Origin of the sequence: Acinetobacter sp. YH01024 (assembly GCF_013420195.1) — a bacterium.
Classification (GTDB): Bacteria; Pseudomonadota; Gammaproteobacteria; order Pseudomonadales; family Moraxellaceae; genus Acinetobacter; species Acinetobacter amyesii.
On sequence record NZ_VOYQ01000017.1, the window covers coordinates 1 to 53,878 of the forward strand.

The 53,878-nt window shown below is 36.2% G+C and carries 36 protein-coding genes, 3 tRNA genes and 6 pseudogenes; 27 read left to right on the forward strand and 18 right to left on the reverse strand.

Annotated elements, in window-relative coordinates; translation table 11 throughout:
- From FTT88_RS17120 to FTT88_RS08850, 3 genes are all read right to left on the reverse strand, one after another.
- A partial coding sequence (locus FTT88_RS17120) for a hypothetical protein (protein ID WP_218955730.1) occupies positions 1 to 267 on the reverse strand: 267 nt, incomplete at its 3' end.
- Between the two features lie 22 nt (positions 268 to 289).
- Positions 290 to 1,858, reverse strand: a complete 1,569-nt coding sequence (guaA, locus tag FTT88_RS08845) for a glutamine-hydrolyzing GMP synthase (protein WP_180173875.1) — start codon at positions 1,856 to 1,858, stop codon at positions 290 to 292.
- A 212-nt stretch (positions 1,859 to 2,070) separates the two neighbouring features.
- Positions 2,071 to 2,493, reverse strand: coding sequence for a DoxX family protein (locus FTT88_RS08850; protein ID WP_180022191.1), 423 nt, complete (start codon positions 2,491 to 2,493; stop codon positions 2,071 to 2,073).
- Positions 2,494 to 2,687: 194 nt separating this feature from the next.
- Here FTT88_RS08850 and FTT88_RS08855 point away from each other — a divergent pair, with 194 nt between their 5' ends.
- Positions 2,688 to 3,314, forward strand: a complete 627-nt coding sequence (locus tag FTT88_RS08855) for a DedA family protein (RefSeq protein ID WP_078191514.1) — start codon at positions 2,688 to 2,690, stop codon at positions 3,312 to 3,314.
- Between the two features lie 19 nt (positions 3,315 to 3,333).
- On the opposite strand, the gene FTT88_RS08860 is transcribed toward FTT88_RS08855, so the two are convergent.
- From FTT88_RS08860 to FTT88_RS08880, 5 genes are all read right to left on the reverse strand, one after another.
- Positions 3,334 to 3,927, reverse strand: a complete 594-nt coding sequence (locus tag FTT88_RS08860; RefSeq protein WP_168378830.1) for a LysE family translocator — start codon at positions 3,925 to 3,927, stop codon at positions 3,334 to 3,336.
- A 307-nt stretch (positions 3,928 to 4,234) separates the two neighbouring features.
- Complete coding sequence (locus FTT88_RS08865; protein WP_078191516.1) at positions 4,235 to 4,639, reverse strand: hypothetical protein; 405 nt, start codon at positions 4,637 to 4,639, stop codon at positions 4,235 to 4,237.
- Between the two features lie 13 nt (positions 4,640 to 4,652).
- Positions 4,653 to 5,489 carry a ParA family protein gene (locus FTT88_RS08870; protein WP_180003554.1) on the reverse strand — a complete coding sequence of 279 codons (837 nt, stop codon included), beginning with the start codon at positions 5,487 to 5,489 and terminating at the stop codon, positions 4,653 to 4,655.
- A gap of 63 nt (positions 5,490 to 5,552) precedes the next feature.
- Complete coding sequence (locus FTT88_RS08875) at positions 5,553 to 5,945, reverse strand: SirB2 family protein (RefSeq protein ID WP_180105959.1); 393 nt, start codon at positions 5,943 to 5,945, stop codon at positions 5,553 to 5,555.
- A gap of 8 nt (positions 5,946 to 5,953) precedes the next feature.
- A complete protein-coding gene (locus FTT88_RS08880; protein WP_180039831.1) occupies positions 5,954 to 6,265 on the reverse strand; it encodes a BolA family transcriptional regulator in 312 nt (103 codons plus the stop codon).
- Between the two features lie 242 nt (positions 6,266 to 6,507).
- On the opposite strand from FTT88_RS08880, the gene FTT88_RS08885 reads away from it, so the two are divergent.
- The 3 genes from FTT88_RS08885 to FTT88_RS08895 all read left to right on the forward strand — a co-directional run bounded on the left by FTT88_RS08885 (position 6,508) and on the right by FTT88_RS08895 (position 6,825).
- Positions 6,508 to 6,580 (forward strand) — tRNA-Gly (locus tag FTT88_RS08885).
- A 47-nt stretch (positions 6,581 to 6,627) separates the two neighbouring features.
- Positions 6,628 to 6,703: transfer RNA gene (locus FTT88_RS08890), tRNA-Gly, on the forward strand.
- 46 nt (positions 6,704 to 6,749) lie between these two features.
- A tRNA-Gly gene (locus FTT88_RS08895) sits at positions 6,750 to 6,825 on the forward strand.
- Positions 6,826 to 7,311: 486 nt separating this feature from the next.
- On the opposite strand, the gene FTT88_RS08900 is transcribed toward FTT88_RS08895, so the two are convergent.
- Entirely contained in the window at positions 7,312 to 7,527 is a 216-nt protein-coding gene (locus tag FTT88_RS08900) for a helix-turn-helix transcriptional regulator (protein WP_106985268.1), read from the reverse strand.
- A 111-nt stretch (positions 7,528 to 7,638) separates the two neighbouring features.
- On the opposite strand from FTT88_RS08900, the gene FTT88_RS08905 reads away from it, so the two are divergent.
- The 11 genes from FTT88_RS08905 to FTT88_RS08955 all read left to right on the forward strand — a co-directional run bounded on the left by FTT88_RS08905 (position 7,639) and on the right by FTT88_RS08955 (position 26,030).
- Entirely contained in the window at positions 7,639 to 7,848 is a 210-nt protein-coding gene (locus FTT88_RS08905; protein ID WP_000122748.1) for a hypothetical protein, read from the forward strand.
- Positions 7,849 to 7,867: 19 nt separating this feature from the next.
- Positions 7,868 to 9,049, forward strand: coding sequence for a site-specific integrase (locus FTT88_RS08910; protein ID WP_180164501.1), 1,182 nt, complete (start codon positions 7,868 to 7,870; stop codon positions 9,047 to 9,049).
- On the forward strand, positions 9,042 to 9,290 hold the full coding sequence (locus FTT88_RS08915; protein WP_004895356.1) for a hypothetical protein: 249 nt from the start codon (positions 9,042 to 9,044) through the stop codon (positions 9,288 to 9,290). Before FTT88_RS08910 ends, FTT88_RS08915 begins: the two co-directional genes overlap by 8 nt.
- 72 nt (positions 9,291 to 9,362) lie before the next feature.
- Complete coding sequence (locus tag FTT88_RS08920; protein WP_131290388.1) at positions 9,363 to 9,947, forward strand: DUF1376 domain-containing protein; 585 nt, start codon at positions 9,363 to 9,365, stop codon at positions 9,945 to 9,947.
- A 10-nt stretch (positions 9,948 to 9,957) separates the two neighbouring features.
- Positions 9,958 to 10,704 carry an ATP-binding protein gene (locus FTT88_RS08925; protein WP_180173876.1) on the forward strand — a complete coding sequence of 249 codons (747 nt, stop codon included), beginning with the start codon at positions 9,958 to 9,960 and terminating at the stop codon, positions 10,702 to 10,704.
- 352 nt (positions 10,705 to 11,056) lie between these two features.
- Positions 11,057 to 12,157: a cysteine desulfurase family protein gene (locus FTT88_RS08930; protein ID WP_180173877.1), complete on the forward strand. Its 1,101-nt coding sequence runs from the start codon at positions 11,057 to 11,059 to the stop codon at positions 12,155 to 12,157.
- A gap of 42 nt (positions 12,158 to 12,199) precedes the next feature.
- Positions 12,200 to 13,900 (forward strand): hypothetical protein, encoded by a 1,701-nt coding sequence (locus tag FTT88_RS08935; protein ID WP_180173878.1) that lies wholly within the window; start codon positions 12,200 to 12,202, stop codon positions 13,898 to 13,900.
- 4 nt (positions 13,901 to 13,904) lie between these two features.
- Positions 13,905 to 15,476 (forward strand): hypothetical protein, encoded by a 1,572-nt coding sequence (locus FTT88_RS08940; RefSeq protein ID WP_180173879.1) that lies wholly within the window; start codon positions 13,905 to 13,907, stop codon positions 15,474 to 15,476.
- A gap of 119 nt (positions 15,477 to 15,595) precedes the next feature.
- Entirely contained in the window at positions 15,596 to 20,701 is a 5,106-nt protein-coding gene (locus FTT88_RS08945; RefSeq protein ID WP_257233026.1) for an ATP-binding protein, read from the forward strand.
- On the forward strand, positions 20,698 to 21,570 hold the full coding sequence (locus FTT88_RS08950) for a hypothetical protein (RefSeq protein WP_180173881.1): 873 nt from the start codon (positions 20,698 to 20,700) through the stop codon (positions 21,568 to 21,570). Before FTT88_RS08945 ends, FTT88_RS08950 begins: the two co-directional genes overlap by 4 nt.
- A gap of 2 nt (positions 21,571 to 21,572) precedes the next feature.
- Complete coding sequence (locus FTT88_RS08955; protein ID WP_087013856.1) at positions 21,573 to 26,030, forward strand: hypothetical protein; 4,458 nt, start codon at positions 21,573 to 21,575, stop codon at positions 26,028 to 26,030.
- A 117-nt stretch (positions 26,031 to 26,147) separates the two neighbouring features.
- On the opposite strand, the gene FTT88_RS08960 is transcribed toward FTT88_RS08955, so the two are convergent.
- From FTT88_RS08960 to FTT88_RS08980, 5 genes and pseudogenes are all read right to left on the reverse strand, one after another.
- Complete coding sequence (locus FTT88_RS08960; RefSeq protein WP_087013854.1) at positions 26,148 to 27,017, reverse strand: phosphoadenosine phosphosulfate reductase family protein; 870 nt, start codon at positions 27,015 to 27,017, stop codon at positions 26,148 to 26,150.
- Entirely contained in the window at positions 27,010 to 30,465 is a 3,456-nt protein-coding gene (locus FTT88_RS08965; protein WP_087013851.1) for a hypothetical protein, read from the reverse strand. Before FTT88_RS08965 ends, FTT88_RS08960 begins: the two co-directional genes overlap by 8 nt.
- Position 30,466: 1 nt before the next feature.
- Positions 30,467 to 31,351 (reverse strand): DUF4007 family protein, encoded by an 885-nt coding sequence (locus tag FTT88_RS08970; protein WP_087013848.1) that lies wholly within the window; start codon positions 31,349 to 31,351, stop codon positions 30,467 to 30,469.
- Positions 31,352 to 31,859: 508 nt separating this feature from the next.
- Positions 31,860 to 32,549 (reverse strand): annotated as a pseudogene (istA, locus tag FTT88_RS08975) (IS21 family transposase); the annotation flags it as partial.
- A 47-nt stretch (positions 32,550 to 32,596) separates the two neighbouring features.
- Positions 32,597 to 32,914 (reverse strand): annotated as a pseudogene (locus tag FTT88_RS08980) (class I SAM-dependent methyltransferase); the annotation flags it as partial.
- Positions 32,915 to 33,065: 151 nt separating this feature from the next.
- Between FTT88_RS08980 and FTT88_RS08985 the strand changes: the two are divergent.
- Positions 33,066 to 33,395: a DUF4236 domain-containing protein gene (locus tag FTT88_RS08985; RefSeq protein ID WP_087013843.1), complete on the forward strand. Its 330-nt coding sequence runs from the start codon at positions 33,066 to 33,068 to the stop codon at positions 33,393 to 33,395.
- A 99-nt stretch (positions 33,396 to 33,494) separates the two neighbouring features.
- On the forward strand, positions 33,495 to 33,809 hold the full coding sequence (locus FTT88_RS08990) for a hypothetical protein (protein WP_180173882.1): 315 nt from the start codon (positions 33,495 to 33,497) through the stop codon (positions 33,807 to 33,809).
- Between the two features lie 69 nt (positions 33,810 to 33,878).
- Here the strand turns inward: FTT88_RS08990 and FTT88_RS08995 are convergent, their stop codons facing one another.
- Entirely contained in the window at positions 33,879 to 34,142 is a 264-nt protein-coding gene (locus FTT88_RS08995; protein WP_180164525.1) for a hypothetical protein, read from the reverse strand.
- Positions 34,143 to 34,354: 212 nt separating this feature from the next.
- On the opposite strand from FTT88_RS08995, the gene FTT88_RS09000 reads away from it, so the two are divergent.
- From FTT88_RS09000 to FTT88_RS09030, 7 genes are all read left to right on the forward strand, one after another.
- A complete protein-coding gene (locus FTT88_RS09000) occupies positions 34,355 to 35,029 on the forward strand; it encodes a hypothetical protein (protein ID WP_180164545.1) in 675 nt (224 codons plus the stop codon).
- A complete protein-coding gene (locus tag FTT88_RS09005) occupies positions 35,029 to 37,302 on the forward strand; it encodes a hypothetical protein (protein WP_180173883.1) in 2,274 nt (757 codons plus the stop codon). Before FTT88_RS09000 ends, FTT88_RS09005 begins: the two co-directional genes overlap by 1 nt.
- Positions 37,286 to 40,471: a site-specific integrase gene (locus FTT88_RS09010; RefSeq protein ID WP_180173884.1), complete on the forward strand. Its 3,186-nt coding sequence runs from the start codon at positions 37,286 to 37,288 to the stop codon at positions 40,469 to 40,471. The genes FTT88_RS09005 and FTT88_RS09010 overlap by 17 nt, the downstream gene beginning before the upstream one ends.
- 130 nt (positions 40,472 to 40,601) lie before the next feature.
- Positions 40,602 to 40,964: an antitoxin Xre/MbcA/ParS toxin-binding domain-containing protein gene (locus tag FTT88_RS09015; RefSeq protein WP_180164531.1), complete on the forward strand. Its 363-nt coding sequence runs from the start codon at positions 40,602 to 40,604 to the stop codon at positions 40,962 to 40,964.
- A 123-nt stretch (positions 40,965 to 41,087) separates the two neighbouring features.
- Complete coding sequence (locus tag FTT88_RS17525) at positions 41,088 to 43,448, forward strand: DEAD/DEAH box helicase family protein (protein WP_001060549.1); 2,361 nt, start codon at positions 41,088 to 41,090, stop codon at positions 43,446 to 43,448.
- Between the two features lie 286 nt (positions 43,449 to 43,734).
- On the forward strand, positions 43,735 to 44,043 hold the full coding sequence (locus FTT88_RS09025; protein ID WP_034582588.1) for a helix-turn-helix transcriptional regulator: 309 nt from the start codon (positions 43,735 to 43,737) through the stop codon (positions 44,041 to 44,043).
- On the forward strand, positions 44,040 to 45,329 hold the full coding sequence (locus tag FTT88_RS09030) for a type II toxin-antitoxin system HipA family toxin (RefSeq protein WP_180170591.1): 1,290 nt from the start codon (positions 44,040 to 44,042) through the stop codon (positions 45,327 to 45,329). Before FTT88_RS09025 ends, FTT88_RS09030 begins: the two co-directional genes overlap by 4 nt.
- A 17-nt stretch (positions 45,330 to 45,346) precedes the next feature.
- On the opposite strand, the gene FTT88_RS09035 is transcribed toward FTT88_RS09030, so the two are convergent.
- The gene (locus FTT88_RS09035) at positions 45,347 to 48,694 is read right to left on the reverse strand and encodes a DEAD/DEAH box helicase (protein ID WP_180170590.1); all 3,348 of its coding nucleotides are present in this window, start codon (positions 48,692 to 48,694) and stop codon (positions 45,347 to 45,349) included.
- Positions 48,695 to 48,941: 247 nt separating this feature from the next.
- Here FTT88_RS09035 and FTT88_RS09040 point away from each other — a divergent pair.
- A pseudogene (locus FTT88_RS09040) lies at positions 48,942 to 49,178 on the forward strand (hypothetical protein); the annotation flags it as partial.
- Between the two features lie 29 nt (positions 49,179 to 49,207).
- Here FTT88_RS09040 and FTT88_RS09045 read toward each other — a convergent pair.
- Positions 49,208 to 50,557, reverse strand: a pseudogene (locus FTT88_RS09045) (fructose-specific PTS transporter subunit EIIC); the annotation flags it as partial.
- A gap of 12 nt (positions 50,558 to 50,569) precedes the next feature.
- On the opposite strand from FTT88_RS09045, the pseudogene FTT88_RS09050 reads away from it, so the two are divergent.
- A pseudogene (locus FTT88_RS09050) lies at positions 50,570 to 50,713 on the forward strand (IS4 family transposase); the annotation flags it as partial.
- 420 nt (positions 50,714 to 51,133) lie between these two features.
- Here FTT88_RS09050 and FTT88_RS09055 read toward each other — a convergent pair.
- Positions 51,134 to 52,753 carry an oleate hydratase gene (locus FTT88_RS09055; protein ID WP_180164537.1) on the reverse strand — a complete coding sequence of 540 codons (1,620 nt, stop codon included), beginning with the start codon at positions 52,751 to 52,753 and terminating at the stop codon, positions 51,134 to 51,136.
- 383 nt (positions 52,754 to 53,136) lie between these two features.
- Here FTT88_RS09055 and FTT88_RS09060 point away from each other — a divergent pair.
- Positions 53,137 to 53,878: pseudogene (locus tag FTT88_RS09060) on the forward strand (IS4 family transposase); the annotation flags it as partial.

Here is a 53,878-nt window from a genome sequence, read left to right on the forward strand (position 1 = left end):
GTTGGCGTAAAACTGGCACGAAGCAGTGCTTCGTGAAACCCCAGTCTGGCGCAGGCATAGCCTTTGCCGTAATTTAGGCAAGAAATGTTGTTTCTTGAAATCCAAAACTGCCGCGAGCATAGCTCTTGGCGTAAAACTGGCACGAAGCAGTGCTTCGTGAAACCCCAGTCTGGCGCAGGCATAGCCTTTGCCGTAATTTAGGCAAGAAATGTTGTTTCTTGAAATCCAAAACTGCCGCGAGCATAGCTCTTGGAGTAAAACTGGCACGAAGCAGTGCTTCGTGCCAGTTTTACTCCCATTCAATAGTTGCAGGTGGTTTAGACGATACGTCATAAACAACACGAGAAACTTCAGCAATCTCGTTCATGATACGTGTAGAAATCTTGTCTACAAGATCATAAGGAAGGTGTGCAAAACGTGCAGTCATAAAGTCCACAGTTTCTACAGCACGAAGCGCGATCACCCATGCATAACGGCGGCCATCACCCACCACACCAACCGATTTCACGGGTTGGAATACAGCAAATGCTTGCGCAGTTTTGTCATACCAGCCGCTTGCGCGAAGTTCTTGCATGAAGATGTCATCTGCTAGACGAAGGATATCTGCATATTCTTTTTTCACTTCACCAAGAATACGTACACCTAGACCTGGGCCTGGGAATGGATGACGGTAAAGCATTTCAAATGGAAGACCAAGAGTTGTACCTAAACGGCGTACTTCGTCTTTGAACAAATCACGGATTGGCTCAACCAATTCGAATGCTAAATCTTCTGGTAAACCACCCACGTTGTGGTGTGATTTAATCACGTGTGCTTTACCTTGTTTGCTTGCCGCAGATTCAATTACGTCTGGGTAAATGGTACCTTGAGCAAGGAAGTTCACACCGTCAAGCTTACGTGCTTCTTCAGCAAACACTTCAATGAATTCACGACCAATGATTTTACGTTTTTTCTCTGGATCAACTTCACCAGCAAGTGCTGTTAAAAAGCGATTTTCAGCGTCGGCACGAATCACGCGGATACCCATGTTTTTCGCAAACATGTCCATCACTTGTTCGCCTTCGTTCAAACGAAGTAAACCGTTATCTACGAATACACAAGTCAATTGGTCGCCAATCGCACGGTGTAAAAGTGCAGCTACAACAGATGAATCGACGCCGCCTGAAAGACCCAAGAGAACTTTTTGATCACCAATTTGCTCACGAAGTTGTTCTACGCGAAGATCGATGATGTTTTCTGAGTTCCACAAGTTACGGCAACCACATACGCCATGTACGAAGTTAGACAATAACTCAGCACCTTTCGCAGTATGAGTTACTTCTGGGTGGAATTGGATACCGTAGAAACGACGTTTTTCATCAGAAACCATCGCCACTGGGCAGCTTGGTGTGCTTGCAGAGACTTGGAAACCTTCAGGAATTTGAGTCACTTTATCGCCATGACTCATCCACACTTTTAATTGGTCTTTGGTATCTTCAAGATCACCAATTAAAGCATCACGGACTTTAATATCAACTTCTGCATAACCAAATTCATGCACAGTACCTGGCTCAACTTTACCGCCAAGCTGTTCTGACATGGTTTGTAGACCATAGCAAATACCTAAAACAGGTACACCAAGTTCAAATACAACTTGTGGTGCGCGCGGACTACCTTCTTCATGAACACTTTCTGGACCACCTGAAAGAATGATCCCGTTTGGGTTAAATGCACGAATGTCTTCTTCAGACATATCAAATGCGTACATTTCTGAATAAACACCAGCTTCACGTACACGACGTGCAATAAGCTGACTATATTGAGAACCGAAATCCAAAATCAGGATACGGTCTTCAGTAATTTGGGTATTGGTAGTCATGGCAAACAACTATGCAGGCAACGAATATAAGCGCCGTATTCTAACATTTTTCTTGGACTTTCGCACACTATTCGGACAGGGACAAAAACCACAAGCCAAACGATGTTTTTTACAACACATTTCAGGGCTTTATTGATTTGCTTTAAATCAGCGATAGACATGAAAAAAGCGGCAGAACGCCGCTTTGATGGATGCTCGGACTCATAACCGCTTTATTTTGATTTTTCAATCCAATGATCAAAACTAAATTTACCTGCACCATGTAACATGAGAAATAATAAGCCGCCTGACATCGCCAAATTTTTCATAAAGTTAATGCCATCTTCTGCACCCCCATGGAATAAAAATGCAGTGATTAAACTAAATACGGTTAGACCCAGTGCCGCAAAACGCGCTTGAAAACCAAACAATAAAGCTAAGCCACCACCCAACTCGACTAAAATGGTGATCGGAAGTAGCCCTGCCGGTACACCCATTGACTCCATATAACCTGCGGTTGCAGTGTAAGCGGTAATTTTGCCCCAACCTGCCACAATAAAAATATAAGCCATCAAAATACGTGCAACCAGACTGATCACTGCATTGATTTGCGGCTGTTGACTCAGATTTTTCACTATAAGATTTGGATTAAACATACTGAAACCTATTTTTAATACTGTTCAAAAGATGTGCTTAGATTAGGTCGTTTCTTATTCTCTTTAAATATGCTTTTATAATATTCATCATTCCATATATAGAACGATTTTACTGATAATTAATTACGTTTTAATACTGACTTTGCTGCCCCAGACTGATAGCATCAGACCACTATTTTACGCATATAAGCCCCATGGAACTGATTGATTTTATACTACATGTTGATGACCATTTACTCGAGTTCATTACCAATTATGGCGTATGGATTTATGCAATTCTGTTCCTGATTATTTTTGTTGAAACCGGTTTAGTGGTCATGCCCTTTTTACCGGGTGACAGTCTTCTGTTTGCAGCAGGCGCGCTCGCTGCGTCAACAGGTGCCATGGATCCATGGGTTTTGGTGATTTTGCTGTTTATCGCTGCGGTCTTGGGCGACACGCTGAATTACCATATTGGTAAATATATTGGCCCACGTGTCTTTGAAATTGAATCACGCTTCATTAACCGTCAACATTTGGTCAATACGCAAAAATTCTTTGAAAAACACGGTGGTAAAACCATTATTTTTGCCCGCTTTATTCCTTTTGCACGAACCTTCGCGCCTTTTGTCGCAGGTGCAGGCAGCATGAACTATAAGTACTTCCTGACTTTTAACATGATTGGTGCGATTTGTTGGGTTGGCTCATTTATCACTTTGGGTTATTTATTTGGCAATATGCCCATCGTGAAAGATAACTTCACCCATCTGATCTTCGGCATCATTATTATTAGTGTTTTACCGGGCGTGATTGGTTTTATTCGAGCAAAATTAAAGAAATAAACCGATGTGGTGAACGCCTTTAAGCAAAAAAGCGTAAAACCACGGGAAACATACATAAAATCAGCATCAGGGCCGATCCTTTATACAGAAGATCGGCCTTAATTTTTTGGGTCTTACCGGCCAAAATCGTCCGTCCAAATGACATCCAAAACAATGCAACTGGTAGCAAAACCACGCTAAATACAGCGAAAACCAAAATAAAATTTAATGGGCTAGCCCAAGTTTCAATTGGGAAAATACCTGCAGCAAAAAGCAACGCTTTAGGATTTTTTAACGAGGAAATAAATAATTCACGTGGTTGAATTGAAGGATGTTTTTGATTGTACTGATGTAAATGCGTCGATTTCCACAAATGAAAAGCCAACCATAAAACATAGGCAATACTGAGAAAATGTAGCAAGTGAATTAAATTCGGCCACACTGGAGCGCTTAAATGAATAATCAACGCCCACAAATTAATGGCATAGAAATAGCCCAATAATTCTGCAGGAATCAGCATGCACGTCTTTGCAATGCCTTGTTGATGTGCAGAGCTTGCCATTAGTGCATTGCTAGGTCCCGGCGTCATCATCACCGCAATCATTGCCAATACAAAAAGCCAACTCTCAATCATAAATACCCAGACAATGTTTCAAAGCGCACACCTTAGCCGAAATGAATTTAAAAAAACAAGTACGCGCTAGGTCAGTTTTATCCTTGTACAAGTCAATGCACTCACGCTGAATGTTCAAGACCAGAAGGAAGTATTGAAATACACCAATAATATTTAATTTAATTTTTTCATAGATTTAAATATTTTATTGGCTCTAAACAGTGCAGTTTATTTGGCTCAAAAAAAATGCCAGTAGACGCCTCACCTACTGACAAATTTTATTACACTTTTCTCATAGCACAGGCCTAAGCCTCAGCTCATGATCCGCTTATGATTTTGCTGCGGTAGCCGAATTTGCGCGAACGATAATCGGACAACCTTTAAATTTTGCTGCCTGTACAATCGCTTCTTGCTCACCTAGAACGCGTGAAAGTTCGGTACGTTTGGTATTTGAAGATTGTCCCATATTGACCGAAATACTCGGACCAATGCCCCAACCTCCACGGCTGCCCCAGCCACCACCAAGGCCTACACCCACACCAACGCCTGTACGCTTCGGTGTTTCTACACCATTTTGAATATAGTCGTGGATTCGGTTGTATTCGCTTTGCAATTGTTGGCAACTCAAAGACTGATACTGTGTAGGTGAAACATAGCTTGGTTTTGGCGTACTTGCACATGCACCCAATACAACAGCAGTGAAAGCAACTAGACCACATTTAAGTGCATTCATACTTTTCTCGATACTACTTTTGCTCAATTTCATTGAACAATGATTGATAGGCTTGCGTCAATTTATGATCTGCAGCCAAATGGATTAAAGGTTGATTTTTATGATGAGATTCTTTCATCAGCACCGAAGGCGGTAACATGCTGTCCAATACAGGAAGTCCTTCATCTTTGAGTTGTTGTACAACTTCGCGCGGCAACTTCGCCTGTGCCTGAAATTGATTGACCACAATGCCTTCAATTTCTAAATGATCATTATGATCATCCTGCGTTTCTAACACATTTTCGATCAGGGTCTGTAAGGCACGTTTTGAAAACACATCGCAGTCAAATGGAATCAGCACGCGATCTGCCGCAATCAACGCAGATAAGGTAAAAAAGTTAAAGGCCGGCGGTGTATCAATAAACACTCGATCATATTGACCGCTCATCTGCTGCAAAGCATCGCGGAGTTTGTAAATTTTATGCTTAGATTCTAAGGCATGTGCCAACGCGCCTAAATTTGGACTGGCAGGAATCACATCTAAGCGTGGATAAGGTGATGCATGCACATAGCTTTCCAAACCTTTGGCACGACCTTTCAAAATCGAACCGATGGCATTTCCCAACAAACCTTTACTTTGTTGTGTCCCCAAGACTTCTTCAAAATAATTTTCAATATTGGGTTCAAGTGCAGGCTTATCTGCCGAATACGTCGCATCATCCCCCAACAAATATTGACTTGAATTGGCTTGAGGGTCGAGGTCAATCACCAAAGTTTTTAAACCTTGGTGCGCGCTTATCGCCGCTAAATTGACCGTAATACTCGATTTCCCCACACCACCTTTTTGGTTAAATACCACACGCGTACGCATTCAAAACCCTCTAATCTTTGTTTTTCTACTCAAGCCTTGAAATCGGCCATGTGGATAAGCCATTTATCCAAAAACTGGTTTGATTATAACCAATGTAATGATGAAAATAAGTGCAATAGCTGCAATAAATAAGCCCGCACGGCGCTGAACCAATAAAATACTGTCATCTTTTTTATACGCTTTAGATAAAGAAGACAGCAGCGCTAGAAATAATACAACTTTGGCATAGAACCATGGCTGCACATCAAAGTTTTTCATAAACAATAAGATAATTCCTGTTACGGCAATTAATGTCATTGAGCCATGTTGCAAAGCAACAAAAAACTTCCGGCCTGCTGGATTGGGTAAATTGCCCTGCGTCCCTTTAAACAACGTAAAAGCACGAATGAAAATGGCAGCACAGCCTAAAGCCACACCACACATATGAATGATTTTAATGATTAATTGCGTTTCCATGGCTCACCTTAAGATGACTTAGGTGCATGCGCACATTCAGGGCTAGTAGTGTCTTGACCATTCCATTCTTCGGGTAAAAACGCATGAATGGCCAAAGCATGAATTTGCCCCGGACTAAGTAAATCACCTGCTGCGGCATAGACTTTTTGATGACGTTGCACCAAACGCAAACCTGCAAATGCCTCACTCACGATCACTGCTTTAAAATGCGACTCTTTACCTGGGAAATAACCACCATGACCTGCGGACTCATTCACCACTTCAAGATGTGTAGGCGCTAATGTCTGTAGACGCTCAATTAATTGCTGTTCTAAACTCAAAACGGCTCTCCCAAATTCAAAAAAAGGTTCAACTGGTCTTAGTATAGCCTGTATTTGTTCAAGTTCTTGTGTCGCAAACTTGCTGAAACCATCTGAATTGCATGATTTCATCAAAATGGAAGCCTTTGACCTGCAAAAATCTTCCGAATTTCAAACAAATTGTTTTTATTTTATGCAAACGATGCACAGATTTTCATAAAGTTATTGACCTGAAAAATCCTTAATGTATTATACGTGGCTATGCGGGAATAGCTCAGTTGGTAGAGCATAACCTTGCCAAGGTTGGGGTCGGGAGTTCGAGTCTCCTTTCCCGCTCAAAATTTTTTCATTCGGTTTTTTATTTAAAAAATTGGATAGACTCCGCGGGAATAGCTCAGTTGGTAGAGCATAACCTTGCCAAGGTTGGGGTCGGGAGTTCGAGTCTCCTTTCCCGCTCCAAATTTTTTTCGATTCAGTTTTTTAGTAAAAAAACAGGATAGACTCCGCGGGAATAGCTCAGTTGGTAGAGCATAACCTTGCCAAGGTTGGGGTCGGGAGTTCGAGTCTCCTTTCCCGCTCCAAATTCAAAAAGCCCTCATCGAAAGATGGGGGCTTTTTTATTGTTGATTTAATTAATGTTTTTTAATCTAATTAGAATTATTTACTAAAGCCTACTTATAAGTTTTATTAGTCGTCCCTATCTTCGGTGACCAAGATGTGACCATTTTGTGCCACCACATTATAAATAACTTTAAATAACCTCAAATTTCACCAAATTATATGTACTTTATAACTCATCCAAAACCAAAAACTGGACCTAGAAAATAGAATTTTAGTTCAAGGTTTGAACTAATTTTCTTAAATTTGTGACCAATCAATTTTTTCATGTGACCATCGGTGACCAAAAAATTACAATAAAAAAGTGAGTTCTTTCACCATCGAAGTAATTATTCAAAAATATAATCGACCCCTTAATAAAAAATTTTAACGATCATCCTAATCATAGACTGAATTTGTGACCAACTGACATTTTGATGTGACCATCTGTGACCAAAATACAATATATATTATTGATTATTTTCATTTTGTTTAAAAATTAATAAATCACCAACTTCTACATTTAAAGCCACACAAATCTTATCAATTGTCTCAAAATCAATTCTGACTGATTCATCGTTATAGAGCTTATGCAATGTAGATTTATTTATTCCTGTACTTCTAACTAAATCAGCTACTTTTAACTTTCGCTCAGCTAGTAAAACTGCCAAGTTTGAAATAATCATAAAATCTCCCACTTAAATGGTAAAAAGTACTTGTAAAGTCATAAAAATATGATAAATTACGCCTAAGGAATAATTTTTCCTAGTTACCTAGTAAAAATCAGAGGCTTTATTATGTCATATACCTATCTTACAGCCCAACAACTGGCTGAAAAAATTCAGTACGACGCTCGTACTATTCGCAACCAACTGAAGGATAGTGTCTTTATTGAAGGTGTGCACTACATCCGTCCTTTCGGTGGTCGTAAAATTCTTTTTGTTTGGGAACGCATTGAAACTGAAATGCTTAAATTTACTGGTTTAAGCATGGATGCTTTGCAATAAGTTTCAGGAGGTCTAACTGATGGCTACCATCCGAGAACGAAGCGGCAAACTGATTGCCGATTTCCGCTACATGGGCATTCGTTGCAGAGAAACAACCAATCTTGAAGACAACGCCTATAATCGTCGCATTTTGAAAAAACGTCTCGAGCAGCTTGAAGCTGAAATTACTTTGGGAACTTTCGAATATGAAAAGTACTTCCCCAAAAGTAAACGTGTCGAGCAGTTTAAGGAAAAAAGAAGTCAGCAAATCGCTGTACAAACTAAGGTTCCTCTTTTTAAAGAGTTTACTGAATTATGGTTTAAACAAAAACAGATTGAGTGGAGAACATCTTATCAACATAAGGTTTCAATCATTATTAAAAATTATTTGATTCCTGCTTTTGGTAATCAGGTTCTCTCGAAAATCAAGAAGTCAGACTTGCTGAACTTCCGTGCTTCCCTCGCCAAAGTGACTCACGGAAAAGATCAGACAAGTCTAAAAGCATCGAGGATCAATCAAATCATGACGCCTTTACGTATGATACTCAATGATGCGGCTGAACGATACGAGTTTGAGTCGCCTTATAAAAATATTAACAATCTGAAGGAAAGCAAGATTGAAGTCACACCTTTTTCTCTGGAAGAGGTGCATAAAATTCTTACCACAGTGCGTGAAGACTTCCGCCCCTATTACACCATTCGCTTTTTTACGGGTATGCGTACCAGTGAAATCGATGGTCTGCAATGGAAAAATATCGACTTACAACGTCGTGAAATCCATATCAGAGAAGCGTTAGTGAATGGTGTGCTTGGTGGAACCAAAACTTATGGTTCTGACCGCACGATCCAGATGAATGACCGCGTTTACCAAGCCTTTCTGCAACAGAAAAGCTTAAATAATGGTAAATCAGAGTTTGTTTTCTGCAATCGTGATGGTGGACCTCTCGATTATCGTCTGGTGAATAAACGTGTCTGGCATCCGATCTTGCGCTTTCTAGGTTTGAAGTCTAGAAGAGCCTATCAAACACGCCATACAGCAGCAACTCTTTGGCTGTCAGCAGGAGAAAATCCGGAATGGATCGCACGTCAATTGGGACATTCAACGACTGAAATGCTATTCCGGGTCTATAGCCGTTACATCCCCAATGTTACGCGCCGCGATGGCAGTGCATTTGAAGCCATGCTGGAAAAACTAAATACAGAGGAGCTTGCACATGAATAGTAAAGCTTTCTTTGGTGGTGTGGTCGTCAGCCCTGAAGCAGATATGGTCGCTCGTGAATTAATCCATGAGCTACACATTCCCAAACTTCACAATCTAGCTTTTTTGTTGGAAATCAATAAATGCTTCGATGATCACCAGGCGTTGAGACTCTGGTTACAGCGAATGTTGGATGAAGGGCAAGCCCATTACGATGACTTGGCCCAACAGGCCCGTCTCCGCTTAATGAGTCTCGCTCACTAATAAAACAAACACAGACAGAAGGTCATCCAATCGATGACCTTAGCCCCTCTATACCTATAAAAAGGTGAACACATGCATAAAGATATTTCAATTTGGATGCCACTCTATATTGGCGACCTACAGGCAAAATTTGCACGAATGACGGCAGAACAAATTGGTGCGGCACTGCTGTTAATGATGGATTTCTGGAAAAATGGTGCCATTCCTCATGACCTAGCTACTGTATGTAGCATCACGAAATTACCGCAGCACACCAAGGCTAAAACTTTGTTGAATACGCTGATGGCTCTGGAATTGTTTGAAGTCGAGTCTGAGCAGATTCATTCAAGTTTTTTAACCAGTTTAAAAAGCCAGGCATTGCAAAATCAGCAAATGAAATCTGATAAAGCTAAAAATGCAGCTCAAGCACGCTGGAATAAATCCGCAAGTAATGCTCAAGCATCAACTAAGCAACGAAAAGTAAATGCTCAAGCAGCTCCTGAGAAGAGCCCGAGTATTACTCAAGTCATGCTTGAACCATGCCCTTCATCTTCATCTTCATCTTCATCTTCATCTTCATCTTCATCTTCATCTTCATCTTCATCTTCATCTTCATCTTCATCTTCAAATTTTGAAGAAAAAAATGAGAATTTTTTAGAAAATTCAAAATGGATTTAGGAGATTAGCCATGAATACCATGCTTAAAATGCTCCAGTTTCGCGCAGAAACAACGGAAACACTTTGCCCTACCCATCATATCCCCCTGATGGAAATTGCAGGTCACAGGCTCTGTAAATTGTGTGCCAAAGAAACCGTTCATCACTCACATGCAGCCTATGAGAATGAACTGCAACAGCGATTGCTACAACAGAAAATTAAAAATTCAGGGCTCAATAAACGCTACCTGGATCGTGGCTTCAAGAATTATGTAGTTGCATGCCCTGCACAAGAGAATGCCATCAAGCTATGTCAGGCCTTTGCACAGCAGATTATTTCTGACCACAACCCGAACATGTTGATGATTGGTACACCGGGTACAGGTAAAACCCATCTGAGCGCATCAATTATTCGCAACATTCTGCATAACAGTACAAAATCTGCACGCTACTATACCAGTGCAGAAATTGCTCAAAAAATGATGGATACCTGGTCAGATACTTCACGCTCAGAGAAAGAAGTCATCGACCATTTCTCCAGTTTTGATTTATTGGTAATTGATGAATATGGCCTGCATGACCGGCATGAAAAACGCCTGGAGATGGTGCATAAGGTTTTGTATAGTCGTTATGACAATATGAAATCTACCCTACTGATTTCCAATTTCACAGTCCAAAATATGCAGCGGGATTTAGGTGTAAGATTATGGTCACGGTTACATGAAAACAATCTGATTGTAGTACCGTGTTATTGGGAGGATAATCGGATAATCGGATAATCGGATAATCGGATAATCGGATAATCGGATAATCGGATAAGAGTAAAGTCTAATTAAGCCAATTATCTTACTAAGATAATTGGCTTTTCAGTTAGTAATGTTACCAAAGTAATGGCCTTTAGCATGTGGAAAAAAATTCCAGAAGAGGGTGTGAACTCCTCTCATTTTTAAGTTGAAGCTCACAGGGTCGCTTGCTAAGTTGCATTTATTAAAATTTATACCAACTGGCTAAACTATTAAAATAAAGCGCAAGTGATTCAACGACATAATTTGACGTATACCATGATTTTTTTTTTGAAAACTAAGACGTCCAGATGTATTATCAAAACATAATCGTGGATTTATGTAGAAGATGGTTTATTTAGACTTTGCTGCTTCGACCCCGTTGCTCCCTTCTGTGAAAACAGAATTGTTTCGTTCTTTTCAAGAAGATTACTCAAATCCTTCTTCTGCTCATCAAATGGGCCAATCTTCTGCTGATAAAATAGAAATTGCCCGTGGAAAAATTGCGGAGTCAATTGGAGCATATAAAAGTGAAATAGTTTTTACGAGTGGAGCATCTGAGTCAAATAATTTAGCAATTAAAGGTTATCTACTCGCTAACACAAAAAAAGGCAAGCATATTATAACAAGCACTATCGAACATAAATGTGTCTTATCTATTTGTAATTTTTTAAAAAAAGAATTTGATTATGAAATCACTTATATTGCACCACAACTAAATGGCATTGTAAAAGCACAAGATATTATTTCACATATGCGTGAAGATACAGTACTTGTTAGCATTATGCATGTAAATAATGAACTAGGATCTATTCAACCTATCAAAGAAATTGGCGATGCTTGCTTCAAAAAAAATATCAAATTTCATGTTGATGCCGCGCAATCTTATCTAAAAGTAAAAATTGATGTGGATGAATTAAATATTGATTTTCTTTCCCTTTCTGCACATAAAATTTATGGCCCTAAAGGTATTGGAGCTTTATACATCAGAGATATACGCGAAACTAAACTACACCCTATTATTCATGGGGCAGGTCAAGAATTTGGATTACGTGGAGGCACTCTTGCAACTCCCTTAATTCTTGCTTTTGCCACAGCGGCAACTGACGAGATGTTATCTCAACATCAAGGATATTTTGAAGATTTATCAAATTATCTAAAAGAAAAAATTGTAAATTTAGGATGGAAATTAAATACGCCTGTCGAAAATGCAATTCCACATATTATTAACTTTACGGTACCCCATTTAGACAGTCAATTATTTATCGCTAACTCTAAAATTCTTTGCTCAAATGGATCAGCCTGTTCATCACTCAATGTAGAAGTTTCTTATGTCCTGAAAGAAATAGGACTCTCTACAGAAGAAGGATTATCTACATTACGAGTTAGCTTAGGTTTCACAACTTCAAAAGAAGATATTGATAAACTTTTGAGAAACTTAATACATTAATTATGCCTTTTTACTTTGAAATAATTTTTTGGAAAAGAAAAAATGACTCTTGATTTTATAAGCTATTTAAATTCCTTACATAATTTAACGCCAGCTGGAGCAAACGCTTTAGCAGAATCACAAATTAATACAACATATTTTAATGATATTTACTCAGAATTTCCTATTGTTCAACATATCTATAATCTGCTTACAAAAGATAAAAATAATATCATTATTATTACTGGACATGCTGGCGATGGAAAATCAACCATTGCGTTTGATTTAATTAAACGTTTAGATGAAAAATTTCAGCAGCATACTTTTCAAAAACATGAATATTCAGAAAAATATAATTTAAACATTTTAAAAGATATGAGTGAGTTAAGTTTATCTGAACGGATAAAATGGCTCTCTCAAGCATTTAATGAACCAGACAATTGGTTGATCGTAAGTAATACTGGACCACTACTTACTTCTATTACTGAATATCTAAAATCTATTGACTTGACACAAGATATTGAATCTGAAATTTTTAGTTTACTAGATAAAGAAATCTATATTTCTGATCAATTAGAAAGTTTAGATCATTTAAATTTAAGCCTCAACATTCAAAATAAAAAACTTTTCATTATCAATATAGCCAAATTAGACAATATTGAAGTTGCACTATCAATATTTAAAAAAATTATTCAACACAGCTCATGGCATGAATTAGTTGAAAACCACCCTCAACATCCTATTATTCAAAATTACCTTTCTATAAAAAATAATGTAGAAAATGTCATTCATAGTATACGTTTACTTTATTTATACTTACTCAATTATGAAAAACGTTTAACCCTTAGACAAATGCTTGCTCATTTCTGCGCATCATTGACAGGTGGTTTCCAACTTGAAGACTCCCCTATAAATCCTATTATTTTTAGTGACTTATTTTTTGGCTATCAAAACCATCTTCCATGGGAAAGTGCATTTAAACTTCCAGCGATTCATTTACTTCATACATTAAACTTCGCAGGTTATCGCAGTTTAGAAATCGAAAAATTTATAGCTGATCTTAATAATTTTGAAGGTATTACCCCATCCTTGTACAGCATAATTAAAAACTACATTAAAACAGATCAAGATAGTGATATACATCTTTTTAAACCTGCTTTAAGACGTTTAATATTTATGTATAATTTATACCCAACCACATATATCAATGCTCAAGCACAATTTTTAGGATCCCCTAATATTGAAAAATATAGTGAATGGCGTTTAGATAATCAAAAATTTATGGCCGAGGATGCTCGTCAAATTAAAAAAATGAGTTTACAAGCTCTCAATTTATTTTTCAGCGGTATAAGTGAGGATAAATATTTAAACATTACATTAAAACGGTCAGATAGTTCCATATTTCAAATCGCACAAATTAAAATTTGTAGCTTTATGGAAAAAGAATTCGTTGTTAATTACTGTGATAATAAACAACAACCCTATTTGACTCTTAAAAAGAAAAATGAAGTCCGCTTGGAGTTAAGCTTACCTTTACTTGACTATATTCAAAATATTATTAAAGGTGATATCACAGAGTCTCTCACACCTATTTATAAAACTCAATTAGAACGATTTAAATTAAGTCTTATCGAGTATTCCGAAATTGACTATGAAGATGAAATTACTCTAGTACGTACTTTATCTAATGGTGATATTCAAGAAAATGTTATTAAAATTGAGTTAGACTTAAAACAAAATAAAACCTTAACTTTAGAGGATTAATTCGTTGAGCACTTTAAATACATATAGTTATTTCCCTAAGACAAATACCCCGAATCAAAATCCATCTAATAGAGACAAAAAACCTAATATTGCCTTAGATATTTTTGGACGCCGATTTTATGCAGATCAAACACCAACAGAATATTTATCAGAATTTTTATTAGTTTTTAACTCATCAAAAGCAGATGAAAATAAAAATACTTTTGGTGAAAATAGTTTTCAAGTAAATGACCAAACAACTCATTATTGCCCATCTACACGATTAGCATTAAAATTTTTTAGTTTTTTTAGTCAATCAAAATTAGAAACTCGTCATCCTGTACATCAAATTGAGTTTTTAAATGCGATTGAACAATTAAAGAATAGAATGAGCCCTTCTATTTCTGCGACAGAAAAAAATCAACTTGTACAAACTTTGCAAGCTTTACTTTATGGTTTTGTAGGCGTTGCAAAAAATCGAACGTGGTCAACTTACAATTTCCTGCCAATAACACCTATGCTATTAGGTCGTGAAATTACTTGGTCTCATACGACTGAAAACTTTAATGATTGGGAAGAGAGTACTGTAAAATTCTCACTCAGCGATCATAATTTCATGGCCCGTGGTGGTGAGGTTTTATTTTTACAATTAGGTTATCTCTTCTCAAATATCACTGAAAATACAGATTTCATTCAAAAAATAGCATCTACTGACCAGTATAAACATCTTGAATTTAATTTAGAGCATTTACAACAACAACTCGAAAATGAACTCAATAAATTATTCAGAAGTGAGACTCAATCAATTGAAAAGATTTGTGATTTTATTGAAGATGCTCTAGAAGACTTCGACCTTCCAAAAGCAAAATTATCGTATGCAAAATTAGCAACTATACCTAAGAACTATGTGTTTGAAGCTTTTTTATTTGCAAACGAATTATTATCATTATTGAAATCTAATATTAGTAAACTAGAAAAAATTGAGTTATTACAAACACTTTGTGTCATGCAAGTTCTACGTTCCATTATGGCGCGTTCAAGACAACTTGATACAACAGCCCATGAAACAAAAAACTTTCATGGTCATTATGCTTGGATCGCTTGCTCACCGACAGCTATAACATCAGATCCTATTCGCAAATATGCAGAAAATTCTTATCAAAAAAGTGAAGAAATTATTTATCGAATTTTGCGTGCAGAAGGTAAAAAACATGGTGTCCAAGAAAGTGAATATACCAATATTGATAAACATAGCTTTGATGTCTTTAAAAAAATGGCTAAAACGATTGGTCTTGTAATTCCTATTACAGGTGGACATCAACGTTTTGTATTGAGTGCGAATATGATTCGGCTCTTTGTTTACACTTTAATTCCTGCTGGAAAACGCATTCAAATGACTGAGTTTTTAGCCAGAATTCAAACTCATTTTTCAATCTCATTTTTTGGTGAGCAATTACAAGAAGCTTTGCAATGGCAATATGAACAGTCAAGTGATCCAACAACTGATATTAAATTGAACTGGTTTGAGGAAAGCTTAAAACAATCAGGTTTACTGATCGAATTATCAGACTCTGTTTCTATTGTAAAAAACCCTTAAATTTGAGAATAAAGATGAAAACTGACTTTTTTTTAGAGAGTTATAAAAACTTTTTAGTTAATACTATTCAAGAAAATTTTCTTAAAACCAATGAATTGAGGATTGTTACACAGAGCTTAATGCCTCATCAAGTTTTTACAATTTTTTCACATTTAAGCCAGGTATTTCCTTTACACAATCAGTTTAAGAGTTATTTTAAAGTTGCCCATGGGCTCATTCATTATTGGGAAAATCAAAGCTTAAATTCTTTAGATCAACAAGCTTTTTATGATTTACAAGAAAAGGGCTGGTTAGATCATGATGATAAACTGACTTGGTATCGTAATCGCACTTTGAGTGATGAACATGTCGATCAACTACTTATACTTTTAGTTGGCCTAGATCATACAACCGATAAAGGTGGTCTTTCTGATTTTTTTATTTGCGATGATGAAAAAATTTGGTTGTCTTTAGATAAACAATATCAAACTTGGTTAACTGCTGCCTTTGAAGACTTAGATATTTATATTTCTGATACACAACTGCAGCAGTTTAATTCAACTATTCAATGCGTCAATCAATTGATCCCTTTAACTCTAAATCAACGCAGTCAATTATTGATGCAGTGCTTCTCAAGCATAGGGGATAATTCTGAATTCAAAGATATTTTTTCACATTTTTTTAAAGTACTTCCAAACATTGGGATTCCATATTTAAATATCGAGAATGATTTCAAAACCTTTCAAAACAAAAAAGGCTTACAATATCTAAAAAATGCCTATGAATTTATTAGTCATGCTCGCTATAAAGCGAAAGCACGTAAAAAGAATGATTATCAAAAAATCTATACGCATTTAGACCAAGATTCTTTTGAAGTTAAAGATATTAATGGTATCAATCATACTGAAATAGATCCTTATTTGAAAAATGTAGAATTATTTATTTTTAATGCTCTTCCAGAAGCAAAGGACTACTTAAAACAAATTGATCTCCTACCTCTAGTAAAAGCATTAGGGCTAAAGGAGGAAAAAACATCAGAACCTAAACAAAGTATTCCACTTTACCGTGGTCATAGTCTTGAAGCTATTATAAAAGGCTTACATTTTGCATTACAGCAATACAAAAAAAACTATGATTTTTCAGAGGTTACCCAGGTCAACATTGCAGTTAAAAACTTCCAACATGATTTATCAGATCATAATAATTCAGCACAGAACCTTTCTCACAAGGCACTTGCACGTGTGCTATTACACGGTGCCTTAGGTGGTATTGAAGAGCAAATCAATCATCTTGATTTAGGCTTTCATGAAGTCGAACTACATTTTTCACCTTTATTAACACCCGATGCACAAGATACAGTTGAATATTCTTTTAAAACAACAAATCCAGTTGTTTTATTTAAAATCACTATCTCGGGTGAAAAAGAAGAAGAATATGCCTTTAAATGGGCTTTTTCTGAGTATCAAGTCGAACGTATTCATGTCAGTTTAGCCAATATTTTACATCGTCATCTTCTAACTTACTCTGACTACACTTTACCTGTCTTTACTTTACCTGAACAAATTTTCAAAGCTATTTACTATGCAACTGATGAGCAAGAAGCATGTCGTTTATTAAGTTTAGGCTTAAATAACATGACCATATATGATGTATTCCATGACTTTTCTCTAGAAAGCTATCCTGATATACAGCATCTTTGCATTGAATTAAAAGCAACATATATTCAATTTATTCAGAACTATTTAGATCATGGTCGTTATTTCGCACAGACCAAAGCGCATTTACTGATTACAGCCTATACGCAACTTTGTGAACGGCTTAAATCTTTAGCAACTTTTGAAGCAAAAGAAATGATTGAGCGTGTCTATTATGCATTCTGCTTTGTAGAGCAATCTGAACGCTTTGACCTTCATAATATCAATCAAATTTTACTGTCAGCATTCCATCCAAGTGTGTTTGAACTTATTCAAGCGCAAACAAGATTTATTAACGAAGCTATTGAACTTACTCATCAAGAATCTAAAGATTTACCGGATGCATTGACCTATGATCGCATTTGTAATCTTGCTGAAATTCAAGCACCATTATTGGCTTTAAAACAAAAGCAAGGCATCAGCACCCAAATTAAATCTTTCTCATGGCTTCATTTTATTGGTAGTGAACCAACAGGTGAATTGGACTTATCTATTCAAGCATTATTACAAGATGATGATATTGATGAAGATGATGATGTTAAAGAAGTCATTAAGAAAGTGCCTGAACAAGACATTATTTATAATGTCTTGACTGATTACGCCTTAGCGAATCATCATGTTTGTAATGGCTTGAGAATTTTGGCCATCAATGTTTCTAAATTATCAACGCTACTCTCTGGCTTACAACAGTATTTAATCCAAGAGATTTTAAAGAATATAACGTCTTCACCTTACTATACTGTACATTTAACTATCTATACCGTTGGTTTATCTCACTTAAATGCAGTGAATACCTTGCAAATTTGGCATAGTCATTTACTTGATCAATTTAGCAAACAAGATAAAAAATTAGATTTAAGAATTAATCATTTCGTATCAAAACGTACAAATATTCAGCAAAGATTATTGGTTGATGCAAGCAAACAATTATATCCTTGGACAAGCTATGATCTCGCATTTAACTTTGATTTTCTGCAAGCTCAAGCAATTGGTAAAACTGAAGCAGCGCCAATCTATGAGTTTGACGCATCAGCCAATCGTTTAAATATTTATCCAATTATTTACTATCCGAAACCAACTTATGTACAAACGGCTGATCGTCGTCAATTACTCTTAAGTAATCGGCGTATTCAAGTTCAATCTAAACACAGTGATTTAACTGCACGCCTAGAGGTTACCGATCGTAAAGATTCAGAACAATTTTTTGTTATTTCTGAAACTCAGTATGATGAAAATTCAAAACAACTTATTGAACAATTACATCAAATGGCACAATGGGTGGTAAATATTGATCAGTATTTTGATCATCACTTACTGAAATTACATCAAACCGAATACACTCATAAAGTTATCAGCTTTAGTTCAGGCTATGGTGCATATGGTGAACTCAATGTTACTGTTTCTGCAGACCAAAAATCCCATGACTTATTAAAAAAACAAATTCGTAGTCATCTATCTGCAAACATGCCTTTTTTACGTGACAGTAACCTAAAACCTCTCGTTGAAAAAATTACAGCATTAAATGAAGGCTTATCAGGTGTAGCTTCAATCAAAGCCATTTTAGGTGAATCAGAAATTATTCGTAATCTGTATGGCTATGCTTTAACAATGCAAACAATACCTCGTATAGATTCCTCTATCCTTGAGCAATGGATTCCTTTAGATGCTTTCCCTCATTGGTTTAAAGATCAAGACTATCGCCCAGATTTACTGAAAGTTTCACTACAAATAGATGAAACTAATCAGCCCATCATTCATGCAAAAATTATTGAAGCAAAAGTAGGTGCTGGAGTAGAAACATTATTAACTAAAGCTGAGGCGCAAATAGAAGCAGGACTATTACATTTAAAGCACCTTTTCACACCTATTCATGAAACACAAAAAAATCGTTATGATTGTCGCTATTGGTGGGGACAACTCTATCGTGCCATTGTATTACGCTCTCAGCTTGACCGTGCGCAAGTCTGTTTAAATGATCTTAATATCGCACTTGAAAAGCTGTCTGAAGGTGATTACCAAATTCATTGGTCTTCTGAAATTGTAATTTGTGATACAGAGACCAAACTTAACCTATCTAAATCTAAAGAGTTTTTCTTTACCCATGATTCACTACATGGAAATGAAAAAAAATATGTTGTTCATCAATATTCTGCCTTAAGCTTTGAGCAGTCTTTACTTGATGGTATGGATTTAGAACTCACTGATGTAGATGAAACTCAACAACCAACAGCACCTGAAAATACATATCTTTTAGAACAAGAAGATATTTCAGATTTGAGTCAAGATAATACACGAGATCAAACCTCAGACTCTCATTTAGATTTAACCGATTTTCAAACAATAGATTATCCTGTTACTTCAACAAAAATTTCATCAATGGCCAATGTTGTTACAAATGAAGTAACTGAACTAAGCCCTCCCCTTCCTCTTGTCACAAAAGATATTAGCTTTGGTACAACGGGGAAAATGTTGACTCCTGTAAATTGGCCTTTTCATCATAAACAATTAAATAACCGTCATATGCTGATTTTTGGCTCTTCAGGTTCAGGCAAAACCTATGCAATTCAATGTATTTTATCTGAGCTTGCTCGGGCGGGTTTATCATCCTTTATTGTAGATTACACAGATGGATTCTTAACGCATCACACAGAAAAGGTCTATCAAAAAGTATGTAAACCTAAAGAATATTATGTGGTTGTCAATCCATTACCGATCAACCCATTTAAAACCTATAGCAATCAAATCGCTCCAGGAGTAGAGGTACAAGAAAAGGCCTTTAATGTTGCGACACGGGTTAAAAATATTCTCTGTTCTGTATACAAAGATTTCGGAAGCCAGCAACAAGCCATTATTGATAAAGTGTTAGAACAAGGTTTAGAAAAAAATCCTCAATATCATTTAACGGATTTCTTAACAGATTTAGAAGCTGATAGTGCTCGTGGTGAAAGTGTCGCGAATAAAATTCGAACACTTGTCAAAGTGAATTGTTTTGATACAGAAGCATCCGAAAATTTATATGAAGATAAGCTCCGTAACGAGTTTCCGGTGCAAATCATTCAGCTCACTAACATACCTCGTGACTTACAAAGAATTATTACGGAATTTATTCTTTGGGATATTTGGGCTTACGTACAAAAACATGGTAGCAAAGATAAGCCCATGACTATTGTGCTAGATGAAATGCAAAACTTAGATCATGCACCAGACTCACCTATTGATAAAATGCTCCGTGAAGGGCGTAAATTTGGTATTAGCTTAATTTTAGCGACGCAAACAATCAGTAACTTTGATAAAGAGCAAAAAGACCGTCTCTTCCAAGCCTCGACTAAATTATTCTTTAAACCTGCAACTACGGAAGTCGATAGTTTTGCCAAGCTTCTTAGCCAAGTCAGCTCTGATTATAATGCAAATGAATGGCGTGATAGATTAAATAAGCTAAATAAAGGACAATGCTATTATTTAGGTTATGTTGAAGATCAACATGGTCAATTAACAGAAAAAATTGTCCTAATCGATATTACATCACTTGAAAAACGAGGTTTTAATTCATGAACCTCACCTATAACTTCCCTCAAACTTTTAAATTAGAACTGCCTCTGTTAGCTGGATTACTCATCAAAATTAATAAGTGCAATATTCTTCAAGGTAATATTCATGATATTTCTGAACTCACTGGTATTCCAACAGGAGAAAGTTCTGGAAAAGTCGAACCAACTATTGCATATGGATATAGTAGTGGATTGATCATTGCTGAAAAATCACAGGGTATTTGGACATTAAAACTAACCCCTTTAGCTAAGACTATTTTGCAAGAAGACGGAATGTTGAATGAAGATGTCAGTTTATTCATCATGCATTTAATGATGAACCGCATAGATCCTCTACAACATCAAGAAGGCTTAAACGCTGCTTGGTTTGATGTCTGCATTTCAAGTAAATATCAAATATCTGACACTTTCAACCTAGATCAACTTGAACAATTTGTGAAGGATAAGCGTGGAGAACACAAATATCTACGCAAACTTATGAATCTCATTATTTCAAGTTATGATCAGAACAACATAGATGTTCCTTTTAACAAAATCCCTGTCTTTGAAATCATCCAATCTAATAAACAGCTTGAAATCAAACGGTTAACAGCCCCTTTAGAGTATAAATTTTTTCCTGCTTATAGTGCCTTTTTATTTATTGAATGGGATAGGCTATTTTCATCACAAGCACAAATTAGTTTCGATGAATTCCTAACATTTACACGTTGGAACTTATTAATGAATTGGTCAAATAAGCAATTTAATCGCTTATTAGATTGGATGGCAGAAAAGGGGTTTATACAAGTTGACCGTCTTACTGGGAACGCTTTAATCCTTAAATTAGTACATACAGATCGTGTTTTAGAAGAATTTTTTAGTGAGCTTGTTTAATCATGCAATTACAAGAATTGGTACAATTTAATCAACAAGGTTTTTTTGAGGGTGCTGTTCAACTTGGTTGGTTTCAAAATCGTATAGATCAAGCGAATATTGCTGCTGAATCATTTATTTTTCATGGTCCACATTACCATGGTGCTTTAAATGAACAAGATCAGCATTTACTTAAAGATACAGCTTCATTAGTTGTTGAACTACTTGAAAGTCTTTTACGTGCAAAACAAGGGCGAGAAGATAATCCCTATTGGTTAGCAACTGCAGGTTATGGTGCGGGTAAATCACATTTAGCTGTTACATTGGCAACATTATTATCTAAACCGAATACCCCTTTAGCACAAACAATCTTAACGCATATAGAGCGTGTAGATGCTACTCTCGGACAACGTGCAAAATCCTGTTTTGAAACCTTAAAAAAACCAAGCTTAATTATTGCCTTAGATGGTATGGGTAATTTCCATTTAGGTAATCAGCTTAACAGAGTGGTGCTTAAGCAATTAGATCTACATGCAGTTGATGCTCAAGCTGTACGAGATTTATCACCACGTTTTAATAAAGCACAACGTTTCGTTGAACGAAGTTATCAAATTTATGCTGTTGAATTTCAAAAAAGATTAGCACAATTTGATCAAGCAAAAATTCTGCAATTACTCTCAGAAAATAATGAAGATATTTACGCTGCTGTTGATCAAATTTTCTTGGATGTTACGGGCAGTGCAATCCCTGTAGATGGTCAAGAATCTGCACAAGACCTATTACAAACTTTATGTGATACCTATTGTGGTATCGATAAACCCTTTGAAAACATTATTTTACTCTTTGATGAATTTGGCCGTTATCTTGAATATGCTGCGGATCGCCCTGACCTTGCTGGTGATTCAGCACTACAACAAATTTTCCAAGGTATTCAAGATAATGCTGATAAAATTAGATTCATTGGTTTTATTCAATATGATTTAAAAACATATTTAAAACGTTTTAATGCTAAAGATTCTCGACAATTACAGCGCTATATCACACGTTTTGATACAGCAAATAAAGTGCATCTCTCCTCAAATTTAGAAACCATTTTTGCAAATATTATCCAAAAAAACACACAGGAATTAACACGCTTATTTCAACAATATCAAAGCCAAGATACTTTCCATCAATCATGGTTACGTCTTGCCCAATATCTACCAAAAACAAAATTATACCCAGTTTGGCAAAATGAAAATCTATTTAGTCAAGTCATTGCAAAAGGTTGCTGGCCTTTACATCCTCTTGCAACATGGTTGCTCACTCGTCAAGAGCATACTGTACAATCTCGCTCTGCGCTGACATTTATTCGAGATGTATTGCAAAAGTCCTCTCAATTAGATGTGTTTAGTCAGCCTCAGCTTTTTCAAATTTCCGCAGCTGATCTTGTACATGACTATTTATTAGATGAAATGCTTGCAGCTGAACGAGATACAGGTGCAAATGTTATTGAAACTTTGCAATCATTGTTACAAAAATTTCATAGTGGTTTTCAGCCTAATAACCATAAAACTTTAACAGCTATCGCCATTTTAGAAACTTTAAAATTACGGCAGCTCAATCAACATCAAGCTAATGAAATTTTACAAGAGCTGACTAATTTTGATGCTGAAACTCTTAATAAACAAATTAAAAACTTATCAGAATTAGGGGCAACAGAGTGGAATTCAGATTTAGGTCGTTATGAACTCTTAACAGAGGGTGCTAGCCGAGCCAGTTTTAATATTTGGATGAAAAAAACGGCTGCTCAATTTACACAGCAAGATATTGGTGAGCTATTTATTAGCAAATCTTATGATATTGGTTTAGGTCAAATTGAATGCGACTTTGGCCAACAAAGAAATATCTCAACTCCCGATTGGGTACTCGAACCGAAAAGTTATTTGGCTGATCAAATCTCAAGTGAAAACTTAGAGTTACTTATCCAAGATTGGCAAAATAATATGACCTATAAAGATGCAAAAGGTCGTATCATCTATATTTATCTCAATAGTCAGCAGAATTTAGAACAGTGTCAAACTAAAATTCAGCAGATGCTAGAAACGGTTTTAACAAAATATAAATTAACAAAATTACCTTTCTTATTTTGCTATTTAAATGATCAACATGATGAATTAGGTATAGCTTTAGCCCGTTTGAAGTCTTTTGAGATGATGTCTGCCGCTGATCAACAGCAATTTTTGCGCTTCATACAAGAAGAAAAGGATGAAGTAGTCACTCTCTTAAAAAATACTACAGCAAAACTATTGCTACAAAAGGAATTTTTAGCCCCGCATTATCCTGATCTACCTAAAAGTAGACTTAAAAATGTTGCAACAGCATTATTTGAACATAACTACAAAAATACTATTCCTTTTGTATTCGATGGTTTCCGCTTAAACACAGCAACTGCCCCAGCAGATATTGCTGCCCTCTTTAGTATTATGGTGAATCGCCAATTCTCTATTGCATGGTTACAAGGGGAAAAAACATCACTACAGAATCGCTTTGATACATTGTTTAAAAAGAATTGGCAAGCCGTAGATATAATGACGGGGAATTTAACAATCCCTCAACAACAGCATGTAAAAAGTTTATATGACTTTGTAGAAACCACTTTTACCATTAAACCAGACATAGATTTAAAAACACTTTATCAAAAATTAGTAATGCCAAGTTATGGTTTAAATGATTGTTCTTTTGCTCTCATTCTTGGTTTATATCTTGCTCAAGAAACATCACAATATCGAATTATTCATCAAGGTAAACCTAAAAATATTGCTGAATGGCTTAAATTAGTCCTCAATAAAAAAACAGGGACGCTGCTCAATTTAGAAATATTGGCAAGTACTCAATTACAAAAAATGGAAATGAGTACACGAGATGAATGGATGATCCTATTCAAACAATGGAGCCAAGAACAAAATCCAAAGAAAATTTTTAATATATATCAATCTGTTGAAAACAAGAAAAAGGTTGATCCTCTTCCGCTAGATTTGGAAGTTCAATATAATTTACTTATAGATAAATTTAAAACAATTTATGAAGAACATCAAAAGCAACAGGATAGATTTGATGCTACTTTCACTCAAATGCTGAGAAGTCTTGAGAGCTCAGATATCAGAGACTACAGCAAATTATTACAAGCAACTTCAGCTTTAACTAAATTTGCCAAAGACATTGATCTCAGAAAAAGTTATATCGAATTACCAACAAAATCAACATCTTTAGCTGAATACATTTCACAAGGAAAAAATACATTATCAGTCAAATTTAATCGTTTTTTTGATAATCTTGTTCTAACCTCACATCATGAAATTATTAACTTCCGTGAAAAATCGGAACAATATCAACGTGCATTTATTACCTTACAAATGCAACAAGAGGCAAATAAAGTACAAGATAAAACAGCTCAACTGATTCAAAGAATTGAAGAAAAAGAACGTTTTAAGTATCTCTTGCAAGATATTGAAAGCTATATTCATACTTCACCAAATAAAACAATGAAGAAGAAAGAGCTTGAGACTTTAATTAAGGAAGGTGATCGTCTTTTAATTGATATTGAAAATAAACCCTCTATTTTTGATTCAATACAAACCCTTGTTGAAAAACAAAATGGAATTCGGACTGTACAAAATGATTTTAGGCAAAGGATTACTGATGTCAGTCAACAATTTGCAAATTTGTATGGTGGTTTTAATGAATTAAATGACCTCAAAATTCGCTTATTGGATGCTGAAGAATTACTAAAATTCTTTGTATCCACAGAGGAATATGACGAAATTCTAAAAATCCAAAAACAGCTTCAATTCGCTTTTGATCGTATCCAATCCTGGATTACACAAGGTTTACCAAGTCAAAAAATGTTTGCTTTTTTAAATCAAACGATAGTTAAAGATCAAGAAGCTGTGATGGCTTATTTGAGTGAACAACAAATTGATGCAGAATGGGATTTTATTGAGGAAATTTTTGAACCTATTCGTGATTGCTATGTTAAAAAGGCACGATCAACCGCTGAAAATTGGTTAATACAAACACAAAATGAACTTTCTTTCATACAGCAAGATATTTCTATTCTACGGAAACTCATTGATAAAGTTGAAGTAGCACCAGAAATTTTTGATGAAGATCAAATAATTCTTTTAGACTCTTTGAAGGATGAAATTCGTCAGCAATTTAATCAATGTCAGATGCAGATGTTCCAACGTTGGTTTGTGAATCTTGAAAGTGAATTTATATTAACATCTAAAAATCAAACAGGCTTATTGCAATTACGGACTAAACTCAAAAATGTTCCCCACATAATTTTGCCATTATTAGATGAACAAGAACAAAGGATCATCACATTACAAAAACAAATAGCTTCTGCTTTAGATCTTATTTCATTAGAAGATTTAGCTGAACGGATTAATACCCTAAGTCCTGACTTAAAACAAAAACTACTAAGAATGTTAAATTAAATAAAGCGCGTACTCAGCTAAATACTGAGTACGCGCTTTATAGTATATCTCTATGAGTATCCAAAATTCTCCTAGACAAATTTCGTCCATTCATCAGATTTTTGTCTAGTACTAACCCTATTTATAACATGTTACACATGCCCCACCACCTTCAATATCATCATATACAGCATCCAAATCGAGCATTTCGATTAATTGATCATCATGTAATATATTGCGACGGCGTTTCTTCTTAAACTTTTCCATCTTTTTTTCATGGTCTGCTTTAATTTGAGCAATACGTTCAGGATCTTCAAGAGTACTTAAGGGTGTATCTTTTCCCATCCAATAATAGGTTTCACCATTCGCTGACTTATCATCTTCAAACTCCTTCTCATACGCTTTTGCTTCTTCAAATTTTTCAGGATGGCGCTCTTTTAAACGCACCCATTCAATTTTCCGTTGATAGAAACAAAATGTACACCCACTGCGCGAACGCCACTCATAATACTTTGGTAATCCTAGACCTGTACTTTCTAAGAGAGCAATAATATCTTGCTTCACTAAACCATCTTCAACAAATGGCATCTTAGTCGTCAAATATTTTTGGGTAGGAACATATCCTTCACGCCAAGGTTCATCTGCTCGAATACCAACATAGCTAATAATTTCATAGCCATCATCTAAAAATGGTTTAACCCACTGCTCAAATGGAACCAGTTTCATCTGTACTGTACACCAACGTTGATGTCCTGAAGGTAGGAAATGATTATATTCTTTTAACCAATAATCAAAATCTTTATCAGAACCTAAACGCAAAATTGGCTTACCTAAATAAGATTCTAACTGATTAAGATATTCAATGACTTCAGGAAGTTCTTTTCCTGTGTCCGTAAAAAAATATTCGATATCTAGTTCAGGATAGTGATCTCTCATATATACCGCGAGAGCTGCACTATCTTTTCCACCCGAAAGACCAAGAACATGCTTTACTTTTCTATTAGACATGTTCGCCTCCTTTTTCAGAATGTGCTAAATCTAGATACTCTTTTAACAATTCATATAAAAGAATAGCTTTAGTATCTTTATTTAAATCACGACTATCTAGATATTCTTTCAATGAATCTATCGCAGACGATACTTTTTCATCTGTTTCAGAGGTAATCCGTACATCTCGAGTATATTCCTCAAAGCCTTGAGGCGTATTTACAATAATGGCTAAATGTTTTTGCTCATCCAACGTATTTAACTGAGGATGACCATTTTTGACAAAAAAGCCGAGTTGTTTAAATCGCTGTGCATAATTTGGAATATTTTGAAATGCCTTCTTAACGCTATCATCTGTCCAATCTCGCTCAGGCATTTGAGATAATAATGTAATGATATTACTGAGCCATTGGTTCGATGCAGCATTACTCTTTGTTAAATGAAAGGCAAATTTTTGTAGCTGCCAATCCGCAGCAGAATGACTAATAATTTCTGCTTGGGCAAGTAGTTCAGGCGTCAAATTTCCTAATTCATGTATTAACTCAGCTTCAAATTTTTGTAATAAATGCGATTTTGCTTGATCTAATTCTAAAAATAAGCTACTCATATCTGCTTGAATAGATTCATTTTTTGCGTGCTCAGCATCTAACAAATCATATAAATCCTCAAATAATAATTTGAAAGGATCATCGGCCATTAAAATAGCTGCTCGCAATTTTTGTGTTTTTTCACTAAAAAAATCGGTATTACGTGAATGTTTAACCCATTTCGACTTTTTCATTAGTGTAGAAACAATGAAACGAGCTACTTGTAATGCTGAAGCTTCTATGGGTTTTTCATAGTTTGCTTCAATACTATTAGCTAAAAGGTTAATAAACTGTTGTTTCTCAACCTGCCCTCTTACATATTTTACCGCAATTTCGTTAGGACGTTTAACCAACTTATTGAGAAATTCCTCATCCATATCACTAATAAAACGAAACTCATTTGTTACATCTTGATCATAAAATGCAAGAGTTTCTTTCTTAGCTTGCAATAAAGCAACTGCAAATATAGGTAGAATACCCTGTGGCAAACCAAAAGGTTCAATCGTCCATTTTGCTTTCTTATAGAAGTCTGCAAGGGTAATTAAACCTTTATTTTCTTTAATGACCTTAAAACCATTTTCCAATAGAATATGTGAATTTGAGCCTTTCGACTCATCTGATGTTGGAATTACAAAAGCCCATTCTTGTGTTTCTCTATTCAGCTGATGGAGCCCTAGCCGCTTCAAACAAGATAAATAAATTGCTTTTTCAGCAGGAAATTTCTCAATACCAAGGTTTTCCATTTCTGAATTATGAAGCATTTTTTCTAAAAGCTTTCTTCGCCCAGAAGCTGCAGAACTTGAAATTTCATTTCTTACCACAAGTTCATTAAACATCTTAGGGCATTGATCGAAAATTTTATCAGCAAGTTCAGAAGCAATCACTGAAAGTTGCTTTTGAGCTAGTTTTTCACCTTCATAAAACCACGTAGCAGACTCAAAAGCATGGTTAAATAAAAATGATAATTGTTGATAAATATAATCACAACGATGCTGATATTCTTTCTTCGCAACTTGATCAATCAATAATTTAGGCTGCTCTTTTACAATTTGCTGTAATACAAAAAGTTCTTTCGCCCAATTTTCGATCTCATTATAGTTATTTAAACTAGCAATCACTAAACTTGGATGAGTTTGAGACAACATCATCAATTGCATGTCAGTAAGTGAGCTTTCGGCAATCAATACAAAGTCTCTATATGATTGATTACTTTGATGCTCTAACTCTGAGAATTGCTTTAGTTCATTCGCATTATAAATAAGATATTGCCCCATCCAACGCATTATCCCTCTTTCTTGATAATGACGTTTCGCTAAAACAACATTTGCCTTATAACCTGTATATTGCAAATAATTTTGTTTTGGATTTAAGGTTTCTAGCTTATCCTGAATTAACTGTTGCACATTTAAATCTGATGTTGTCACAACTTCATAGGATTGTGTGCTATTCCAATAACTCAGAATTTTCCATTCTGTTAGTTGAGTTAAACACTCCGCGATAGCTTTAGACTCTTCTTCACTCACATAAAAACTAAAATTCAGCAAATCGCGTGTTGGATATACACCTAGAGACTTACCGAAAATATTCAACATGGCAATTGCTTTAATTAAATTTGAATATAATTGATTCTTAGCAATAGAGAAATTTTCTTTACTCGTTTTCTGACTCACTAAAGTCAAAGCTTGTTCAACAAGACTCCAAGCATGCCCCTCTTTAGAGCTTAAAATTTGATGTTGTAAGTTATGACTTAGATAATCCCATAAATCTACTATAGAATACTTTTGTTCCAATACTGTATTGGCATCTAAAAACTTCCTTAAACTATACGGTTCTGCTGAAAGTAAAAAACTAAAAATACTACGCTCATTTTGGCTAAAGCTACTTTTTGAAATAGCTCCAAGTAAAACAGTTGTAAGTGGATGCAAAGGTAGTGCATTGTAAAAATATTGTTTCACTTTGGGGCTATTTTCTAAAAGACGTGAACCAATAAATTTTTGAATTTGATCAATTAAATCTTGATTATTTTTATCTACTGATTGAGGTATTTCGGCATCTGTTTTTTTTAAAGTTTTTGAAACTAACGCAATTGATTCATCTAACGATATACGATAAGAAATATCAACATATCTACCTTGAATTTTTGCCCATTCCAAAGCAATTTGATGACTTAGGCCTTTTGCATAATCAGCAAATGATTGATGTAAAATACCCATAAAGATAAAAGGGCATTCAGGTTGAGATAAACGATTGATTTTTTCCGAAAGGTCCTGAAAAAAATGTAAATTTCCAGAACCTCTTGCCAAAGTTTCTAACAATTTACCCATTTCATCTAAGATGAATAATGTTCCCGAGATTTTACCTTGTAACTGTGAAAATACTTGGATAATCCAATCTAAAAGTTGTGCTTCAGTCTCAGGATATTGTTCTAATAACATAGACTTTTTTAAATATTTTAATAATCCTGCAACCTGCACAGCATCAACTACTGATCGATAGAATAACTCTATTGGTGAGATAATACCTGCCACAGCTTTGATTATAATCCACGGTTTTTTTTCAATATTATCAGTCTTAAATACTGTTTCTAATTTTGATGACAAAATGGGATCATCAATCATTCTATTAACCGCATCACGAATATTTTGATCGGAATGTACAAAACCAGTCAAAATTGCGGCTAAGGTTGATTTTCCTGTACCGTAACTACCTGTAATGGTAAATGTAGAAGATTTTGAGTCCACTACAGTAGCCAAAGCATTGTATGCTGTGCCATGGAAAATAACTTTATCAAAAAATTCTTTTGAAATATCTGTATCTAAACGCGTAGAAAGTAGATGATTCACATTAATTTGGTAGTATTGATTCAAATTAGTCGTTGACATCTTACTCACTCTCACTATAAATTTTTTCTAATAAACTATCTAAATCAAAATCTTGAATATCTTTGCATGCTAAGCTGCGAATACCTAATGTATCTGACCAAAAGAATCTTTCATCAAGTAGTGAACACTGATTTAAATAAAAATCGATACCAATATTATTGATTCTAAACAAACGCCCAGGGCTTCCAGGCATAGTTAAAATACTATCAACACTAATTGTCGAAGTATTCTTAAAAAATGTTTGCCAAAAATCCACTAGACAGTATAAAAATACTTCAGGCTTTAAACTTTTTTGTTCAGTAAAATCAGACTTAAATTTATTAGCTTCTAAATGATACAGTAAACCTAATTCATTTAAAGGAGAGACAAAACTATCTTCCCCTTTAAAAGTTTTACTTAGCTTTTTCCCATAACAAAGTGCAAAGCAATCAAAATCTTTCTGCAAAGTTGCAAGTGCAGGGATTTTTAAATCCTCTGCATTTAACCAATCCATTAAATCTAAAATTAAATCATTTTTATCAAAAAACTGTTTATTTGAGAAATTGAAATACCATCGAGCAAACGTCAATTCTGAATAATTTTTTTGAATATAATAATGTAAAAGCCAGTTTGATACCGGTTTCTCTAAATAAGAATCATATAACTTAATAACTTTTGTAATGTCAGAAATATACCTTTTTTTTTGATCACTAACTTTAAGCGGTTGTAAACCCGAAATTTCGGTCCAATATTTGATACTATTGACCATATTTTTACCTACACCTAGGTCAACAACCAAATTTTCTTCATTTTTTTCTTTATAATCCAATGAATTATACGACTTATTAAGCCATCCATATCTTAATGCAAAAGTCTCATGACCTGAAAAGCGCAATGTAAAACTCATAGTCTAGTCGTCTTAAAAACAGATTTACTGGAAGATTTTCTCCAGTAGCTTATACATCATTATAATTTTATTCAAGGAATAACTCGATTAATACGACACAACCTGTCTCTCTTCGTAGTACATTTAAGTATTAAGATAATAATCTGCAATATTTATACGGATGCTCTCATAAAAATAAAAAACAAAGAAAATTCAACATATAAGAGATTGAAATTACTTAAAAAATTCAACACACCAAAGCTCATTAAAAAATTATACCGCCCAATATACTCATATTATTAAACTTACTTTAGTCCACCCTATCAATGTAGAACTAAGTCAAAATTTTCATTAAATCTAAATTCTTCTATTCGCTTATTTTGATGTTGCTAGAAAAAAATCTTGCATGACTTAAACTCATATCTTTGCCCATCATGCATGCCACCAACTTACTGATCAAGTTCAAGCTCCAGCTGCATTGATTGATTACATCATCCCCTAGAATATTTGTAATAACTTTTTGATCTCCGCCTTTGGTCTGTACACGGTAGGGCTTACATACGCGAGGACGAAAGCTGTACTTCTTGGCGCAGTCGAGCAGTTTGGGGTTCCATTTATGCTGCCCCTCCTGATAGGCATCCCGTTCAATCATGATCGTTTTAGCGTTATCAAACAGGATTTCTTGAGGTACTCCTGCAAAGAACTGAAATGCATTTTCTAGACCATCGATCCATGCATCCATACGTTCATGATCATAAAATTTCACGAAAGTCGCTCTGGAATACCCTAATGTTGCGACAAAGGCTTTCAAAGTCGTGTTGTTGCGTCAAATTGTGGTGAAATCCACCTGCATTTGTTGGCCAGGTTGGGTTTCAAAACGAATGATCGGTTCCGGTTTGGCAACTGGTTTTAATGTTGCAAGATATTCCCTCAAGATCCTGATCTTTCCTGGATATCCCAACCCTAAAATTTCCTGGTAGAGCACAACAGCAGGAATCCATTCAGGATGAGCTGCGTTTACACGTTGGAGTGAATAGGGTTTATATGGGTCAAGGATACTTATTCTAGGCTGTATACGCTGATACTGAGGTGTGGTGTTTTGCCGTAAATATTTACGTACGGTATTTCTGGACACCCCCAGTTCACGAGTAATAGCTTTAATAGATTTACCTTGCTGATGAAGTATTTGGATTGTCACTACTTGCTCCAAAGTTAACATGTTGAGCAGTCCAAAATGACCGCTATATTAACCAAGGGGGTCATTTTTACACTGCCGCTAACACAAACCCCATCATACTTAGCTACTTCATTCAGCTCGTAAAAACTTTGCTGACGTACATTGATGCCTGTCAGCTCTCTCGCCTTTTCAACCAGCTCAGCAGAATAATCAATCGCCTCAACTTGATAGCCTTTTTTCTTAAATGCCAAAGTGTCCCGCCCCGAGCCACAGCCCAAATCCAGGATCAATGCCTGTTCGGGCAAATATCTTAGAAATGGTGCGTAAAGACTTTCCATCTCAACCTGATAGGTATTTTCAAAAAATGCTTGAGCATGTTGATTGTAATAATTTGATGTTTGATTCATTGTCTAAAAGCCAATATCTTATGTTAAAGAACATACTGATATTTCACTAGATAAGTCAAATGATCAGTCCTATGAATGAATCAAACTCTTATTTCACTGTATCCGGACAACTGAGATAGAAACCAAACTGGTTCTTGTAAATGGAAAAAATATGGGCTTCAGATTTCGCAAGAGTATTAAAATATTACCTGGATTAAAAATCAATCTGACGCATAAAGGCATCAGCAGTGCAAGCATTGGCAAACCTGGTGCTTCTTTAAATATTGGCAAAAAAGGCACCCGAACCAGCGTTGGTATTCCTGGCACAGGCCTATCCTATTCAAAACACCAGCCCTATAAGAACAGAGCTGGCAACCAAGAGAATCCTGCTCAGGAACAACAACCACTCTATACATCACATACTGAGAAACCCAAATCGAATGTCTGGATTTGGGTGATTTTTGGATTATTTTGTTTTATTGTCGGGGCAATTATTTTTTGAATTTAGCCATTCTTTGTACCCCATAATATCCACTGCTAGGCAAAATTTAATTCATTCATTACTATGGACGGATGTTAAATACAATAAAGGCTGCCGCTGATGTCTGATAATGACAGTACTCTGGATTATGATGAAAATGATTTAATCGACTCTCCCTTATCTCAAGTTTTACAAGAGGATAATGAGCAAATTGAAATTCTAATTTATCGATTACCTGATAGTGACTGGACACTGGAAGTGGTAAACCAAAATGGTACTTCTACGGTATGGGATGAAACATTCCCGTCAGATCAGGAAGCTCTATCTGTCGCTTTAGATGGAATTAAAGCCGCAGGCGGTATTCAAGCATTTTCCGAACTCAGTGACCTCGAAGCAAAGAAAAATATTTTTCCTGAATCCCTTATTCGCCATTAAAAATGAAGCTACTGGCTTGGATCTGAATCAGTATTTTCTGGATTCTTAGAACCTATCGAGATGATAGGTTCACTTCAATCCAAACCTATCTAGGGTTGAAAGGTCAAAATTTCCATCAAACATAAACTCATCTGCTCGCTCTTTTTTCAATGTCGCCAGAGCATAAAAGAAACATTTTTCACATAACTGCAATTCATATCTTTCCCCGTCATGCTTTGAGCCATAACCCCAATTTGCTGATAAGGTTGCAAACTCTAGTTGAGTTGATTGATTACATACATCACATACAACATCTGTAACGACTTCTACCTGTTTCAGTTGTTTAATTTCCATATGCAGCTCCTTGTATCAATCAAATTTAATTTATCTATATGCTTACTAAAAACTTATCCCTGTTTGGTTTTAATTACCATTTAAAAAAGAGAAAAATTACTATATACAGGGATTTTTATAATTCAATAACACAATATATGGTATTTCCAGCCATTGCTCCTCTATTAAAAAATAGATGAATATTACTGTATTGTTTTTACTCAATGCCGTTTATGGATTTGACATCTGAACTACTTTTAAAGTTTCCAAAAACACAGATAAAAGCTGTAAAAAATTTTCAAAAAATCAAAATTATGATTGATCCAAATGCTTATGGTTTACATCTTTGCTACTTAAATATATTTCAAAAACTTGCTGTAGATTTAGATATTTCTAATCGCATAAAAGAGCTCCATGTATGGAAAAGCGAAAAAATTGATGGCTATACCATCTTTAATAATATCCACTTATATCTAAGCTATGTAAAACAAGATGTTAAAGAAATCACTTTAATTATCCATCAACAACCTACTTTTTCAGATGATGAATTAGTATTTCTTAAGGAGTTATGCAGTCGTGAATTTATTCAATTTATCAAAACTGTAAAACTTGACATCAAGTCGTTAAATCCAAGAAAAACTTTACATTTGATTAACACTCATCTTTCGCGTCAAACGTTATTAACACTTAATAAAAAGACTTCGTTCAAACCTCATCATCAAATGAGTCTAGAACTACTCGCACAATTACTTTCATGTTCTCGTAATCAACTCAATCAACGTATAAAAAATATCAAGCAAGAACGTACACAAATTTTTACTGAATTATCACAACACAGCAGGTGTGCAAAAGAACTAATCGATTGCTCTGATAGTTGCATAACTGCAGAAAAAATTTGGAGATCTTGATGTTTAACGAACTAAACGAGCATATTGATTTACCCGTTATTTCACTACAAAAAACGATTGAAAAACTGTTCAATGATGAGCAATTTGAACGTGCACAACATATTAACTTTATAATTAAATTATTATCTTCTCAACAGACTGACAACTTTTTAGATGGTCTCAATCTCGATTACTTTAACGCCGATATAAAATTTCAGTCAGATTTACCAAAGCCGTCGGTAATCTCTTTTTCTAAAAAAGTTAAGATCAGCAATCTGCCAATCACGTCATATATCAATTCAATTGCGCAACTATCTGAATCACAAACTCATGCGCAGCATTGGAATATTTTAGTTTTAAAAGCGGCAATTTATTTAATTGCTCTTCCTGAGCTTAAACCAGAGCTTTTTAAACAAGCACACACAGAACACTTCAATACCGTAAAGCGCTTATTCCAGCGCTTTAGGACTGCAAATAAAAATTTAGATACTGAAAAAAAATATCAAAATACAGAAGAGTATCAACGTCTCTGGAGTACCTATCTTCAAGATCCAACACAGAGCTTAGAACAATTTATTCAACATCTGATCACATTAGATACGGATGAATTGCCTGAGTTTGATCGCAATCTACTCAATGATATTCGGATTACTTTTAACTACATTTTAAAAAACAAAGCGAAGATTGCACGTGCAAGTATCGATACGCAGCTTCAACATCAGTTTCTTGATGAAGAACAATTCATTGAAGAAAGTATCGAAATCAAAAAAGGGGCTAAATCTAAAGCACTGAATATAGAAACCTTAATCGATGAGCCGATTAATCGGCAAATTGTTGTCAATCCAACTCACGTCACACCACTTGCAGCACATTCAGAAACGAGTCAAAACTATGTTCTACCGCTTGTTGCAAAACATATTCAACGCAAAGAACATTTACTTACGTCGAGTAGTTTTTTCCCGAATCCATCTAGCGTGAACCATCTACTGAAAAGACTTCATGTGGACTACTCTGAACATCAAAATAAAAGTGCTTTAATCCTGATGCTCGCATTTTTGACAGGCAACAGTGTGAATGAGTGGCTATATATACAAAGCAAGCGAGCTAAAAGCTTAAATAACCGCCAAAAATTGATCCATAAAAATGATCAATTCTTCTTAAGCAGTAAATTTAATGTATTTGAGAACCGTGATTTTGAGTATTCAACAAGCTTGCTTAATCAGACGATCTATTTAGACATTCCAGTCCCGAATCTATTCATTGAGGATCTCCGCAAAATGGATTCGGTTAGTTTCGATGATATACAGCAATATTTACGCAAATTAAGACAAGAATTATTGATTCCAAAACTGTCTGTCGTAAAGGTGAGTTCTCTACTGCATCATACGGTTCTTGCAAAAACAGGGAATAAACAACTCGCAGATTTAATCACAGGGATTGATGCCAATCAGTCATCATCTATTTCTTATTGTCATCAGAATATTCCACGATTACATGCACAATATGTTGATATTCTAAAATCACTTTGTGCAGATATAGCAAGCACATATGAAAGTTGTGTACCTTCGCCCCCTGATTCAATAATTCATTTTGGTAGTCGTAAAGCTCCAAAACCACAGATCATTACAGAGATTTTTGCTGTATTGAAGTTTAATATTTTTTCACAAGCTGAAGACGATCTGATTGCTATATACAACCACTACAACATATGGATGTGGCATATCCTGCTTCTTTTTACAGCAGCACGCCCCGTTGCTGAATTCCCTGGATTTCTTAAAAACTTTAATTTAAAACGCCAAATTTTGATGGTTTCTGACAAAGAAGCAGGCGGCCGCAATGGATTCGGACGTTTAATCCCACTTTGTTCATTTTTAGTTGAAGAGATAAAAAAATTCCTTAAATTTTTAGAATATTTTTCGACTCAAATCATGATGAGTCATCCAGCTTTAAGTGATGCTATACAACAAATAGAAGCAAGTAAGCTGCCCTTTTTGGGAATCATCCAAGATGATGAGTGGAAACCACTAAGTCATTCTACAGTCAAAAATTTCCATCCTGAATTAGGACTTGCTCATGAAAATTGGCATCGCCACACAGCTCGTGCATTTTTGACTCATAAATTTTCTGAACCTGAAATTTTAGCTCTATTTGGGCATGAACTAATGCAACAAGAAGCAGCACATCCATTTTCCAGTTTATCGCTCTCTCAATTTTCTAAAATTGCAGATGTTTTAGAGCAAATGAAAACATATTTTAAAATTACAGGTGTTGAAGCTCATGTCATCACGCAATAAAAAAATCTCAGAAAAACGCTATGCTGAAGACAGACGTCAATTCAAACGAGATAAGTCTAAAAACGACATACGAGCTGGTGCAGAACAAGAGCTCCGACAATACTTTGATGAACAAAAATTCTCAAATGAAGACTTAATTCAAGCTTATCCTGCAATTTATGAGTTTATTAAACGTAAAGCACCGAATCTTGCCTGGAAAAAATATGCTCATGAATTCTTCCGAACATATATCAAAGACCTCAATAAAAGTAATAACCTAGACCTCCCACTACCTTATCTCACCTTTGAGATGAAACGCGATGAACCAATTTTCACCTTAGATTGGATCCAAGCCGGTCATGAAATTGACATCATCCTCGAAAAACTGTGGGATTACTGGATTCTTGCTCAAGATAGTTCCGCTTTTTCTGATGATGAAATTATTGGGAATATTCTGCTTTGCTCAATGTTATACGGTGGATTAAATCAAACAGCTTCATTAAATGCTTTGCTCGAACATTTAAAAAACCCTGAAAAAATCCAAAAAATTTGCGATTTTAATATCATCTTTTTAGAGCCACTTTCTCCAAGCTATGGCGATCTATTTGTTGATGAAAAAACGATACGAAAATCACGTAATTTTGTTCCAGATCAACTCACACGACTCTGGCTCATTCACTTCAATACAAGACAAATTCGTGACATCAGTCTAGACGTGAATGCGTATCTGCACCTCATTTTTCAAAAAATAAAACATCCATACACCAAAAAGACTTTTAAGTTTTTACGTGACTACGCCAATTTTAATTGGCTACAACTGCAGAATGCAGATGTTGATCCTGCCCTTTCACAATGTTTGTTAGAAAACACACTCACGTGTGGTTTATCAGAACATGAGTTTGAAAACTTTGCATTCCCAAAATTTAAAACTCAATTAACTGATGAAATCGAACGAAATGTCTCTTCTACAGCCAAAGTCCTACCAGATCTCAATACGTCTGAAGCAGTAGAGAATGTGATATTTATTCATAAAAACTTGCTGAAAATAATTCGCACATCATCAACGGACCAACCTATTGCTGAACTCATTATTGATTTTTTCTTGCGTCACCAAAAGCAATTTAATGAGTTTTCTAAACGCATTGTGTTATGGCTCATCAGCCTCTACCGACCGAGTTTAAAGCAAATAAATGAACTCTCAGCCACCTTTGATTTTGATACAACTCTGTACACGAAGGCATTTCAAGACAATCAAAAACTCGCAGATAGTTCAATCTATACATATTACACCCGGATCGCAGAACCGTTTTTAACTCATGCCTTACAATACTTCGATGCCGACGATGACATTAATGATCTGCTGAACAAAATCTATCAACAAATCATTAGCAATACACGACTTGCTGATGAAGCAGATCGACCTGAGTTTAAAAAATCTAAAGACCAAACAATCCGCATGTTGAAACGCTTTCACACCTTTCAACAAATTGTTTTTCAAGCAGAAGATTTTGAACTTGAATTTATTGCATCGCAAAGTCGACCACGGGCACGCATCATAGGTCACACAGCCTTCCAGGTCATATTAAAGAAGTTAAATCAGCTCTTACATGACCAATCCATCTCAGACCATCACTATAAATTATTAAAAATTATTTATATTTTGGCTTACCGTACTGGTATGCGTATTAATGAAATACTCGGGTTACGTGTAAAAGATATCGAGGGTTTAAATCAATTTTCTATCTGGGTTCAGCCTTATGGTTCAAAAAAACAAGGGAATCAACATCTGCTCAAAACTGATAGTGCGGAACGGATTGTGCCTGCCTACGCTTTACTTAAAGATGAGGAATACCAATTCTTTAGCGATTTTGTTGTTGAAAAACGTTTAGAGAACAAGAAAAGTTTATATTTGTTCAGCAACTTGAATGAAAATAAAAAACTGAATAAACACACTGTCACCGTACCTCTAAAACTGATATTAAATCAGATCTTTAAAGGGCATCATTACTCCTTTCACTCTTTTCGTCACACTGCAGCGAATCATTTATCGCTTTTACTGAACTGTGAATATGCACCACTTGTGCAAAAGCTAACCGACTATAGCGAAAACGAATATCAAAAAATTCGAGCTGAGCTACTTCAAAATCAACATGGACAAAACCATTGGTTTGTTATTGCACATCTCTTAGGACATATAGAGCCAGTTGAAACATTCAAAAGCTATATTCATTTAAGTTATTTCATAGCTGGTCAAAAACTACTAAAACATCATCCAGATATGCCAAATGAACTGGCTAAAAAAATCATGGGCTACAATGCAACGTTTAAAAATTTGAAAATAACAACGGATGAAAAAGACTTTAATTTTGAAAAAAATCAGGCCGCTCTAGCAACGATATTATTGAACGATCAAACAAACTGGCTCCAAAGTAATGCTACTGACATTTTAGATGAACTGTCGTTACAAATAGATCAATCCCATGATTTTTTTGATTTCTTTGTTGGAACAGAAGATTCTAAAATTTCACTTCAACGCTTCTATGAAACGCTCAATATATTGGAGACTACTCAAGATCCTAAAAGTACAGCTCAACGTATGTGCTTGCCAGAAGAACTCGTCAATTATTGGTATGAAAATGCTCTAAATTTAGCAAACATTAAATCAAAAAAAGGGAATCCACGTTTATTTAGTATTGATAGCTCAACCCACTTAAAACCAGCAATGCTTGATAGCGCTGAAGAGCTTCATGCGGTGACTTATTTTTTTGAACATCTACAGAAAATAGCTCGTAAAAATCCAGCACAAATTGAATCCGTTCTGAATATATTTTTGAATCGAGTGACGGCATCACACACAGGTATCCATTATCGCTGGAAGAATATCGATCAACTCGAACATTTTTACTCCCAAGTTAAGGCTTTATTTCCTGCCAAATTTTGGCACTTACTTGGACAAGATTTGCAAACAAAGTTAGATGCTAAACAACAGCCTCAACTTTTCAAATTAGCAAAAGCATCAACAGATAAACATCCATCAACTCAAGAGGAATTTCCTCGTCTACAACTCTACTCAGTAAAAGATGGTCATGCTCTTGCTGCATTTAAATTTTGCTTACATCTAGCCTGTATTGGCAGACCTCGATCTCTTGAACTGCAAGTTGAAGCTCTAAAAATCACTACATGCGGTTAAATAATTTAACCGTTGCTTCCTTATCTAAAGCCAAACTTAATATATCTTTAGTAAAAATTGAGTGTCTGATCAACGATAATTAAATAGTATAAACTCTATGAATTAGCAGCGTCTGAAACAGGGATCGGTCATGCATACAACATCAGAAAAAACTGCAAAACAGAAAATGATATTAGCTAAGGCAGTTTTAGCTGCTGCTGAACGACTTGGTCTTGCACAGGATCAACTAGCCTTAATACTCAGTATAGATTCGGTGAAAACTTTAACCTCTCTTGAATTAGATCCCACTTCAAAACAGGGAGAAATCGCCCTCACTTTAATCCGTATTACCACATCACTAGATGCTCTGGCGGGTGGAGATACTACCTGGATGCAGCATTTCATGAAGTCATCAAATAAATTAACTAATGGCATTCCGGTAGAACAGATTCAAAATGCTCAGGGATTGTTCTCTGTTTTACAATTGCTAGAGGGTCTTCGAGCAGAACTTTAAAGAAATTAATGCATATAAATAATTTTGTATAATATTTTGAAAATTAATTGATTTATTATATTGTAATTCTTTAATTTAAGATTTGATATTAGGACAGTAATAGCTGTGTTTTAGGAAAAATCAGTGAATAATAAGTTAAAAGAAATTGCAGTTAGATTACAGCAAATTTTAGACCAAATCACATTATTACAAAATGAATATCAAAGCCTTTATCAAGAAAAAGAAAAACTTATATCGCTTGAAGAAAAAAATAAGAATTATTTATCAGCAGAAGAAAGACTTTTATTATTTTCTCAAAGGTTTATTGGACGAACTGATACCTTTGCTTATCGTTGGGAAAATAGCAGTGGAAAATCTGGTTATTCTGTTGCTTGTGCAAATGAGTGGAAACATGGCATTTGTTACAAACCTCAAATTAAATGTTCAGACTGTAAAAGCCGTCAACTATTACCCATCACACAAGAAGTTCTTTATTCTCATTTAACTGGACAGAAAGTTATAGGCATTTACCCACTATTAGCAACAGATCAATGTAGGTTACTCGCAGTAGATTTTGATAAATCAGATTGGAAAAATTGTGTAACTGCATTTTCTGAAGCGTGCTTATCTTTAAATATACCATTTTTGGTTGAGCGCTCTCGTTCAGGTAATGGCGCACATGTTTGGATATTTTTCTCTGAACCAATTGCAGCTAAGCAAGCTCGCTTAATGGGTGCAGGTATTCTAGATAAGGCCATGGAACTTTATCCAGCTCTAGATTTTGAATCTTATGATCGTATGTTTCCAAATCAAGATCACATGCCAGCAGGCGGATTTGGAAATTTAATAGCATTACCCTTACAAAAGCACGCAAGAGCGCTAGGAAATAGTACCTTTATTGACAGTAACTTTAATGCCTTTACTGACCCATGGACTGTTTTACAACAAACTGAATTAATGAGTTCTTCTGAAGTTAATAATATTGTGAATGAACTAGGCTACAATTTCATCGAACAGAATCAAACAGATGTTGACCATGAGGCTCCATGGGTAAAAAATATTCCTAAAAAAAATCAAAAGATCGCGGGATGTCCAGACGCTATTGAATTGGTATTCGCAAATATGATTCACATTCCAATTCAGACATTACCCTCTCAATTGATAGCTCAATTAAAAAGATTAGCCACTTTCTCCAACCCTCGTTTTTTTAAAGCACAAGCAATGCGTTTTTCAACGACAGGAATTCCAAGACACATATGCTGTGCCCGCCTTGAAGGACAATATCTCAGTTTACCACGAGGATGCCTAACAGATATAATTCACTTGCTTAATCAACAAGATACTAAAATAAAACTAAAAGATCAACGTACTAAAGGCAACATATTAGTCAATATAAATCTACTTACCGAATTATCCTCTGAACAGGAAATGGCATGTAAAAAAATCCTTGAACACGATGTTGGAGTTCTACATGCACCAACGGCTTTTGGAAAAACTGTTACTGCAATCTCTATCATTGCCAAACGCCAAACAAATACACTCATTATTGTTCATAACAAAGAACTTGTTTCTCAATGGAAAGAACGATTACATTCATTTTTAGCCGATGTCGAAATTGGTACAATACAAGGTGGAAAAGCCAAACCATCTAATCAAATTGACATTGCAACATATCAAAGTCTAATCAACCGTGTAAATAATTCAATCAAACCTATCGCCTTTAATTACGGACAAATTATCGTAGATGAATGCCACCATTTATCCGCACCAAGCTATGAATTTCTTCTCAGTGAAGTCAGTCCCTACTACATTCTCGGGTTAACTGCTACACCAGAACGTCAAGATGGGCATCAACCCATTATTTTCATGCAAGCTGGTTCTATTGTATACAAAGCAAAATCCAACAATCACACCCAGCTTAAAAAATTATTAATAAAAGTAAATTATGAAGGTGAATTCCCAGAAATTTTCTTTGGTACCGAAAATAAACCACATATTTCAAAGCTGATGCAACATCTTACTGAAGATACAGAACGTAATAATGCCATTATTAAAGATGTCTCTCATTGTATTCAAAATGGTCAGATCCCGTTAATTTTAACTGAACGTAGAAAACATGCCGAAAATCTTAGAAATAAGTTGAATGATTTAGGGTATAAAACATCTATTTTACAGGGAGGTATGAGCCATACAAAAAACATAAAAGAAAAACAAAATTTAGATGATGCTCATGTTGTGATTGCCACGGGAAAATACATTGGTGAAGGTTTTGATCTTCCTCGTTTAGATACCTTGTTCTTGGCATTCCCGATTTCATGGAAAGGCACTTTGGCTCAATATGTTGGGCGTATTCATAGATCAAATGAAGGTAAATTTGAAGTTCAGGTATATGATTATGTTGATGTTAACCATCCGATATTTGTCAAAATGTTTCAGAGAAGGAGTAAAAGTTATAAAGCTCTAGGCTATATTGTAGAACAATCACACAATAATATCGTTTTATAATTTTAGATCTATTGACACTACCCCAATTTTCAATCCATAAGATAATTAAACGTAAAGCCGCTTTTAAAATTCTAAATGTGTGGGTCTCCTTGGCATCAAAATAACTGGCCATCACAAAGGATGCGGGTCCGAATGCAAATTTTAACTGTATTTTCAGAGTCATTTCAGATCACTACGTAGCTAAGGCTGTTTTGCAGATCGAAATGATAAAATCATAAATTGCTTTTCAAGAAAAAAGAAACTAATATGTTTCTTATAACACTAAAAAGCAATAAATGTGTCTACAATGAATGAGTCTTTACTTCAGCAAATCAAAAAAAGACGAACCCAATTGGGCTTAAAGCAAGTTGATATGCAATCCCGTACAGGCATTTCAAGACAGCAATACCAAAAGCTGGAAAGTCAGGGTAACCCTCGATTAGAGACCTTAGAAATTATCGCGGCAGGATTAAATGCTCAACTGATGCTCATCCCTGATGATAAGGTTCATTTGATTAGACAATTATTGAATGATGAAATTGAAGTCACTATTGAAGATCAGGATGACTTAATGACTAACCCATGGAAGGGTCTTCTCGGAGGAGAGGAACCATGAATACTGTTGCCGTCCTGAAATTAACATTACATCACGCTGTCGTTGGATACTTGGCAGGATTTCAGAGCGGAAAAAATATTCTGGTTTTTACAGATTCTTTCCGCTCTGATCAGCAACGCCCAACCTTGAGCCTGCTGACTTCCCCCTTGTATCCTCAAGTGGATAAGATTTTAGAAAAGACCTATGTTACACATCAGCGTTTACATCCCTTGCTATCAAACTTGCTACCAGAAGGTGCATTACGCGAACTGATTGCACAAAGCCTCAAAGTACATATAGACAATGAATTTCAGTTATTGGCAGCTTTAGGTCATGATTTACCTGGAGCACTCATTGCGACTCCATTAGATCCAGAAGAAATTCCAGATGAAATAAAATTCAAACTGCAGATCTCTAATCCAGATCAGATCTTAAAGCAAGAGATTCGAACAGATAATAAGTTTTCCTTGGCCGGCGTCCAAATGAAGTTTTCCATGAAAGCCAAAGATGGGCGTTTTACACTAGTCCAGGCAACGGAATCGTCTCTACTCGGGGACTGGATTATCAAAACTCCTTCTTCCAGACATGCTTTTGTTCCGCTAAATGAATATTCTATGATGAGCCTTGCCAAAATGGTTGGAATAGATGTCCCTGAGATTCGCTTGGTGGATATGGCACTCTTACAAAACCTTCCACCATTAAATTTACCCCAAGAGCAATATGCTTTTGCAATCAAAAGATTCGATAGGCAGAGTACTGCTAATACTACAGAGCTTATTCATATTGAAGATTTTGCTCAGATCTTTGGTTCATATCCACAGCAGAAATACAGCACCACAAATTATGAGCAGATCGGTAAGATCATTTATCACTATTCAGATAACAAAATTTTTGATATTCAGCAATTTGCCAGCCGTTTACTCGTCAATATTTTACTCGCCAATGGAGATGCACACTTAAAGAACTGGAGTATGATTTATCACGATAAAACAACGCCAAGATTATCCCCTGCATACGATATATTGATGACAAGTGTATATATTGAAAATGAGCGTCATTTCGCCTTAAATCTTGCCAAAAATAAAGATTGGTATTTAGCTGAGATGAAACACTTTGAACAATGGGCTGAAAAAGTCGGTGTTCCATGGCGTGTTATAGAAAAACAACTTCGTGAGATCATCGATAAAGCACGGTCAGTATGGCCAGCGCTATTACTAGACTTACCTATGATTTCTGTTCATAAAGAAAAATTAAGAGAACATTGGAAAAAATTGCATCCAGACTTTCAGATACTTACAGATGATTAGGGTAACCTGAAACCAAACTAAAATTTCTCAAACAAGTTCATCACGTCATTTTCCGTCAGTTTCGCTTCTCCCTCATGATCTGTGCTTAGAATAGACTGTGCCAGTTCTGCTTTATTCTGCTGCAAGGCAATAATTTTTTCTTCTATGCTTTTATTGGTAATCAGCTTATACACAAATACCGGCTTGTCCTGTCCAATCCGCCATGCACGATCTGAAGCTTGATCTTCAGCAGCAGGGTTCCACCATGGATCATAGTGAATGACCGTATCTGCGGCAGTTAGATTCAGACCGACCCCTCCTGCTTTCAGACTGATTAAAAATACCGGCACTTGTCCAGACTGAAATGCTGTAATGACTTCATCTCGCTTTTTGGTCTTTCCAGTCAGCTTCACATAGCCAATTTCTGCGTGATAGAGCTGTTGTTCAATCAGTTCCAACATTGAGGTAAACTGAGAGAAAATAAGAATTTTTCGTCCCTCTTCCACCATTGGAACAACCATATCCATCAACTGTTCAAGTTTGGCAGAATACGCCTGCCCGGTTTTAACTGAATCCAGTTTCAGCAAGCTAGGATGACAACAGACCTGACGCAGCTTCAGCAAGGCATCTAAAATTTGGATTTGACTACGCTTAAAGCCTTTTTCTGCCACAATTTTCTGAATATTTGCCTGCATCGTGGCGCGAACAGCCTCGTATAGCTTGGATTGCTGCTCATTCATGTCAATATTGACTTCAATCGTGGTTTTTTCAGGCAATTCCTTGGCAACGTCAGTTTTCAAGCGACGTAAAATAAAGGGTTTAATGCGGTTTACCAACTTTTGCCTTAACTGCTGATCACCGCGTTTTTCAATAGGATAGCGGTACTTTTTATTAAAGATTTCTTGTGAATATAAAAATCCTGGCATTAGAAAATAAAATAGTGCCCACAGCTCACCCAAATGATTTTCCATAGGTGTACCGGTTAGACATAGACGATGTCGCGCTGTTAATTGCCGTACTACCTGTGCAGCTTTGGCACGCGGATTTTTAATATTCTGCGCTTCATCCAGAATGAGTTGATGATATTCATATTGCTTTAGTTGCTCTTCATCTCTCGCCAAGAGCGGGTAGGTGGTTAACACAATGTCATAGTGTGAAATCTGCTCAAAATACTGATGGCGGTCGGGGCCTTGTAGCAGCAGTACCTTGAGCTCAGGGGTAAATTTTTCCGCTTCTTTGAACCAGTTATGCATCAGCGATGTGGGTGCAACAATTAAGGCGGGTCTGTCCTGCAAATGACCAGCCTGCTTTTCCATGAGTAAGTGGGCTAAAGTTTGTGCTGTTTTACCCAAACCCATATCATCTGCCAGAATCCCGCCATGCTGGGTTTCCCTTAAAAACTGTAACCAGCCTAAGCCCTGCTGCTGGTATAGACGCAACTCCCCCTGAAAACCTTGTGGTGTTGGCAGTTGTTGCTGATAGCCTTGTTTGAATTTATGTACAAATTTCTGCAGGCGATCACTGACCTGCCATGTCATCCCAAGATTATGCTGCAATTCTAATAATTGACTCGCATCATAGCGATCAATACTGCGCTCTTCTTGCTGTAAAATGCTCTGCAGATGCAATAATACCGGCTTAATATCCCTAGCGGATAGCGCCAAATCAGGTTGATCAACTGCAGTTTTCACGGTGAAAATTTGACTGTCATTCAGATGACCAAAAATCCGTGGATCAAGTAAATCAGGCTGTTCTTTCACCAAAGCCACAAGTGCATCGAGTAAATCATAGCTATTGCCTGCACTGTCCTGAACGGTCGCCCCGATATTGAACCAGTCTTGTTGGCTTTCAGATTCAGTGATGGAAATATTTAAATTTTCAACATATTGCAGCTTAAATGGGCTGTGTTCCAGATGCTCTATCTGCCATCCAATCAATTCAATTTGATTGATGGGCATCAGCTGTTTGATCCAGTCTCCATAGAACGCAAAAACCATAGAATCAAGACGTTGTTTATCCAGTTTTAATTGCTGGTAATAATTAAGATCTTTTACCCACTTCAGTGATTCGACCAATAGCTGTAAACGCTGGATTGACTGTTGTTCCTGAACTAAGTCCCGAAGCTGTCGCACCATTTTGCCATGCTGCTCACCAATAAAACTGTCACCTGATGTACCTGCTTTTATTCGCCCGCCTGCATAGGAGAATTCAATTTCGGCACAAACAGACTCTTCCCATTTCCAATGAAGTTTATCTACAACACCAAAGCGTAAAATGGGCTGGGGACTACCCTCAAGAACCTCAATATGCTGAATAGACTCGGGCTGAGGCAGATTTTTCACGTCTGAATATTGATGGCTAAGCTGCTCAAACTCTGGCAAGAGCGTAGATGGAAGATCAGGCATCTGTAAAAAATGGTACAGAAGATTTGCCGTATATTCACCATATAACTGGCCCACCGTATTCTGTTGAATATCCACATAACATGGTGGATGGCTCGCGAGAATCTGAATATGTGGATTTGATTTCAAATCGAGTCGAATATCACCATTGACCAATTCAATGTTTAAATGCTCTGTCTGTTTGTTTACACCTTGTTGCCAGATCAGTTCGATGTGATAGCCTTGTTCTGACCATTGAAGTGCAGTATGGCTCTTTTTTTGCCAGTACACATCGCCACTTTGAATAAAAGATTTGAAATGCTCCAATAAAATTCCGGAGATATCAAGATTGCTCTGATAAAAGCGCTCGTCGCTGTTTATTTTGGCGTAATAATAAATCTGGTTAAATAATTGTCGTTTTTGTTCAGGTAAAGTCAGATGCTTTCTGGTGATATTTTCATATTGGGTATAATAACTTTCCCCTGCAATTGAGCCATTTTTATTGCGTCTGGCTTTCTGCACATCAACTGTCAATTTCTTTAAGCTGACAGACTGATCTAGCAGGTAAATTAAATAATTGTTTGTTTTGACAGATTGCTCTGGTTCAGTCTGTTGTAAATACCGTTTAAAATCATTCAACCAGCGCTGCGCCTGATCATCCTCCCGTTGGCGTTTTGCGATTCCCTGCGGGGATTGAGAGTCAGCATAACGCTGCTGAAATTCCTGGCGATATTCCTGAAAGAATAACCGTGCTAAAGCAGCAGCATGTTTACAGTTATATCCAACCGGACAAGTGCAGTCGTCATCGATTAAACGGTCTTTTTGTGGATTATAGGTAATTGCAGTATCGTAATAATCTGTCCCTTCAATTTGGGCATACATCGTAACCCCGTCTTTTTCCTCAAAGAACTCAATCGTTTCCCTATCAATGTGTTTAGCATAGCTCAGACTGCGCTGAAGAGTTGCTGTACTAAAGCGAGATAGAAAATTGATCAATGAGGACATAATTACCAGAAACCAAAAATGTTTATACAATTATAACGGACAAAGCTGTCATTTCAGAACAGTACTGCTCGCCAACGTATCAAAAGGAAATAAATCCATGCTCAAAAACTTAATGTTTACTACAATGGATGGGGTGAATATTGGCTTTGGGGTACATTGGTCTCCTCAACCGCAATCACAGGTCGGCCATTAATCGCCTTTGAATACAGTGCAGAAGCGATCAGTAAAGGTTTAGAACTTTCCTCCACATCAAATGGATATCATGGGTGAGGCACTGAATATTCCTCGACAAGCTCTTGTGAAACTTGGTACTCAGGAAGCGGAACTTTGTGTCCAAGAAGTTGATGAAATTATTGGCTCGATTTGTAAGGTTACAATCTGATTCAGCAATATCGCTCATGACCTATTACCTGGACAAATTCAAGCAGAGACTCTCCAACTGATCCAAAATAGGATTGAGCATAATATTCATTTATTGCACTAAATAGCTTTCACAAAGCTTCTATGAAGGGCTTATTCTAACCGTTGTTTTATTACGGCATAAGCTACACCAGTCACCACACTTCCAATCGCAATCGCCAATAAATATTTTAATGGATAATTCATCGCATTCGGAATGATCAGTACCATTACACCGCCATGAGGAGTGACTAGTTCACATTTAAATAATGCAACCAAAGCCCCAGTTACAGCACCACCTGCGATCGCACATGGAAGCACTCGAATCGGGTCTTTGGCAGCAAACGGAATAGCCCCTTCCGAAATGAAACATAGGCCCAGAACTACAGCAGCCTTCCCTGCATCTTGCTCAGGTTTGGCAAATTTATGCTTTGCTAGAAAAGTTGCAATTGCCATACCCAATGGCGGTACCATACCCGCAGCCATGGTAATCGCCATCGGTCCGTATGTTTGTGACGTAAGTAAGCCCACCGTAAAGGCATAAGCCGCTTTGTTTATTGGGCCCCCAACATCAATACACATCATACTCCCAAGGATAACCCCCATGATCATGGCATTGGTCGTCCCCATATTGGCAAGGAAGTGTGTGAGTAATTCAAACAATTGTGCAACAGGCTGTCCAACCACATAAATCATGATTAAACCAACAGCTAAACTGGCCAATAGTGGAATAATCAATATTGGTTTTAATGCTTCTAGGCTACTCGGGAGTTTAAGCTGTTTCGATAAAAATAACGCAATATAACCTGCAATAAAACCTGCAACTAATCCACCGAGAAAGCCTGCCTCTAATTGTGTGGCAAGTAAACCGCCAATCAAACCTGGAGTTAAACCCGGACGATCCGCAATAGAATAAGCAATGTAACCTGCCAGCATAGGTACCATAAGAGTAAATGCTGCAGCACCTATTTGCTTTAAGGATGCGGCAAAGCTTCCTTCAACAGGATTGAGGCCAAACATAAACGAGATGGCAATGATCAAACCGCCCGCCACCACCATCGGCAGCATGAAAGACACCCCTGTTAAAAGGTGTTTATAAATTCCTGTTTTTTCTTTGTTTTCATTTCCTGTCTTAGTGGCTATTTGCTTACCCGTTTCAAGCACTTTGGCCTCAGCAATTGCATTTGCAAAAGTCTTATCCGTTTGCTTAAGGGCAAATCCTGTACTGCAGCGATATACACGTTTGCCTACAAAGCGATCTGTATTGACCTCAATATCCGTTGCTAAGATCACCACATCTGCTTTGGCAATACTTTCTGCCGATAAAATATTTTTAGCCCCAACCGATCCTTGGGTTTCAACATCAATCTGATAACCGTGCTTTACTGCACCTTGTTGTAAGGCTTCGGCCGCCATAAACGTATGCGCAACACCAGTTGGACATGCTGTAATGGCGACAAACCGTGTAACCCCTACATTTCAGTAAGTTTATTTCGCTACGGTTTGGACTATGTTCAAATGGCTATTCTACGTTTGATTGGTTTTGGAAAAAAAGAAGAATTTAAGAAAGTGCTAGCAATTTTAAGAAAGAAAAAGCCTGATAGGACAAGGATCCTATGAAATTTGTCGTGTACAGAGGTAATTTTTATGAAATCTAAAATCATGAGAAAAAGATAGAAAAGCACTTAGTCAGTTTCGGAGTATTATTTAAAACGTGGAGATGTTTTTCCTATGTTGATTAGTCAATTTATTTACGAATGAGGTATAAAGTTTTATCTAATTTTTCTTTTTATCCAATTTAAAATTAGGTGCGTACACGGCCTCAACTTTCAATAAAGTATAAAAGGTGTTTGTGTAGGCAATACCCTTACTTTTGATAAGCCAAAAGAAAGCAAAAGCCTTTGTTACCCATACATAACATCCCTATTATGATGGATAACGTGTGGCATCCCTGCCACACTCGTGTATCCAAACGTTGCTTAAATTAAACTATGTAATAGTGGCGACATAAAGGTGCTCTTATCGCTATATATTAAAAACTTAGTGGAACACTGTTTCTAAAGCTTTTAAACCCACTTTGGGATCAAGTAGACCGTTGTAAATTTCAGGGATTTCACGTTCCACCCCAAAAAATTCATAAATGGCAAGCATCGCCCCACGAACTGAATATTCCACAGTAAAGACCACGTCATCTTCAATTTCCACAAACTGTCCAAGGAAAGCAAAGTTTTGTGAGCCTTGTGGAATTACCTGTGGACGATCCCCCGGTTTACGGCAGGCGAATAGGGCAGAGGCGTATGGCATCATGGCGGTAGTAACATCAGTCGTTGCCAAAACATGATCTAAAATGTCGTCAAAACCGAGCTGTTTAATCAGTTCTGTTAGGATTTCTTGCCCCGTGGCTTCGGACATTGGTTTTTTGATGTAATCGCCTATATGGTCAATTTGGAAACCGTAGCCCCATAAGGTATATAAACCTTCAGGTAAGTCGGCAAAGTGTGGCTGTGCAGGAACCACGATGGATAAATGCCAACCCGACTCATACCAAGTCATGAGTGCGCCTGTGCCTGGTTCATTGTCTGTATAGTCAATAATACGTTTAAGTAGCACGTCATCTTTCATGGTCAGAGTGAAAGACTCCCACTTATGTTCATCGACATTGCCATAAAAAGTCATTGGACGGCCAAAGTCTGGGGCTTTTTGTGCCAGCGTTTCCCAAAGCGTCCAGCCATGATCTTCTCGATGACGAATAAGAGCAGGCACGTCATGATTACCGCCATAACGTGAGTCTGCTGTAATAGAGCCTAAAGTGAAAATAGCTAAATCATTGGCTTTCAGATTAATTTGCTCTGAGCCTTCAGGCAATTGTACATATAGGCGTGAAGCGTAGCGTTCTTGAGTTTCAGCATTGGTAATGAAGTCTGCATCTGTGACATAGTGTCCAAAACGCACATCGACGCCTTGTGCGACTAACCAACGCTGTAGGGGCAGAATCATCGAGTCATATTGGTTGTACTTGGTACGTTTCACACCCGCTAAGGTATGAATGCGTGGCAATTCTTGAATAAAACGCAAGAAATAGCGTCTTAACTCTGCTGCACTGTGCCATTTTTGAAAAGCGAAAGTCGTGCGCCACATGCGCCAGAAATTGGTTTCAAAAAAGGTTTCATCAAAAAACTCATCAATGCGGCGACTGCCAATTTTTTCTTCTTTTGAAGCTAATAGGCGCAGCATCTGTGCACGATGTAGCGTATTCAGACCAAGCTTTGCTGCATCCGCAATGACATGTTCGGCATCAATCAACCGTGCATTGGCGTGGGTTTTCACTTTTTCATTAAACTCACGACATTCTTCACGCACCGAAATGTCTGGATTTTCCAAAGATGGAATACTGGAAAATAAGTCCCATAGGCACAAATAAGTTTCATCGGTCAGCATTCGCCCACCACGTGTTACCCAAGCTTGCGCGGCATGCGGTGTATGTCCACCATCCATCGAACCACCTGAAATATCGAGTTCTTCTAAAATATGGATATTTTTGGCAGGGACTTTGGCATCACGGATTGCAAATGCAGCAGCAGCCATACCTGCGATACCACCACCAATAATCCAAAGATGGGACTGTTGCGCGTCTAATGGGGTGCGCTTCTTATTTTGCATGGTTCACCTTTAATTATGATGTTAAAAATTATGAAGTAAAAAAATTGGTTTAGAAAAACCTTAAAAATAGTATGTCTTTTTATATATGAAAAATGTATGAAATGGGAAGCAATCCCCTCATTATATTTTGTAATCAAAAATAGACGTATGATGGCTATTTTTAATACACATTTGTCTTTTTATTAAAATTGAATATGATCTAAATAATTGATGTTAATGTTTATTGTTGAGTAATTGCTCTATTGTTGTTTTCACTATGCCGTATGCTAAATTTCTTTAAAAATAGGCTTTTTATTTATCATTAAAAAATATCTTTGTACACGACAAAAAAAGATAACTCATTGAAATAATGGCATAATACTTGTTTTCTGACGACGAATATGATGACACATTTCAATGAGTTACATCTCATCTTAAACAAATATCTAAAGTGGAACAAGTCACATGCAAAATGTTTTACACTGATTATGCTTGCATTAATTGTAAAACAGACATGTAATCTTTCTTCTGCATCTAAAGCCTTACCCATCAAGTGATTACCACAATCATTTTATCGACGTATACAACGCTTCTTTGCAGATCAGTATTTCGATTATCGTCAAATTTCTCAGTTAATTTTCAATATATTTTCATTCGATAAAGTCCAATTAACTTTGGATAGAACTAATTGGAAATGGGGAAAACGAGATATTAATATCTTGATGTTAGCCATCGTCTATCGTGGAATAGCGATACCTATTGTTTGGACATTGCTCAATAAACGTGGAAATTCAGATACAAAAGAGCGTATTGCTTTGATTCAACGCTTTATCTCCATTTTTGGTAAAGATCGTATTGTGAATGTGTTTGCAGACAGAGAATTTATCGGTGAGAAATGGTTAATTGAAAATGACATTAACTTCTGTATACGTGTTAAAAAAACTTTATTGTGACCAATCACTTAGCCAAGAATCATAAAATTAGTGATTTATTTCGTCATCTTCAAGTTGGTCAAACTGAATGTCGTAAACGACGTATTTGGGTTGGTCGAGTGAAACTGTATATTAGTGCGCTACGATTAGAAGATGGAGAACTTTTACTTGTTGTTTCTCCTATGTTTAATGCTTCTGCTATTCGTGATTATGC

Coding starts and splice junctions, on each gene's coding strand:
- guaA (WP_180173875.1), bottom strand. CDS start 1,858: ATGACTACCAATACCCAAATTACTGAAGACCGTATCCTGATTTTGGAT.
- FTT88_RS08850 (WP_180022191.1), bottom strand. CDS start 2,493: ATGTTTAATCCAAATCTTATAGTGAAAAATCTGAGTCAACAGCCGCAA.
- FTT88_RS08855 (WP_078191514.1), top strand. CDS start 2,688: ATGGAACTGATTGATTTTATACTACATGTTGATGACCATTTACTCGAG.
- FTT88_RS08860 (WP_168378830.1), bottom strand. CDS start 3,927: ATGATTGAGAGTTGGCTTTTTGTATTGGCAATGATTGCGGTGATGATG.
- FTT88_RS08865 (WP_078191516.1), bottom strand. CDS start 4,639: ATGAATGCACTTAAATGTGGTCTAGTTGCTTTCACTGCTGTTGTATTG.
- FTT88_RS08870 (WP_180003554.1), bottom strand. CDS start 5,489: ATGCGTACGCGTGTGGTATTTAACCAAAAAGGTGGTGTGGGGAAATCG.
- FTT88_RS08875 (WP_180105959.1), bottom strand. CDS start 5,945: ATGGAAACGCAATTAATCATTAAAATCATTCATATGTGTGGTGTGGCT.
- FTT88_RS08900 (WP_106985268.1), bottom strand. CDS start 7,527: ATGATTATTTCAAACTTGGCAGTTTTACTAGCTGAGCGAAAGTTAAAA.
- FTT88_RS08905 (WP_000122748.1), top strand. CDS start 7,639: ATGTCATATACCTATCTTACAGCCCAACAACTGGCTGAAAAAATTCAG.
- FTT88_RS08910 (WP_180164501.1), top strand. CDS start 7,868: ATGGCTACCATCCGAGAACGAAGCGGCAAACTGATTGCCGATTTCCGC.
- FTT88_RS08915 (WP_004895356.1), top strand. CDS start 9,042: ATGAATAGTAAAGCTTTCTTTGGTGGTGTGGTCGTCAGCCCTGAAGCA.
- FTT88_RS08920 (WP_131290388.1), top strand. CDS start 9,363: ATGCATAAAGATATTTCAATTTGGATGCCACTCTATATTGGCGACCTA.
- FTT88_RS08925 (WP_180173876.1), top strand. CDS start 9,958: ATGAATACCATGCTTAAAATGCTCCAGTTTCGCGCAGAAACAACGGAA.
- FTT88_RS08930 (WP_180173877.1), top strand. CDS start 11,057: ATGGTTTATTTAGACTTTGCTGCTTCGACCCCGTTGCTCCCTTCTGTG.
- FTT88_RS08935 (WP_180173878.1), top strand. CDS start 12,200: ATGACTCTTGATTTTATAAGCTATTTAAATTCCTTACATAATTTAACG.
- FTT88_RS08945 (WP_257233026.1), top strand. CDS start 15,596: ATGCCTCATCAAGTTTTTACAATTTTTTCACATTTAAGCCAGGTATTT.
- FTT88_RS08950 (WP_180173881.1), top strand. CDS start 20,698: ATGAACCTCACCTATAACTTCCCTCAAACTTTTAAATTAGAACTGCCT.
- FTT88_RS08955 (WP_087013856.1), top strand. CDS start 21,573: ATGCAATTACAAGAATTGGTACAATTTAATCAACAAGGTTTTTTTGAG.
- FTT88_RS08960 (WP_087013854.1), bottom strand. CDS start 27,017: ATGTCTAATAGAAAAGTAAAGCATGTTCTTGGTCTTTCGGGTGGAAAA.
- FTT88_RS08965 (WP_087013851.1), bottom strand. CDS start 30,465: ATGTCAACGACTAATTTGAATCAATACTACCAAATTAATGTGAATCAT.
- FTT88_RS08970 (WP_087013848.1), bottom strand. CDS start 31,351: ATGAGTTTTACATTGCGCTTTTCAGGTCATGAGACTTTTGCATTAAGA.
- FTT88_RS08985 (WP_087013843.1), top strand. CDS start 33,066: ATGGGCTTCAGATTTCGCAAGAGTATTAAAATATTACCTGGATTAAAA.
- FTT88_RS08990 (WP_180173882.1), top strand. CDS start 33,495: ATGTCTGATAATGACAGTACTCTGGATTATGATGAAAATGATTTAATC.
- FTT88_RS08995 (WP_180164525.1), bottom strand. CDS start 34,142: ATGGAAATTAAACAACTGAAACAGGTAGAAGTCGTTACAGATGTTGTA.
- FTT88_RS09000 (WP_180164545.1), top strand. CDS start 34,355: ATGGATTTGACATCTGAACTACTTTTAAAGTTTCCAAAAACACAGATA.
- FTT88_RS09005 (WP_180173883.1), top strand. CDS start 35,029: ATGTTTAACGAACTAAACGAGCATATTGATTTACCCGTTATTTCACTA.
- FTT88_RS09010 (WP_180173884.1), top strand. CDS start 37,286: ATGTCATCACGCAATAAAAAAATCTCAGAAAAACGCTATGCTGAAGAC.
- FTT88_RS09015 (WP_180164531.1), top strand. CDS start 40,602: ATGCATACAACATCAGAAAAAACTGCAAAACAGAAAATGATATTAGCT.
- FTT88_RS09025 (WP_034582588.1), top strand. CDS start 43,735: ATGAATGAGTCTTTACTTCAGCAAATCAAAAAAAGACGAACCCAATTG.
- FTT88_RS09030 (WP_180170591.1), top strand. CDS start 44,040: ATGAATACTGTTGCCGTCCTGAAATTAACATTACATCACGCTGTCGTT.
- FTT88_RS09035 (WP_180170590.1), bottom strand. CDS start 48,694: ATGTCCTCATTGATCAATTTTCTATCTCGCTTTAGTACAGCAACTCTT.
- FTT88_RS09055 (WP_180164537.1), bottom strand. CDS start 52,753: ATGCAAAATAAGAAGCGCACCCCATTAGACGCGCAACAGTCCCATCTT.